This is a genomic window from Microbacterium sp. 3J1 (assembly GCF_001049495.1).
Lineage (GTDB): Bacteria > Actinomycetota > Actinomycetes > Actinomycetales > Microbacteriaceae > Microbacterium.
Genome location: NZ_CDWI01000009.1, coordinates 1 through 57671 on the forward strand (window position 1 = coordinate 1; position 57671 = coordinate 57671).

The 57671-nt window shown below is 67.7% G+C and carries 50 protein-coding genes (1 of these 50 running past the window's edge); 25 read left to right on the forward strand and 25 right to left on the reverse strand.

Annotated elements, in window-relative coordinates:
• Window positions 1-447: 447 nt before the first annotated feature.
• A complete protein-coding gene (locus BN2660_RS06575; protein WP_091228949.1) occupies window positions 448-2991 on the reverse strand; it encodes an MMPL family transporter in 2544 nt (847 codons plus the stop codon).
• A 72-nt stretch (window positions 2992-3063) separates the two neighbouring features.
• On the opposite strand from BN2660_RS06575, the gene BN2660_RS06580 reads away from it, so the two are divergent.
• Window positions 3064-3630: a TetR/AcrR family transcriptional regulator gene (locus BN2660_RS06580; RefSeq protein WP_255305064.1), complete on the forward strand. Its 567-nt coding sequence runs from the start codon at window positions 3064-3066 to the stop codon at window positions 3628-3630.
• Between the two features lie 4 nt (window positions 3631-3634).
• Here BN2660_RS06580 and BN2660_RS06585 read toward each other — a convergent pair whose 3' ends face one another.
• The 4 genes from BN2660_RS06585 to BN2660_RS06595 all read right to left on the reverse strand — a co-directional run bounded on the left by BN2660_RS06585 (window position 3635) and on the right by BN2660_RS06595 (window position 8150).
• Window positions 3635-4342 (reverse strand): DUF2786 domain-containing protein, encoded by a 708-nt coding sequence (locus tag BN2660_RS06585; RefSeq protein ID WP_091228954.1) that lies wholly within the window; start codon window positions 4340-4342, stop codon window positions 3635-3637.
• 322 nt (window positions 4343-4664) lie between these two features.
• Window positions 4665-4808 carry a hypothetical protein gene (locus BN2660_RS16575; RefSeq protein ID WP_176697113.1) on the reverse strand — a complete coding sequence of 48 codons (144 nt, stop codon included), beginning with the start codon at window positions 4806-4808 and terminating at the stop codon, window positions 4665-4667.
• Complete coding sequence (purL, locus tag BN2660_RS06590; RefSeq protein WP_091228958.1) at window positions 4805-7138, reverse strand: phosphoribosylformylglycinamidine synthase subunit PurL; 2334 nt, start codon at window positions 7136-7138, stop codon at window positions 4805-4807. Before purL ends, BN2660_RS16575 begins: the two co-directional genes overlap by 4 nt.
• A gap of 70 nt (window positions 7139-7208) precedes the next feature.
• On the reverse strand, window positions 7209-8150 hold the full coding sequence (locus BN2660_RS06595) for a helix-turn-helix transcriptional regulator (RefSeq protein ID WP_091228961.1): 942 nt from the start codon (window positions 8148-8150) through the stop codon (window positions 7209-7211).
• A gap of 100 nt (window positions 8151-8250) precedes the next feature.
• Here BN2660_RS06595 and BN2660_RS06600 point away from each other — a divergent pair, with 100 nt between their 5' ends.
• Window positions 8251-8709, forward strand: a complete 459-nt coding sequence (locus BN2660_RS06600) for a VOC family protein (protein ID WP_091228963.1) — start codon at window positions 8251-8253, stop codon at window positions 8707-8709.
• Between the two features lie 116 nt (window positions 8710-8825).
• Here the strand turns inward: BN2660_RS06600 and BN2660_RS06605 are convergent, their stop codons facing one another.
• The gene (locus tag BN2660_RS06605; RefSeq protein ID WP_091228968.1) at window positions 8826-10127 is read right to left on the reverse strand and encodes a serine/threonine-protein kinase; all 1302 of its coding nucleotides are present in this window, start codon (window positions 10125-10127) and stop codon (window positions 8826-8828) included.
• Window positions 10128-10335: 208 nt separating this feature from the next.
• On the opposite strand from BN2660_RS06605, the gene BN2660_RS06610 reads away from it, so the two are divergent.
• The 5 genes from BN2660_RS06610 to BN2660_RS06630 all read left to right on the forward strand — a co-directional run bounded on the left by BN2660_RS06610 (window position 10336) and on the right by BN2660_RS06630 (window position 14081).
• On the forward strand, window positions 10336-10563 hold the full coding sequence (locus tag BN2660_RS06610; protein WP_091228970.1) for a DUF2188 domain-containing protein: 228 nt from the start codon (window positions 10336-10338) through the stop codon (window positions 10561-10563).
• Complete coding sequence (locus BN2660_RS06615; protein WP_255305065.1) at window positions 10563-11360, forward strand: 3-keto-5-aminohexanoate cleavage protein; 798 nt, start codon at window positions 10563-10565, stop codon at window positions 11358-11360. Before BN2660_RS06610 ends, BN2660_RS06615 begins: the two co-directional genes overlap by 1 nt.
• A 138-nt stretch (window positions 11361-11498) precedes the next feature.
• Window positions 11499-12698 (forward strand): MalY/PatB family protein, encoded by a 1200-nt coding sequence (locus BN2660_RS06620; protein WP_091228973.1) that lies wholly within the window; start codon window positions 11499-11501, stop codon window positions 12696-12698.
• 94 nt (window positions 12699-12792) lie between these two features.
• On the forward strand, window positions 12793-13323 hold the full coding sequence (locus BN2660_RS06625) for a PadR family transcriptional regulator (RefSeq protein ID WP_091229653.1): 531 nt from the start codon (window positions 12793-12795) through the stop codon (window positions 13321-13323).
• Window positions 13320-14081, forward strand: a complete 762-nt coding sequence (locus BN2660_RS06630) for an alpha/beta fold hydrolase (protein WP_091228976.1) — start codon at window positions 13320-13322, stop codon at window positions 14079-14081. Before BN2660_RS06625 ends, BN2660_RS06630 begins: the two co-directional genes overlap by 4 nt.
• Before the next feature lie 28 nt (window positions 14082-14109).
• Here BN2660_RS06630 and BN2660_RS06635 read toward each other — a convergent pair whose 3' ends face one another.
• Entirely contained in the window at window positions 14110-15288 is a 1179-nt protein-coding gene (locus BN2660_RS06635) for a MalY/PatB family protein (RefSeq protein ID WP_255305066.1), read from the reverse strand.
• A 1047-nt stretch (window positions 15289-16335) separates the two neighbouring features.
• Here BN2660_RS06635 and gnd point away from each other — a divergent pair.
• Together gnd and BN2660_RS06645 are read left to right on the forward strand one after the other, a co-directional pair.
• Window positions 16336-17445 (forward strand): phosphogluconate dehydrogenase (NAD(+)-dependent, decarboxylating), encoded by a 1110-nt coding sequence (gnd, locus tag BN2660_RS06640; protein WP_255305067.1) that lies wholly within the window; start codon window positions 16336-16338, stop codon window positions 17443-17445.
• 71 nt (window positions 17446-17516) lie between these two features.
• On the forward strand, window positions 17517-18005 hold the full coding sequence (locus tag BN2660_RS06645; protein WP_091228982.1) for a GNAT family N-acetyltransferase: 489 nt from the start codon (window positions 17517-17519) through the stop codon (window positions 18003-18005).
• 4 nt (window positions 18006-18009) lie between these two features.
• Here the strand turns inward: BN2660_RS06645 and BN2660_RS06650 are convergent, their stop codons facing one another.
• The 3 genes from BN2660_RS06650 to BN2660_RS06660 all read right to left on the reverse strand — a co-directional run bounded on the left by BN2660_RS06650 (window position 18010) and on the right by BN2660_RS06660 (window position 20297).
• Window positions 18010-18999 (reverse strand): G5 domain-containing protein, encoded by a 990-nt coding sequence (locus tag BN2660_RS06650; protein ID WP_091228985.1) that lies wholly within the window; start codon window positions 18997-18999, stop codon window positions 18010-18012.
• A gap of 146 nt (window positions 19000-19145) precedes the next feature.
• On the reverse strand, window positions 19146-19532 hold the full coding sequence (locus BN2660_RS06655; RefSeq protein ID WP_091229661.1) for a VOC family protein: 387 nt from the start codon (window positions 19530-19532) through the stop codon (window positions 19146-19148).
• A gap of 51 nt (window positions 19533-19583) precedes the next feature.
• Window positions 19584-20297 carry a helix-turn-helix transcriptional regulator gene (locus BN2660_RS06660; RefSeq protein ID WP_255305068.1) on the reverse strand — a complete coding sequence of 238 codons (714 nt, stop codon included), beginning with the start codon at window positions 20295-20297 and terminating at the stop codon, window positions 19584-19586.
• Window positions 20298-20379: 82 nt separating this feature from the next.
• On the opposite strand from BN2660_RS06660, the gene BN2660_RS06665 reads away from it, so the two are divergent.
• Window positions 20380-21252, forward strand: coding sequence for an NmrA family NAD(P)-binding protein (locus BN2660_RS06665; protein ID WP_091228988.1), 873 nt, complete (start codon window positions 20380-20382; stop codon window positions 21250-21252).
• Between the two features lie 7 nt (window positions 21253-21259).
• Here BN2660_RS06665 and BN2660_RS06670 read toward each other — a convergent pair whose 3' ends face one another.
• Window positions 21260-22261 (reverse strand): Lrp/AsnC family transcriptional regulator, encoded by a 1002-nt coding sequence (locus BN2660_RS06670; RefSeq protein ID WP_176697114.1) that lies wholly within the window; start codon window positions 22259-22261, stop codon window positions 21260-21262.
• 118 nt (window positions 22262-22379) lie between these two features.
• On the opposite strand from BN2660_RS06670, the gene BN2660_RS06675 reads away from it, so the two are divergent.
• From BN2660_RS06675 to BN2660_RS06705, 7 genes are all read left to right on the forward strand, one after another.
• Window positions 22380-23873 (forward strand): MFS transporter, encoded by a 1494-nt coding sequence (locus BN2660_RS06675; RefSeq protein WP_091228994.1) that lies wholly within the window; start codon window positions 22380-22382, stop codon window positions 23871-23873.
• Window positions 23870-25114: a M20 family metallopeptidase gene (locus BN2660_RS06680; RefSeq protein ID WP_091228997.1), complete on the forward strand. Its 1245-nt coding sequence runs from the start codon at window positions 23870-23872 to the stop codon at window positions 25112-25114. The genes BN2660_RS06675 and BN2660_RS06680 overlap by 4 nt, the downstream gene beginning before the upstream one ends.
• Window positions 25111-26502 (forward strand): L-serine ammonia-lyase, encoded by a 1392-nt coding sequence (locus tag BN2660_RS06685; protein WP_091229001.1) that lies wholly within the window; start codon window positions 25111-25113, stop codon window positions 26500-26502. The genes BN2660_RS06680 and BN2660_RS06685 overlap by 4 nt, the downstream gene beginning before the upstream one ends.
• A gap of 258 nt (window positions 26503-26760) precedes the next feature.
• Window positions 26761-27237 (forward strand): hypothetical protein, encoded by a 477-nt coding sequence (locus BN2660_RS06690; RefSeq protein WP_091229667.1) that lies wholly within the window; start codon window positions 26761-26763, stop codon window positions 27235-27237.
• 157 nt (window positions 27238-27394) lie between these two features.
• The gene (locus BN2660_RS06695) at window positions 27395-27961 is read left to right on the forward strand and encodes a dihydrofolate reductase family protein (protein ID WP_091229006.1); all 567 of its coding nucleotides are present in this window, start codon (window positions 27395-27397) and stop codon (window positions 27959-27961) included.
• 115 nt (window positions 27962-28076) lie between these two features.
• Window positions 28077-29036 (forward strand): hypothetical protein, encoded by a 960-nt coding sequence (locus BN2660_RS06700; protein ID WP_141651254.1) that lies wholly within the window; start codon window positions 28077-28079, stop codon window positions 29034-29036.
• A 71-nt stretch (window positions 29037-29107) separates the two neighbouring features.
• On the forward strand, window positions 29108-29677 hold the full coding sequence (locus BN2660_RS06705; RefSeq protein WP_255305069.1) for a TetR/AcrR family transcriptional regulator: 570 nt from the start codon (window positions 29108-29110) through the stop codon (window positions 29675-29677).
• Between the two features lie 536 nt (window positions 29678-30213).
• Here the strand turns inward: BN2660_RS06705 and BN2660_RS06710 are convergent.
• Window positions 30214-31383: an ATP/GTP-binding protein gene (locus tag BN2660_RS06710; protein ID WP_091229018.1), complete on the reverse strand. Its 1170-nt coding sequence runs from the start codon at window positions 31381-31383 to the stop codon at window positions 30214-30216.
• 58 nt (window positions 31384-31441) lie between these two features.
• A complete protein-coding gene (locus tag BN2660_RS06715) occupies window positions 31442-32443 on the reverse strand; it encodes an SDR family NAD(P)-dependent oxidoreductase (protein WP_091229022.1) in 1002 nt (333 codons plus the stop codon).
• Between the two features lie 225 nt (window positions 32444-32668).
• Here BN2660_RS06715 and BN2660_RS06720 point away from each other — a divergent pair, with 225 nt between their 5' ends.
• Together BN2660_RS06720 and BN2660_RS16435 are read left to right on the forward strand one after the other, a co-directional pair.
• Entirely contained in the window at window positions 32669-34105 is a 1437-nt protein-coding gene (locus tag BN2660_RS06720; RefSeq protein ID WP_176697115.1) for an AAA family ATPase, read from the forward strand.
• Window positions 34106-34191: 86 nt separating this feature from the next.
• A complete protein-coding gene (locus BN2660_RS16435) occupies window positions 34192-34959 on the forward strand; it encodes a hypothetical protein (protein ID WP_141651255.1) in 768 nt (255 codons plus the stop codon).
• A 334-nt stretch (window positions 34960-35293) separates the two neighbouring features.
• On the opposite strand, the gene BN2660_RS06725 is transcribed toward BN2660_RS16435, so the two are convergent.
• The 9 genes from BN2660_RS06725 to BN2660_RS06765 form a co-directional block, all read right to left on the reverse strand.
• Window positions 35294-36205 (reverse strand): XamI family restriction endonuclease, encoded by a 912-nt coding sequence (locus BN2660_RS06725; protein WP_091229029.1) that lies wholly within the window; start codon window positions 36203-36205, stop codon window positions 35294-35296.
• A 2-nt stretch (window positions 36206-36207) separates the two neighbouring features.
• Window positions 36208-37806, reverse strand: a complete 1599-nt coding sequence (locus BN2660_RS06730) for an Eco57I restriction-modification methylase domain-containing protein (protein ID WP_091229670.1) — start codon at window positions 37804-37806, stop codon at window positions 36208-36210.
• 1090 nt (window positions 37807-38896) lie between these two features.
• Window positions 38897-40729 (reverse strand): DUF262 domain-containing protein, encoded by a 1833-nt coding sequence (locus BN2660_RS06735; RefSeq protein ID WP_176697116.1) that lies wholly within the window; start codon window positions 40727-40729, stop codon window positions 38897-38899.
• A gap of 678 nt (window positions 40730-41407) precedes the next feature.
• Entirely contained in the window at window positions 41408-42319 is a 912-nt protein-coding gene (locus BN2660_RS06740) for a metallophosphoesterase (RefSeq protein WP_091229040.1), read from the reverse strand.
• A gap of 40 nt (window positions 42320-42359) precedes the next feature.
• Window positions 42360-43397, reverse strand: coding sequence for a LacI family DNA-binding transcriptional regulator (locus BN2660_RS06745; RefSeq protein WP_091229044.1), 1038 nt, complete (start codon window positions 43395-43397; stop codon window positions 42360-42362).
• Window positions 43394-45202, reverse strand: coding sequence for an ABC transporter permease (locus BN2660_RS06750; RefSeq protein ID WP_369690541.1), 1809 nt, complete (start codon window positions 45200-45202; stop codon window positions 43394-43396). The genes BN2660_RS06745 and BN2660_RS06750 overlap by 4 nt, the downstream gene beginning before the upstream one ends.
• Window positions 45203-45299: 97 nt before the next feature.
• Window positions 45300-46316 (reverse strand): ABC transporter ATP-binding protein, encoded by a 1017-nt coding sequence (locus tag BN2660_RS06755; protein ID WP_091229047.1) that lies wholly within the window; start codon window positions 46314-46316, stop codon window positions 45300-45302.
• Window positions 46317-46358: 42 nt separating this feature from the next.
• A complete protein-coding gene (locus BN2660_RS06760; RefSeq protein WP_255305070.1) occupies window positions 46359-47444 on the reverse strand; it encodes an extracellular solute-binding protein in 1086 nt (361 codons plus the stop codon).
• Between the two features lie 218 nt (window positions 47445-47662).
• On the reverse strand, window positions 47663-49159 hold the full coding sequence (locus BN2660_RS06765; protein WP_091229051.1) for a SulP family inorganic anion transporter: 1497 nt from the start codon (window positions 49157-49159) through the stop codon (window positions 47663-47665).
• Between the two features lie 172 nt (window positions 49160-49331).
• Between BN2660_RS06765 and BN2660_RS06770 the strand changes: the two genes are divergently transcribed.
• The 4 genes from BN2660_RS06770 to panB all read left to right on the forward strand — a co-directional run bounded on the left by BN2660_RS06770 (window position 49332) and on the right by panB (window position 52448).
• Window positions 49332-49802 (forward strand): hypothetical protein, encoded by a 471-nt coding sequence (locus BN2660_RS06770; protein ID WP_091229054.1) that lies wholly within the window; start codon window positions 49332-49334, stop codon window positions 49800-49802.
• Between the two features lie 179 nt (window positions 49803-49981).
• Entirely contained in the window at window positions 49982-50707 is a 726-nt protein-coding gene (locus BN2660_RS06775) for a Rossmann-like and DUF2520 domain-containing protein (protein WP_091229058.1), read from the forward strand.
• Entirely contained in the window at window positions 50704-51573 is an 870-nt protein-coding gene (gene panC / locus BN2660_RS06780) for a pantoate--beta-alanine ligase (protein WP_091229060.1), read from the forward strand. The genes BN2660_RS06775 and panC overlap by 4 nt, the downstream gene beginning before the upstream one ends.
• Window positions 51570-52448: a 3-methyl-2-oxobutanoate hydroxymethyltransferase gene (panB, locus tag BN2660_RS06785; protein ID WP_091229063.1), complete on the forward strand. Its 879-nt coding sequence runs from the start codon at window positions 51570-51572 to the stop codon at window positions 52446-52448. Before panC ends, panB begins: the two co-directional genes overlap by 4 nt.
• 98 nt (window positions 52449-52546) lie before the next feature.
• Here panB and BN2660_RS06790 read toward each other — a convergent pair whose 3' ends face one another.
• Window positions 52547-52756, reverse strand: a complete 210-nt coding sequence (locus BN2660_RS06790; protein WP_091229067.1) for a helix-turn-helix domain-containing protein — start codon at window positions 52754-52756, stop codon at window positions 52547-52549.
• Window positions 52756-53244 (reverse strand): DUF2975 domain-containing protein, encoded by a 489-nt coding sequence (locus BN2660_RS06795; RefSeq protein WP_091229072.1) that lies wholly within the window; start codon window positions 53242-53244, stop codon window positions 52756-52758. Before BN2660_RS06795 ends, BN2660_RS06790 begins: the two co-directional genes overlap by 1 nt.
• Window positions 53245-53902: 658 nt before the next feature.
• On the opposite strand from BN2660_RS06795, the gene BN2660_RS06800 reads away from it, so the two are divergent.
• Window positions 53903-54469, forward strand: a complete 567-nt coding sequence (locus BN2660_RS06800; RefSeq protein ID WP_091229073.1) for a TetR/AcrR family transcriptional regulator — start codon at window positions 53903-53905, stop codon at window positions 54467-54469.
• Between the two features lie 90 nt (window positions 54470-54559).
• On the forward strand, window positions 54560-55981 hold the full coding sequence (locus BN2660_RS06805) for an MFS transporter (RefSeq protein ID WP_091229077.1): 1422 nt from the start codon (window positions 54560-54562) through the stop codon (window positions 55979-55981).
• Between the two features lie 531 nt (window positions 55982-56512).
• On the opposite strand, the gene BN2660_RS06810 is transcribed toward BN2660_RS06805, so the two are convergent.
• On the reverse strand, window positions 56513-57671 hold the 3' portion of the coding sequence (locus BN2660_RS06810) for an MFS transporter (protein WP_091229081.1). Its footprint extends 59 nt past the window's final position; only the last 1159 of its 1218 coding nucleotides appear in the window; its start codon lies off the right edge, out of view; it ends in the stop codon at window positions 56513-56515.

The following is a 57671-nucleotide window of genomic DNA, read 5'->3' on the forward strand; positions in this document are numbered from 1 at the left end:
GCCTCCCCGTGGGGCGGAGTTCTCCCCGTTGGGCGGAGATTCGGGCCGTGGGCGTCCGCCCGTGACGGAGTTCTCCGCCCGACAGGGTGCGGGGGGTCGGTCGACGGGGTGCCGTGAGGTGGATCAGTGCCTCGGGTGCGCGCCTCCCGGTGGGGCGGAGTTCTCCCCGTTGGGCGGAGCTTCGGGTCGTGGGCGTCCGCCCATGTCGGAGTTCTCCGCCCGACAGGGTGCCTGGGGTCATTGGACGGAGTGCGTGAGGTGGATCAGTGCCTCGGGTGCGCGTCTCCCCGTGGGGCGGAGTTCTCGCCGTTGGGCGGAGATTCGGGTCGTGGGTGTCCGCCCATGACGGAGTTCTCCGCCCGACAGGGTGCGGCGGGCATCCCGACAGGGTGCGGGGGGCCGCCCGACAGGGGGCTGCGGCGCGGCACACAGGCGCCGCGCCGCGGCTCAGTGCCGAGAGGTGGACTTCTCGTCGCGAGGCACGACCGTGATGGTGTCGGTCCGCACGCCGGGGTGGTCGCGTTCGAGGGCGGCGCCCTCCATGTCGACGTTGGGCAGGATGCGGTCGAGCCACTTCGGCAGCCACCAGGCGGATCGGCCGAGAAGGTGCATGAGCGCCGGCATGAGCAGCATCCGCACGACGAAGGCATCGAGTAGCACGCCGAAGGCGAGGCCGAAGCCGATCGAGCGGATGATGGTCGACTCCGAGAAGATGAACCCGCCGAACACCGACACCATGATCAGCGCCGCCGCGACGACGACCGAGCGTCCGGCACGGAAGCCCTGAGCGACGGCATCCCGAGCCGAGGATCCGTGCACGTACGCCTCGCGCATACCTGAAGCGAGGAAGAGCTGGTAGTCCATCGCGAGCCCGAAGAGGATGCCGACGAGGATCACCGGCAGGAAGCTCAGGATGGGCCCGGTGCTGTGCAGCCCGATGAGGTCGGCGCCCCAGCCCCACTGGAACACCGCGACGATGAGGCCGTACGTCGCGAAGAGCGACAGCACGAACCCTCCCGTGGCGATGATCGGCACGAGAAGGGAGCGGAACACGACGATCATGATGAGCAGCGAGAGTCCGACCACGACCACGAGGTACAGCGGCAGCACGTCGGCGAGGGCCTCGGAGATGTCGATGTTCGTGGCCGCCTGACCGGCGACGCCGAGCGTGATGCCACCGTCGAGCTGCGGGAGCGCGCGGATGTCCTGCACGAGCTTCTCGGTAGAGACGCTGTTCGGCCCTTCTGCGGGCAGCACCTGGAAGGCGAGCAGCGTGTTGTCGTCGGAGGCCGCGATGGGCGCCACGGCGACGACGTCGTCCTGGTCGGCGATCTTCTGGGCGACCTCCACCTGCGTGGCGAGCAGGTCGTCGTCGCTCACCGCGTCATCGAGGGTGGCGGTGACCAGGAGCGGGCCGTTCGCACCCTCGCCGAACTGGTCGTCGACGACATGGAACGCACGGTAGCTGGTCGAGTCAGAGGGCTCGCTGGCACCGTCGGGGAGGCCGAGGCGCATCGACATCGCCGGAATGGCGATCGCCAGCAGGCCGACCACACTGACGAGCACCGTCGCGATCGCGCGGATCGTCGACATCTGCCTCACGGGCTTGCCCGCGGCGTGCGGCTTCCCGATCGTGGCGCGCGCCTTGCGGTTGAGCAGACGGGTGCCGACGAGTCCGAGCACGGCCGGAGCCAGGGTTATCGCCACGAGCACCGCGACGGCGACGCAGACCGCGCCGACCGTGCCCATGAGTCCGAGGAAGGGCACGCCCGTGACGTTCAGTGCGAGCAGCGCGACGATGACCGTTGTCCCGGCGAACACGACGGCGGTGCCGGATGTGCCGGTGGCGAGACCGATGGACTCGCGAACCGGGACGCCGTTCAGCAACTGCTTGCGGTGGCGGTTGACGATGAAGAGCGAGTAGTCGATGCCGACGGCGAGTCCGAGCATGACACCGAGCACGGGAGTGACGGATGCCATGTCCACGACGCCCGAGAAGGCGAGGGATGCCGTCACGCCGACTCCGACGCCGACGACGGCGGTCACGATGGGCAGCGCGGCGCCGATGAGCGAGCCGAGCATGACGATGAGGACGATCGCGGCGAAAGCCAAGCCGATGGCCTCGCCGACGCCGAAGATCTCAGGGACGCCCTGGGCGATGTCGGTGCCGAAGTCGACCTCCACGCCGTCGATGGGAGAGGACTCGAAGTGATCGATCGTTCCCTGCTTGACCTCTTCGGAGAGCTCGAGGCGCGGGTCTTCGAACGACACGTTCACGATCGCGGTGGAGCCGTCTTCGGAGACGACGCCGATGCCGTTCGCGAGGTCGAGCAACGTGGATCCGAGCTCGGCCTGCTCGGCGTTCGCATCGAGTTCGGCCCGACCCTCGTCGATGGTCTTCTGCTGCGCCTCGAGCTGGGCGAGCTGTGCGTCGAGCGCGGCCAGCTGTGCGTCGAGAGCGGCCAGCTGCTGCGGCGGGGCGCCGGCGGCTTCGGCCTGCGCCCGTGCACCCGTCAGCTGCTCGAGGCCGGCATCCAGCTGCGCGCGGCCTGCGTCGAGCTGAGCCTGCCCGGCATCCAGCTGCGCCCGCCCGTCAGCGAGCTGCTGCTCACCGTCGGCGAGCTGCTGCGCCTGGTCGTCCTGCTGCTGCTGCGCCTCGAACGGGTCGACGACCGAGGCGACGCCGTCGAGGTCCTCGGCGCTGGACGCGAGGTCGGAGATCTCGGCCTTCTGCTCATCGGTGAAGGCGGAGCCGTCGGTCGTCCGATAGACCACGGTTCCCGTGCCGCCTGCCGTGTCGGGCAGCTTATCGGCGAGCTGGTCGGTCACCGCCCCCGACGCAGTGCCCGGGATGTCGAAGCTGTTGCTCAGCGTGCCGCCGAGCGTCAGGAAGGCGCCGACGCCGAGGCCGAGGATCACGACCCAGGACACGATCACCGTCCACGCTCTGCGCGCGGCCAAGGAACCCAGACGGTACAGCAGTGAAGCCAAGACATTCTCCTTCAGACGGATAGATCATACGGTGCGTATCGTCTAGGGATCTGTGGTTATCCTGAACGGGTGGTGAATGAGCATCGAAGCGGACCCGTGCGCAGCACCGCCGCGCGTGAAGCGATCCTCGATGCGACCGCCCGCCTCTTCCACAATCAAGGCTATGACCGGCTCACGATCGAGGGCATTGCCAAAGAGGCCGGCGTAGGCAAGCAGACCATCTATCGGTGGTGGCCGTCGCGCGGCGCGCTCATCGGCGAGTGCCTGGCCGAAGGGCGCCTCATACCTGTGGACTTCGACGTCCCCGACACCGGTGACCTCGCCGCGGATGTGGAGACCTGGCTGCGCAGCGTGCTGTCGATCCTCGATGCTCCCGAGGGCGGGGTCCTCCTGCGCTCGCTCGTCGCCGCGGCGACCGAGGATGCCGGTGTCGGCGCACATCTCGGCGAGAGCCTGGGCGTCGAGAAGCACCTCGCGGTGCGCTTGCGCAGCGGCATCCGCGACGGCCAGCTGCCTCAGGATGCACCCGTCGAGCAGATCGGCCGGGCGATTCTCGGCGCGGTCATCGTCGAGTCCCTCGGACGCGAGCATCACGACCCGGAGTCGATCGTGCAGCTCGTCCGGTTCCTGTTCTCCTGACGGATCATCCCGCCGACACCGGGCGCCCTCCGGTACGGGCTTCGCGGCCCGATCGATGTCCGAAGGCGAAGGACGCCGAATCCGCACCCCGCCGTCGCCGAGCGTGAGTGGTGCGCATCTCGTCGACCGCCGCATCGACTCGGTGTCGGCGCGACGCGAGGACCAGCGCCGTTCCCGTGCCGCTGTCTTCGACTGCGACGCGGCGGCTCTCGTCTATCCGGCTCATGGCCCCCGCGGCGAAGCCGCGGAGGAAGCCGCTGCGCGCCCGTCTCTTCACACCCTCTCGCTGGCCGACGTAGCGGTCTCGGTGCACGAGCCACCAGCTGCGCATCGCGACCATCGCCTGCACCTGCAGGCTGGCCGTCAGCGTCTGCACCTGCGCCACATCGGAGGAGCAGCCCACCAGCAGCAGGCCGGCGATCGGCGGGTATTCGGCGAGAACCGGTCGGACGGCGCCGAGTCCTCTCGCCACGCCGATGCCGATCTCGCGAAGATCCTTCGCGTAGACGCCGCGGAACAGCATCCGCTCGGTCACGATCTGCTCCTGCGCATGCCCGAGAAGCCCCCGCCGTTCGTCGATCTGCGCCTGCTCGATCCCGTACTTCACGATCAGCCGCTCGGCGTGCGCGGTCAGCGCCTCGGCCTCTTCGGGCGTCGTGCTCTCGGCCTTCGCCAGCAGCTTGGCGATCAGGTCGAGTTTCGCTTCGGTCATGGCATCCCCCTTGGATCTGTGATGCCTCGAATCCTTCGCGGGGGTGCCTACATTCGGCGGCCTGATCTCGGCCCCTGTGCACAAAGTCGAATCAGGGCACGCCGGTGCAGAAGAGGATGCTGCAGGGTCAGCCGTGCACAGCTTCGGACGTCACCGTCGACACGCCGTGATGTCGGCGGTATTCACCGGCGTGTCGTCCGCCGGCTCCGAAGGTGTGCTCGGACGAGACGAAAAACGGAACCCAGGACCCAGGACCCAGGACCAAAAACAGGACCCAAGACCAATAACAGGACCCAGGACCCAGACCCGAGAAGACGCCGACTCAGCCGAGCAGCAGGGTGATCACGGTCGCGCCGCCGCCACCGAGGATCAGCGCCACGATGACGGTCCAGGCGACGATCCGCATGCGACGGTTGCGCTTCTCGCCGAGGTCGCCGTAGTCCTCGCTCAGGCCGTCTCCGCTCATGCGGTCACCGGCTCGGCGACGGTCGGTCCGAAGGCGGCGGGCAGCGTGGCGCGCGAGCGCTCGCGGATCTCGGCGATCGGAACCGTGAAGACGTCCTGCACCTCGAGCTTCGCGCCCTCGCTGTCGGTCACGCCGATGCGCATGACCGGGTAGTCGCGGCCTTCGCAGAGTCCGCGGAACTTCACGTCGTCCTCGCGCGGCACGGTCACGATGACGCGTCCGGTGGACTCCGAGAACAGGGCGGATGCCGCGTCCACGCCGTCACGCTCGAGGATCTCGTTCAGCCAGACGCGCGCGCCGATGCCGAAGCGCGAGACGCCCTCGGCGAGGGCCTGCGCGAGGCCACCCTCCGACACGTCGTGCGCCGAGGAGACCAGCCACTCGTCACGGGCTGCCGACAGCAGACCCGCGAGGCGCTTCTCCCCGGGGAGGTCCACGACCGGCGGGCGTCCGCCGAGGTGCTGGTGCACGGTCTCGGCCCACGCCGACCCCGACAGCTCGGTCTTGGTCGTGCCGAGCAGGTAGATGTTCTGACCCTCGTCCTGCCACCCCGAGGGGATGCGGCGCGAGACGTCGTCGATGATGCCGAGCACGCCCACGAGCGGGGTCGGGTGGATCGGCACGTCGCCGGTCTGGTTGTAGAACGACACGTTGCCGCCGGTGACCGGGGTGCCGAGCTCGTAGCATCCGTCGGCGAGACCGTCGACGGTCTGCCCGAACTGCCACATGACCTCGGGGTTCTCGGGGGAGCCGAAGTTCAGGCAGTCGGTGATCGCGGTGGGCACGGCGCCCGTGACGGCGACGTTGCGGTACGCCTCGGCGAGGGCGAGCTGCGCACCGGCATACGGGTCGAGCTGGCAGTAGCGGCCGTTGGCGTCGGTCGAGATCGCGAAGCCCAGGCCCGACTCCTCGTCGACGCGGATCATGCCGGCGTCGTCGGGGAACGCCAGCGCCGTGTTGCCGAGCACGTAGTAGTCGTACTGGTTGGTGATCCAGCTCGTGTCGGCCAGGTTCGGCGAAGCGACGAGGCTCAGGAACTGCTCGCGCAGCACCTCGGGGTCGTTCGAGCGGGGCAGGTCCTCCGCAGCATCCGCCTGCAGCGCGTCGATCCACGTCGGGTATGCGACCGGGCGGTCGTAGACCGGTCCGTCGACCGCGACGGTCGAGGGGTCGACGTCGACGATGCGCTCGCCCTGCCAGTCGATGATGAGGCGTCCATCGCCGGTGACCTCGCCGAGCACCGACGTCTCGACCTCCCACTTGTCGACGACGGCCATGAACGCGTCGAGCTTCTCGGGCGCCACGATCGCCATCATGCGCTCCTGCGACTCGGACATGAGGATCTCCTCGGCCGTGAGCGAGGGATCACGCAGCAGCACGTTGTCGAGCGAGACCTTCATGCCGCTGTTGCCGTTGGCCGCGAGCTCGCTGGTCGCGCAGGAGATGCCGGCGGCACCGAGGTCCTGGATGGCCTCGACGAGCTCGCCGCGGTACAGCTCGAGGCAGCACTCGATGAGCACCTTCTCGGCGAACGGGTCGCCCACCTGCACGGCGGGGCGCTTGGTGGGGCCGGTGCTGTCGAACGAGTCGGATGCCAGGATGCTGGCACCGCCGATGCCGTCGCCGCCTGTGCGAGCACCGAAGAGCACGACCTTGTTGCCGACACCGGTGGCGTTGGCGAGCTTGAGGTCTTCGTGACGCAGGACGCCGACCGCGAGGGCGTTGACGAGCGGGTTGGCCTGGTAGACGGAGTCGAAGACCGTCTCGCCGCCGATGTTCGGCAGGCCGAGGCAGTTGCCGTAGAAGCTGATGCCGCTGGTGACGCCGTGCACGACGCGGGCCGTGTCGGGGTGGTCGATCGCGCCGAAGCGCAGGGCGTCCATGACCGCGACCGGACGGGCGCCCATCGAGATGATGTCGCGGACGATGCCGCCGACGCCGGTCGCCGCACCCTGGAACGGCTCGATGAAGCTCGGGTGGTTGTGGCTCTCGGCCTTGAAGGTGACGGCCCAGCCCTCGCCGACGTCGATGACGCCCGCGTTCTGGCCCATGCCCACCATGAGGCGTTCCTTCATCTCATCCGAGACCTTCTGGCCGAAGCGGCGCAGGTAGTTCTTCGACGACTTGTACGAGCAGTGCTCAGACCACATCACCGAGTACATGGCCAGCTCGCCCGAAGTGGGGCGGCGGCCCAGGATCTCCTTGATGCGGGCGTACTCGTCGTCCTTGAGGCCCAGCGCTGCGTACGGCTGCTCCTTCTCCGGAGTCGCGGTCGCGTTCTCGACGGAGTCGGGGACGTGCTTGTGGGCAGGTGCAGGGGCGGTGGTCACGCGCACTCCTAGGGAAGGGGCCGGCGGGCGTCGTCCAGTCTACCGGGGGATGCCGGGGGCCTCGGCGCGGTCAGGATGAGGTGCCGAAGCGCTCGGCGAGCGTGCGTGCGGCGTCGGCCAGGGCAGGCGGCCCGACGACGGTGAAGGGCGCGTCGAAGCGGGCGATCGAGGCGAGGATGCCGACCCAGGACCACGATCCGACGGTGACGCGGCACGACCTCTCGTCGAGTGCCTCGACGGTGCCGTCGGAACCGGCCCATCTCGCGACGTCGCGCGCGGGCAGCTCGACGACGAGCTCTCCGACGCAGGGCCATCGGTCTTCGGCATCCGACCCCTTCGCGCGGGCGGCGAGGTACGTCTGCGCGTCGGCGGCCGGCAGCGGTCGTGGGGTGAAACGCGGGCCGGTCGGGATGCGCGGGGCCGTGCGATCGAGCCGGAACGTGCGCCAGTCGTCGACGTCGAGATCCCAGGCGAGCAGGTACCAGCGGCCCTCTCGGGCGACCACGGCGTGCGGCTCGGTGCGCCGCGGTGGTCTCTCGGCGGACCCGTAATCGAAGCGCAGCACCACCCTGTCGTGCACCGCGGCGCTCGCGGCCTCGAGCACGGCCGGGTCGACACGCGTCTCGTTCGACGCACCGGAGAAGCGGATGCCGTCGATCCGATGCCGTAGTCGGGACGGCATGACCTGACGCACCGTCGCGAGTGCGCGCGCGGCCCCTTCGTCGATGTCGATGCCCGAGGCCGGAACGTTCTGCAGTGCGACCGCGATCGCCACGGCCTGCGCGTCGTCGAAGAGTAGAGGAGGGAGCTCCGACCCTGCGGCGAGGCGGTATCCGCCGTCCGGGCCCTTGATCGCGGTGATGCGGTACCCCAGCTCGCGCAGCCGCTCGACGTCGCGGCGCACGGTGCGAGGGGTGACGTCGAGGCGGTCGGCCAGCACGCGTCCGGGCCAATCCCGCGGCGTCTGCAGCAGCGAGAGCAGAGCGAGCATGCGCGAGGAGCTCCCTGTCATGGCATCCAGTCTCGTAGAGGTAGCGGACCGAAGCTGACCTCTACTGCTGTGATCGTGGTCCCACCGGCATCCGCCGCACATCGTCCGACAAGGAGACGCCATGTCCATCGCCACCACTACCCACCTCAACTTCCGCGGCTCCGCCCGCCAGGCCCTCGAGTTCTACGGCTCGGTGTTCGGCGGGGAGGTGAGCCTCGCGACCTACGGCGACTTCGGGATGCCCGCCGACGTGCCCGGCGCCGACAAGGTCGTGTTCGGTCAGGTCGTCGCCGCCGACGGGTTCCGCCTCATGGCGTACGACGTTCCGGGGGTCGAGGGTCCTGCGGACGTCACCGCGGGAACGACCCGTCGGGAGAACGGGACGACCATCACCGACCGCACGTTCTTCCAGTCGCTGCGGGCCGACTCGCTCGACGAGCTCAGCCGGTACTGGGACGCTCTGTCAGACGGCGCCACCGTCGTCGAGCCCCTCGCCGCGTCGGCCTGGTCGCCCGGTTTCGGCATGCTGACCGACCAGTTCGGCGTGACCTGGGTGATGGACGTCGCGGCCGCGGGCTGAGGTCTGAGCCGTCGGGCGTGCACAATTCAGCAAGAACGGGGCGGTCGGGCCGGATAAGCGCTGTCTAGGGCGCCTCGGCGCGATCCATGCTGAATCGTGCACGCCCGCTCCGCGCGCTACTTGTCCTTCTTGCCCTTGTCCGAGTTACCCGAGTTACCCGAGTTACCGGAGTTACCGGAGTTACCAGAGTTGTCCGGCTTTCCCTTGCCGGAGTTGCCGTTCTCGCCCTTCTCGTCCTTCGTCTCCTCGACGGCCGGGACGACCGGCGCCGCGGGGGCCTCCGGGGCAGGGACGGTCACCGGAGTCGTGGTCACCGTCTCGGCGGGCACGGCTGTCCTGACCACCGACGCGGAAACGACGCGGCTTCCGCCGGCGACCGGGGTCACGGCGGTCGCGAAACCCGTGGTGATCGCCCCGATCGCGACGAGTGCGGCGACTCCTCCGATCACGCGTCGGCGGACCCGCGAGCGCGGAGAATCGGCGGAGACGACGGCGGTCGCGGACGTCGATGCGGGCTGCTCCTGCGTCGTCCGGTCTGCAGCGACGGGCGGCGCTGCAGCGACGACCGCCGCCGACGACGATGTCCGCATGAGCTCCCGCGCGGCGCGGACGACCTCGGGTGCCGTCGGCCGCGCCTCCGGCTCGAGATCGGTCATCCGCTCGAGCAGGCCCCGCCACTCGTCGGTGACCTTCTCCGAGATCGTCGGCGGGTTGAGCAGCCGGGCGACAGCCGCCGCGCGACCCGTCCCGATCGCGGGGTATCCGGCCTCACCGGTCAGCGCTTCGACGAGGACGAGTCCGAGAGAGAAGATGTCGACCGGGGTTCCGGGCTCGGCATCCCGCAACTGCTCCGGTGCCATGTACGTGAGCGTCCCGAGCACGATGCCGGGCGACGTCAGACGCGAGGTGCTGTCGAGGGAGCAGGCGATCCCGAAGTCGGCGAGCTTCGCGGTCCACGATCCGTCCTGGCCGCGGGCGAGCAGCACGTTCGACGGTTTCACGTCGCGGTGGACGATGCCGGCCGCATGAACCGTGGCGAGCCCTTGAGCGAGATCGCGGGCGAGGCGGGCGACCTGGCGGGGCGGCAGCGGGCCGGAGGACATGCGGTCGGCGAGGGTCGGGCCGTCGACGTACTCCATCACGAGGTACTGCGGCCGACGCGGTTCGAGCTGCGCGTCGAAGAGAGTCACCAGCGCGGGATGGCTCACCGACGCGAGCAGCATCTTCTCGTTGTGCGCGCGCTCGGCGGACGTCACCGCGCCCTCGCCCTCGTGCAGCATCTTGATCGCGACCGTCCGACCGAGGTGGGTGTCCTCGGCGCGGTACACCGTCGCCATGCCGCCTCGTCCGACGCGGTCGTGCAGTATGTAGCGTCCGTCGAGCAGTGCCGCCGTCGGCGACATCACCTCCAGCGTCATCGCTCACTCCTCGCAGCAGCATCCGGGTCATGCACAGCTCGTAAAGTACGCCTGCCCGGCATGTTCGCAAGCACCCTTGACGAGATGGCGAATCGGTGAATGCGTTCTCGGGAACATGCGAATCCGGCGGGCATCGCGCGATGTGTCAAGCCCCTCTGCCGATGTCCGACCTCTCGCGTAGAAAGGTCGTAGACAGAGAGGACACCTCATGGCTGCAGGCGATATCGAGACGTTCCCCCGCGACGGCATCTGGTTCAACCGCATCGAAGGCGAATCGCGGACGTTGGGTTCGAGCTTCGAGAGTCAGGAAGAGGCGATCCGTGTCGGGCGCGGCGCGGCCACAGCCCGCCAGGTGCAGCACACCGTCCGCACCGAGGAGGGCCCATCGGAGACCGGAAACCTCTACGACTGGCATCCGCGCGATCTCATGAACTGATGGAGCCCGCGGGTTCCGAGACGGAAGGACGACGGATGCTGGTGCAGGCCTGCATCAACGGCGCGCGGCCCGTGGTGCAGCATCCGGCGCTCAGTGCCGACGCGACTCTCGCAGGGGTCGAGGCGGCGCGAGCGGTGGCCATCGGGGCGGAGGAGATCCACGTCCACCCGAAGGATGCCGAAGGGCAAGACAGCCTCGCACCCGACGATGTCGCGCGGTGGCTGCGGGCGCTGAGAGAGGCGTGTCCCGGTGTGCCGATCGGCGTGACGACCGGTGCGTGGACCGAGCCCGATCCTGATGCCAGGGTCGCAGTGGTCGACGGATGGACCGACCTCCCGGACTTCGCCTCGGTGAACTGGCATGAGGCAGGTGCCGACGAGGTGGCTGCCGCGTTGCACCGGCGAGGCGTCGAGGTCGAAGCGGGCATCTGGGATGGGGCCGGGCTCGAGGCCTGGAGGCGCTCGCCGGCACGCGGTGCCTGCCGGCGGATCCTCGTCGAGCTGCCCGACGAGGCCGCGGATTCGGTGCGCGGACACGCCCAGGGACTCATCGCGCACATCGAACTCGACGAGCCGAGCATCCCGATCCTGCTGCACGGCGAAGGGCGGTCGGCGTGGCCGACCTTCTTGCTGGCGGTCGAGCTCGGACACGATTCGCGCATCGGCCTGGAGGACACGCTGACCCTGCCTGACGGGCAGACGGCTCCCGACAACGCCGCGCTCGTACGGGCGGCTCTCGGGTTCGTCGCCGCGGCTCAGCGGACGGGCTCCGCCGACGCATCCGCTGTCACGGATTGACACCCGACTCGCGTCGACGCGCGGGCATCCCTAGATTGGGAACTTCTGCCCCGAGGAGTCGCCGTGCCCCCTATTCAGACAACCGCCCGCGGACACGCTCGCCCGCAGCGATGTCGAGTCCTCTGAGAGCCGCACGCCATGGCAGACGCGCGCACGCGCTCCGCGCAGCATCCGTTCGACCTGCGGACGAGGTGGAGCCTCGACCGTCCCGAGAGCCGTAAGTGGAGCCTGCATCCCGGTCGGATCGGTGCCTGGGTCGCGGAGATGGACTTCGGGGTCGCGCCGGAGATCACCGCGGCCCTGCATCGGGCGATTGATGAGGAGACGCTCGGCTACCTCTCGCCGGCGCTCGCTGCCGAGCTCGGTGCCGCGACTGCCGAATGGATGCAGGAGGAGTACGGGTGGGCGGTGGACCCCGAGCGCGTGCACCCGGTGTCCGACGTGATGGCCGCGCTGCGCGTCGCGGTCGAGGAGTACGCGCCCGAGGGATCGGCCGTGATCGTGCCGACTCCGGCGTATATGCCGTTCTTGACATATCTGCCGACGATCGGGCATCCGGTGATCGAGGTCCCGGGTGTCGAGCTCACGGACGCGGCGGGCGGGCTGCGCTGGCAGCACGATCTGCAGCGCATAGACGAGGCGTTCGCAGCGGGTGCGCGCACGCTGATCCTGTGCAACCCGCACAACCCGACCGGAACGATCGCGGGTCGTGAGGAGCTCGAGGCCATCGCGGCGATCGTCGACCGGCACGGTGGGCGGGTGTTCGCCGATGAGATCCACGCGCCTTTGCGCTTCGACGGGCGGCCGTTCGTGCCGTATGCATCCGTGTCCGAGGCTTCGGCCGCGCATACCGTGACCGGCACGAGCGCTTCGAAGGCGTGGAACGTCCCAGGGCTGAAGGCGGCGCAGCTCGTGCTGTCGAACGACGCCGACCAGGCCCGGTACCGGCGGTTCGGTTTCTCGGTGCAGCACGGAGCCTCGACCCTGGGAGTGGTGGCCTCCACGGCGGCCTATCGGACGGGGAAGCCGTGGCTCGACGGAGTGCTCTCGTATCTCTCCGAGACGCGCGGGGTGCTCGCCTCTCTCGTGGACGAGCACCTGCCGGGTGCGGTGCTCCGGTCTCCCGAGGCGACGTACATCGGGTGGATCGACACGGCCGCGCTCGGGATCGCCGGTCCACCGGCAGCGTTCTTCCGCGAGAACGCCGGCGTCGTGCTGACCGAGGGCGCGCTGCTCGGACGCGGGTACGAGGGTTTCGTGCGGATCGTCTTCGCGACGCCGCGGCCGATCCTGCGCGAGGCGATCGCCGCGATGGGGGATGCGGTGCGCTCGCGCTGACTCCGCGGCGGTCGAGCGCCGCAGACTCGGGCTGACTCGTGTCGCAGGATTCGCATACTTGCACACTCCTATATATGTGTGGTCCTATATGACCATGCAGCTTCGTCACGCGATCCTCGGTCTCCTCGACCTCGCCCCCCAGAGCGGATACGACCTGGGCCGGGCATTCGCGCGCTCCGTCGCCCACTTCTGGCATGCCGACCAGTCGCAGATCTATCGCACCCTCGACCGCCTCGAGTCCGAGGGGGCGATCGCGACCGAGACCATCGCGCAGCAGGGCAAGCCCGACCGGCGCGTGCACTCGTTGACGGATGCCGGGCGGACCGAGCTGACGGAGTGGCTTCAGGCCCCGATCGACGACCTGAAGCCGAAGGAGCCCTTCCTCGCGCGCCTGTTCTTCGCCGCTCCGCTCGGGGTCGACGGCATCCTCGCCCTTCTCGACGAGCGCGAGGAGCAGGTTCGGGCGGCGCTCGACCAGCTGCAGGCGCTCCCTGCCGCGAGCGGCGATCTGGGTGCCGTCCTGCGAATGGCCACGCGGGAGGCGGGCATCCGCCAGGGCGAGAGCGAGCTCGCCTGGCTCGAGGCGACCAGGGCATCCGTCACGGCGGTCGGGGGCGAACGATGAACGCGGAGTATCCGCTCGAGCACGGCGAGCGCACAGGGGAGTCGATCATCCTGCTGCACGGCGGCAACGTCGGGGCCTGGATGTGGGAGCCGCAGGTCGAAGGTCTCGCGGGGCGACACGTGATCACTCCGGATGTCGTCGGCTTCAACGCCCGGGCCGCGGAGGCATGGCCGGGGCTCGCCGGCGCAGCCGACGACATCGCCCGCATCATCCGCGAGCGTGCGGTGGATGGGCGCGCTCATGTCGTCGGCCTCTCGATGGGAGCGGTCATCGCCGTGCATCTGGCCGCGCGGCATCCGGATGTCGTGCGTTCGTGCATGGTCACCGGGGCCATGATGGTCGGCGTCAGCGGCGCCCAGCGGCGGGTTGCCGAGCTGCAGCTGCGGGCCTGGGATCGGCGCTGGTTCTGGCGGATGCAGGCGGCGATGTTCCGGATCCCCGCCGACGCCCGTGAGCAGTTCATCGCCGCCGGCATGGGCGTGAGCCCGCAGACGGCGCACGCGATGTACGGGGAGATCTTCGACGGATCGATGCCCCAGGGGCGGTTCGACTACGAGGGGCCGATGCTGGCGATCGCGGGCGAGCGCGAGCCGAAGGACGTGCAGCGGGCGTTCCCTGCGCTCCGGCTCGCTATGCCGCAGACCCGCACCTGGATCGCGCCGCGGATGCCTCACATCTGGAGCATCAAGGACCCCGAGCTGTTCACGCGCACGATCGTCGACTTCGTGGACGATCGGACCGTGCCCTCCGGTCGTTGAACGAGGCAGGTCGTGGCTGGGTCCGTCCTCAGCGCACGGACGCGGCTCGCTTCTCCAGCGCCGCGGCGATCCGCTCGACCGCCTCGACCAGCACGGGTCGGGGCAGCGCGAAGACGAAGCGCGTGAAGCCGATGGCGGCCTCGCCGCACGCCGCGCCGTCCGTCATCGCGACCCCGGCGTTGTCCCGGAACCACTCGCCGAGATCGCCGGTCAACCCCGTCTCGCGGAGGTCCAGCAGCGCGATGTAGCTCCCCTCGGGGGTGATCATCCGCACGCCGGGCAGCTTCTCCTCGACGAGCTGCGCCAGCATCCGCCGGTTGCCGTCGAGGTACTCCACGACCTCGTCGAGCCAGTCGCTCCCCGCCGTGTAGGCCGCGGTGTTCGCGATGACTCCGAGCGTCGACGTGCCGTGCCCGGCCCAGAAGCCGATGCGCTCCCAGAGCTCGGCATCCGCGTCGTTCGAGAGGATGATCTGCGCGCACTTGAGCCCCGCGAGGTTCCACGCCTTCGACGCCGACGTCGCCGTCAGAGTGTGCGCGGCGGCCTCCGCCGAGACCGATGCGTACGGAACGTGCCGAGCCGGCGCGTAGACGATCGGGGCGTGGATCTCGTCCGAGAACACGCGACCCCCGGCATCCGTCACGACCGACGCGATGGCGAGCAGCTCGTCGCGCGTCGCGACCGTGCCGAGCGGGTTGTGCGGGTTGCAGAGCACGAGCATCTCGCCGCCGTCGCGGAACGCCTGCGCGACGGCATCCAGGTCCATCACCCAGCGCCCGTCGACCTCGATGCTCGGCACCTCGATGACCCGTCGGCCCCGCATCGGCGGCACCATGAGGAACGGCATGTACGCGGGAGTGGGCACGATGACCGCCGCACCGTGCGTCGTGAAGTGCTCGATCGCGAGCTCGAACGCCGCGATCACATCCGGGACGTGGTGCACCCGCTCGGGGTCGATGCTCCAGCCGTACGAGTCGGCGTACCAGCGGGCGGTCGACTCGGAGAGCTGCGCCGCCACCGGTGCGGGAAGATACCCGGTCAGGCCCCGGTCGAGAGCGCCCGAGACGGCGTCGTTGATCGCGGGCGCGAGTCCGAAGTCCATCTCCGCGACGAAGGCGCCGATCGTGTCGGGGAACATCGTCCACTTGACGCTGCCCGCGCTGCGCAGGTCGTCTTGGGTGATCAGGTCGAACGTGCCGGGGGTCACGCTGCCTCCTCTGGGTCGTCGGGCTGGTCCTTCAATCCTTCCAGTTCCGGTCCGGTCGGGGGTCGTTCGGCGGGTGCCGTTGGATGGTTGCGGGGCCAGAAACGCACCGGGCTTGGGGTGTTTGGGTGCGGAATTGGCCCCGCGTCGGACACGCCCACGCCCCCAGCCGGTGCGGGGCCAGAAACGCACCGGATTCGGCCCGAGCGGATGCGGAAGTGACCCCGCGTCGGACATGCGCATGCCCCAGCCGGGTGCGAGGCCAGAAACGCACCGCGCCCGGTCCGAACGGATGCGGAAGTGGCCCCGCGTCGGATGTGCGCACGCCCCCAGCCGGTCGCGGGGCCAAAAGCGCACCGGGATCGGGCCGAGCGGATGCGGAATTGACCCCGCGTCGGACGTGCGGGTGCCCCAGCCCCATGCGGGGCCAGAAACGCACCGCGCCCGGCCCGTTCGGGTGCGGAAGTGGCCCCGCCCCGGATGTGCCGGCGCCCCAGCCGGCTGCGGGGCCAGAAACGCACCGGAATCGGCTTGTTCGGGTGCGGAAGTGGCCCCGCGTCGGACACGCGCACGCCCCCAGCCGGATGCGGGGCAAAAGCGCACCGGATTCGGCCCTAGCGGATGCGGAAGTGGCCCCGCGTCGGACACGCGCACGCCCCCAGCCGGATGCGGGGCCAGAAGCGCACCGGAATGGGCTCCTTCGGGTGCGGAAGTGGCCCCGCGTCGGACACGCGCACGCCCGCAGGCGGGTGCGGGGCCAAAAGCGCACCGGAATCGGGCCGAACGCGTGCGGAAGTGGCCCCGCCCGGACGTGCGGACACCCCCAGCCGGGTGCGGGGCCAAAAGCGCACCGGAATCGGCCCGTCCGGGTGCGGAAGTGGCCCCGCCTGCCCCCGCAACCCCCCAGCCGCATGCGGGGCCAGAAACGCACCGAAACCGACCCGAACGGGTGCGCAATCGACCCCGCACCCCGCCCGCCCCCGCAACCGCCACCCCGCACCCAGCGCCGCACGCGCAAGGCCATTGAGCCGTTCGCGGCACCGTGCGAGGATGACCCCGACTCGGCTCGCGGCACCGCGGGTCGGCCGCGACGAAGGGATTCTCATGCAGCTGGCGATGATCGGACTCGGCCGGATGGGCGCCAACATCGTGCGCCGTCTCATGCGCGCGGGCCACGAGTGCGTGGTCTACGACGTGAGTGCGGATGCCGTGCAGGCGCTGGTCGCCGAGGGTGCCGTCGGCGCCGACAGCATGGCCGACCTCGCGTCGAAGCTCGAGGCCCCGCGCGCCGTGTGGATGATGGTGCCCGCCTCTCTGACCGGAGCCGTCGCCGATGAGGCCGCGGCCGTGCTCGACGAGGGCGACATCCTCATCGACGGCGGCAACTCGAACTACCGCGACGACGTGCGTCGGGCGGCGGCGCTGCGCGAGCGCGGCATCCACTACGTCGATGTGGGAACGAGCGGCGGCGTCTTCGGGCTCGAGCGCGGATACTGCCTGATGGTCGGAGGGCCGGATGCCGCGGTGCAGCGTCTCGAGCCGATCCTGCGGTCCGTCGCCCCGGGGCCGGGCGGGATCGAGCGCACGCCCGGCCGCACGGGCGACCTGACTCCCGAGGAGGAGGGCTTCTTGCATTGCGGTCCGTCGGGTGCGGGGCACTTCGTGAAGATGGTGCACAACGGCATCGAGTACGGAATCATGGCGTCGATCGCCGAGGGTCTGAATCTGCTGAACAACGCGGATGCCGGCATCCGCGAGGCCGAGCATTCGGCGGAGATCGCGCCGCTGGAAGAGCCGGAGTTCTACCAGTTCCCGATCGACACGTCGAAGGTCGCCGAGCTCTGGCGTCGTGGATCGGTGATCTCCTCCTGGCTCCTCGACCTGACGGCCGCCGCTCTCGTCGACAACCCGACACTCGACGGTCTGGCCGGACGCGTCAGCGACTCGGGCGAGGGCCGGTGGACGGTCAAGGCGGCGGTCGATGTCGGGGTGCCCGTGCCGGTGCTCGCGGCCTCGCTGTTCGAGCGCTTCGCGTCGAGGGACGAGGACCGCTTCGCGAACCAGGTCCTCTCCGCGATGCGCCTGCAGTTCGGCGGCCACCAGGAACTCCCCGCCGGCGACGTGCTCGAGGCCGGTGCGCGCAAGGCCGAGTCCGAGTAGTTCGGTGCGTTTCGGCTCGGTCGGCGAAACCTCCCGAGACGAAACGCACCACGCGACAGGAAGGGCATCCCATGACGGCTCCCACGCGCCGTGCCACTCCCGCGGATGCCGTCGTCGTGGCCGAACTCCTGCACGCCTTCAACTCGGAGTTCGACACCCCGACCCCCGGAGTCGAGGTGCTCGCCACTCGACTGCGCTCGCTTCTCGCGGAGCCTTCGACCTTCGCCATCCTGGGCGGCGACCCGGCCCTCGGCGGCGCACCCGCGCTCGGAGTCGCCCTCGTCACGCTCCGCCGCAACGTGTGGTCCGACGGCCCGGTCGCCCTCCTCGATGAGATGTACGTCGAGCCGGCTCACCGCGGTACGGGCATCGGATCCGCGATCCTCGAGCACATGGTCGCGACCTGCCGTGAGCTCGGAGTCGCCGAGATCGAGATCAACGTCGATGAATCGGATGCCGACACGATGCGCTTCTACGAGCGCCACGGTTTCAGCAACGGCGATCCCGACACCGGTGAGAAGGCGTTCTACTTCTACCGCTCGTTGGAAGCGGACGACTAGCCGATCAGTCGCAGGCGATCCCGTCTCCGTCGCGGTCGAGGTCGTAGATGTCGGATCCGACGATCTGCACGGGGCCCTGCACGTACGCGGGTCCGTTGCCGCTGCCGCCCGCGCAGTCGACGTCGCTGGAGATCGGCACGCAGGCTCCGGTGTAGTTCGGGTCGCATCCGCCGCCACCCTGCTGCACGAGCGGCACAGGTGCAGGTGCAGGTGCGGGCGCGGGCGCCGGAGCCGGGGCAGCGACGACCGGTGCCGGAGCCTTGCTTCCGACCGCCGTCACCTCGTTCACCGGCTGTACGGAGAGGGACTCGCCCACGATCTCGCGTGCCACCTCCACGCCATCGACCAGCGTCACGCGATAGGTGATCACCTTCACGCCGTTCACGCCGGCGGTCACGAGCGCGGTGGCGCCCCGGTCGAGCTGCGGGTCGTCGACGGTGGCCGCGGTGAAGGGCACGGGCACCTCCTCGGTGACCGTCTCGAACGTGGTCGGCGTCGGGGTCGGGCTGGGCGACGGAGTCGAGGGCGCCGCCACCGCGGCAAGGTTCTGAGCTTCGGATGCCGTCGGAGTGCTTCCGCTGTTCGCGCTCGCGATGCCGCCACCGGTGACCAGCAGCGCGGCCATTCCCAGGGCGGCGACTCCCGACATCCGGGACCGGAGTCCCAGAGCCGGAAGAGGACGCGCGATCATGACGTAGAGAGCGATGCCCACGACCGCCGTGGCGACCAGGAGTATCGCGATGGGCGACAGCCGAGCGAGCACACCGCCGACGACGAGTGCGGCGACGATGATCCCGGCGGTGCGCCAGCCGGTCTTGCGCGCGGCCGGTGCGGCCACGGCTGCGGCCCCCGGCGCGGAGGCAGTCGTGATCTGCGTCGTCGCGGCGGCAGCAGGCGATGGTGCGGTCGCAGCCGTCCAGCGATGGCCGTCCCACCAGCGGAGCTGTCGCGGATCCTCCGGATCGGGATGCCAGGCGGCAGGCGGCTGTGACATGAGAGTTCCCCTCGACGATGAGGCGACGAATCGCCGGCGCCCCCAGAGCGCCTCGACCTGTATATCGGTTACTGGACGCCGCGAACAAGTAACGATTTGGTCGTGCCCGACGGCTGCGCGTCAACCCCGACGCCGCCCCTCCCGCACTACGCGCCGCGAACGCGCCCCCACCCGACCCAGTCCGGCCGGTCCACGATGCAGAACCGATTGCCCTCGGGGTCCTCCATGATCACGTAGTCGGCATCGTCCGGCAGGTTGTCCCAGTGCACCTCGCGAGCGCCGAGCTCGGCGAGACGCCGCACTTCGGCATCCTGATCCTCGGCGTAGATGTCGAGGTGGATGCGGGGCGGCAGCACCCGCTCGGAGTGGTGCGCATCGAGGGCGATGCAGGGGGTGTCCGCATCGCGCGGCTTCAGCACGACCCAGTCATCGGATGCCGGGTCCCGCTCGACGTAGTCGAGGGCGGCCTGCCAGAAGCGGGACTGCGCAGGGAGGTCGTTCACGCGGATCACGATCGACACGATCTTCAACATGCGCATCAGGGTAGGGCGACAGTCTTCCGCTGAACAGGGGGTTGCTCGGCCTCAGTCCTCCGACTGCGGGGCCCGCCCGAAGTCGCTCGTCAGCCATTCCTCGATCGACGCGAACGGGAACTCCCGCGGCGAGTATGCGCCGGGAAGGACGCCGGTCGCCCGCATCCGATCGAGCCGGAACAGGCGCCAGTCGTCGCGGTCGACGTCGAATCCGACGACGTACCACTGCCGTTCGCGGAGGAAGTGACGGTGCGGCTCGACGACCCGCGTCGATGCCCGGCCGTGCTGGTCGGTGTAGTCGAAGCGGATTCGCGCGCCCTGGGCGACGGCATCCGCGAGCGTGCCGACGAGCGTCCAGTCGACCGGAGCGGGCGGCTCGCGCAGGATCTGCGTCGAGAGCGCCGTGGCCGCCGCGCGCCGACGCAGCGCGGGCGGAAGCGTCTGCTGCAGCTTCGACCGCGCGATCGATGCCGAGGGGTCGTCGGGCGTCCAGGTCTCGAGCACGAGCAGGCTCGTGATGATCGTGGCGACGTCGTCGGCGCTCAGCAGCAACGGCGGGATCCTCGTTCCGGGCACCAGGTGGTACGCCGCGCCCGGCCCCGGTCGGGAGTGCACGTCGTAGCCGAGATCGCGGAGCCGCTGCGCGTCGCGCCGCACCGTTCGACGGCTCACGTCCAGGCGCTCGGCCAGGTCGTCGACGCTCCACTCGCCGCCCGTCTGAAGCAGTGTCAGCAGGTGCAGGGTGCGGTTCGAGGGCGAGTCCACGATTCCATGATCACTCAGGATGCGGCCATGAACAGGCCGCATCTGCATCTATCGTGGCCGGTCACAGACGAAAGGACACGCCATGAGAATCGCCGTCACCACCCCGAACGGCAACGTCGCGCGCCACCTCACGCGGATGCTGGTGCGCGCCGGCATCCGCCCCCTGCTGCTCTCCCGGCATCCCGAGCAGATCGACGATGAGCTGATCCCGTTCGTCGATGTCGCCCGGGCGGACTCGCACGACGCCGACGAGGTCGTGGCCGCGACCCGCGGTGTCGATGCCGTCTACTGGGTCGATCCTTCGGTGATGTCAGAGGATCCGCTCGCCGACTACGCCCGCGCCACGGATGCGCTCGTGCGTGCCGTCGTCGAGAACGGCATCGGTCGCGTCGTGTTCCAGAGCAGCGTCGGCGCCGAGAAACGTCACGGCGTGGGGGAGATCGACGGACTCGCGGCGACCGAAACGGCGCTCGACGCGCTCGACATCGACGTCACTCATCTGCGATGCGGCTACTTCTTCAGCAACCTGCTGCTCGACGTCGAGTCGGTGAAGGCCGGCCGGCTGCAGACCGTGCTTCCGCTCGATGCGGCCATGCCGTGGGTGGCGCCGCGTGACATCGCCGAGGTGGCGGCCCTCACGCCGCTGAATCGGGACTGGACCGGCCACCGCGTGCAGGCCGTGCACGGACCCGAGGATCTGAGCTGGTCACAGGTCGCCGAGATCCTCACGCAGGAGCTCGGGCGGGAAGTGACGGTCGAGCGGATCGCAGACGAAGAGATGAGAGACGGCTTGCTCGCGGTCGGCATGCCGGAGGCGATGGCGGATGCCGTGCTGGGGATGTCGACCGGGCTCCGCGACGGATTCGTGCCGGAGCAGCCGCGGACGGTCGTGACGACGACGCCGACCGGATTGCGCGCGTGGGTGCGGGAGGAGCTCGTCGCCGCGCTCGCGTAGGCGGCCGTCAGAGCGCGAGTGGCACGATCTCGCCGGTGGCCCTGCCGTCGGGGTGCAGCAGATGGCCGAGGTGCTTGGTGGTGCGCAGCACGACCGACCGGTCGGCGATGCTGACCCCGGGCAGGCGCTCCTCGATGATCGCCTCCATGCGGCCGACGTCCTGCAGGGTGCGCAGCCACACGGCCATGATGACGTTGTACTCGCCGACCGTGTTGGCGACGAGTCGCACCTCCTCGATGCGGCCGAGCTGCGCACCGATCCGGGCCGCCATCGCGGCCGGGACCCGCAGGAAGTACCACGCGTAGATCGGCCAGGGCGTGTACTTCCGCGCGACGTCGACACGGATCGTCAGCCGACCGGACTCCCGCATCTCGGCGATCGCGTCCCGGACCCGGCGCGGAGCCATACCCAGGCGCGTGGCGAGCTCGGTAACCCCCACGCGGCCGTCGTAGGCGAGCTCGGCGGCGATGGCGCTCCGCTGCTCGGTCGACATGCGCACGGGCGCGGCGGGCGCTCGCCGCTCGAGGCTCTCGATCTGCGTGACCTCGGCCGCCGCGAGCGCGCGCAGGCGCCACCCGCGTGCGTCGCGCACGGTCTCCGAGACCAGATGGGTGCGCATCGAGCGGATGCCGGCGACGCCGCGGATGCGCTCGAGAGTCCAGACGGCCAGCGCCTCGGCATCCGGCACCGCGAGGGTCAGGAAGATGTCGCGGCCACCCGCAGTGAGGTCGATCGTGAGGGCTTCGGGGTCGCGGCCGAGAGTCTCGGCGACCGCCAGTGTCTCGCCGGGGCTGCATTCGATCTCGATGAGGACGAGCATGGCGGGCGCTCCCCCACCGTAGCCCGTGACGTAGACGACGCCCTGCTCGACGAGTCGCGCCCAGCGCCGCGACAGGGTGGCGGGGTCGGCGCCGACGACGGGTGCGAGAGTGCTCCAGCTCGCCCGCGGACTCACCTGCACGGCGTGGATCAGACGCTGATCGAGATCGTCCAGTCCGATTTCTTGCATGCAAAGTCCCTCTTGATCCTCTTTCGTGCACCGTGCCGGCATCCTACCGGGGTGTTCCTAGAGTCTCCTCACCCGATCTGTTCATGTGCACCACCCGAACTCTTCCTTAGGAGTCCTCATGGCCGTCACCGCACCGCCCGGAAAGATCTCGTCCGGCCGCACCGCCCTGCGCGGCGCCGTCGGCTTCCTCGTCGTCATGGAGCTGGGCTCCGGAATGCTGCAGGGCTGGTACCCCGTGCTCCTCGCCGCGATCGGCGAGGAGTTCGGCGTCGGCGCCGCACAGCTCAACTGGGTCAGCGCCGCGTACATGCTCGCGACCGTCGTCTGCGTGCCGATCCTCGCGAAGCTCGGCGACCGGTATGGGCACAAGAAGCTGCTCCTGATCTCGACGGCGCTCGTCGCCCTCGGATCCATCGTCGTGGCGATCGCACCGAGCTATGAGGTCTTCCTCGTCGGTCGGGCGCTGCAGGCACCGCTCGCGGCCTTCCTGCCGCTGGAGTTCGCCATCGTCCGCGACCGTGACGAGAAGTCGGCCGGACGCTCGATCGGCAAGCTCGTCGGTGCGCTCACGTTCGGGGCGGCCCTCGGCTCCCTCGGTTCCGGACTCCTCTTCGGAGCTCTCGGCGATCTGCGGGCGGTTCTCTGGATGCCGGCCATCTTCCTGCTGATCTGCGTGCCGGTCGTCGCGTTCCTCGTGCCCGAGACCACCGTCCGCGCCGCGGGCAAGACCGACTGGCTCGGCGCCTCGCTGCTGGGCATCGGCCTTCTGGCGGCACTCGGCGGCATCTCGAACGCCTCGGCGTGGGGCTGGGCGAACCCGCTCACGTGGGTCACGATCCTCGGTGGCATCGCGCTGCTCGTCGTCTGGGTGATGGTCGAGAAGCGCGTCGCGCACCCGCTCATCGACATCGCGCTGCTCACGAAGGGCGGCATCGGACTCCCGATCATCATCGCGTTCCTCTTCGGAGCCCAGTTGTTCGGCGGGCAGACGGCATCCAGCGTCTACATCCTCAGCGACCCGGACGCCCTGGGCTTCGGCCTCGGCTTCACGGCGGCCACGGTCGGCGTCATCTCGCTCGCCGCGGCGCTCTCGGCGTTCCTCGCCTCGATCGCCGGAGACCGGGTCGCCGGTCGCATCGGCGCCAAGGGTGCGATCGTCCTCGGCGGGGTCCTCGTCGCGGGCAGCTATGTCTCATTCCTCTCGGCACCCACCGTCATCGCGGTGTTCGTCGGAGCCATGGTGATCGGCGGACTCGGCAACGGTCTGCTCATCTCCGTGCTGCCGACCATCGTGGTGCGCCGCGCTCCCGCCGACTCGGTGGGCATCGCCTCCGCCCTCTACAACACCTCCCGCACCGCGGCCGGTGCTGTCGCCGGTGCCGTGTTCGCCCTGGTCATGGGCAGCTTCCTCATGACCGTCGGAACCGGTGACACCGCCGTGACGACCACGGCGTTCGCGGGCTACGTCGCAGTGTGGACGATCTGCGCGGCCATCGGCGTCGCGATCGCGGTGCTCGCGCTGTTCCTCCGCATCCCTGCTCCGGTCGTCGAAGAAACCATTCCTGTCCCCGCCACCACGGCCGACCCCGTTCTCGAAGGAGAAACCGCATGACCCTCGCCGACCCCTCCACCCGTACCCTGCTCGACCTCGCGGAGGCGAAGCAGCGCAGCGCCGATGCGGTGCGCGCCTGGGAGCAGCGGCTCGTCGAGATCAGCCACGAGATCCACGCCGATCCCGAGATCGCGTTCCAGGAGGTCCGTGCGGCGAACCTCGTCGCTGCGGCGCTGCGCGACGCCGGCTTCACCGCCACGGTGGGCGCGTTCGGGGTCGACACGGCCATCGACGCCAGCTTCGGAGACGGCGAGTTCGTGGTCGCGATCTGCGCCGAGTACGACGCGCTGCCCGTGATCGGCCACGCCTGCGGGCACAACGTGATCGCCGCCGCCGGTCTCGGTGCGGCGATCGCGCTTGCGGCCATCGCCGACGACGCCGGGATCACCGTCAAATTGCTTGGCACCCCCGCCGAAGAGCACGGTGGAGGGAAGGTGCTCATGCTCGAGGGCGGAGCGTGGGAAGACGCGACCGTGTCGCTCATGGTGCACGGCGCCCCCGGCATCGACATCCGCTGCGAGAGCTTCGCGACCCAGGCCGTCGACCGGTTCCAGGTGACGTACACCGGACGGCCGGCGCACGCCGCGGCGGCACCCGACAAGGGCGTGAATGCACTGGATGCCGCGACCGTGGCGCTCACGGCGATCGGGCTTCTCCGTCAGCAGCTGCCCGGCACCGTGCGCACGGCGACGGTCATCACGCAGGGCGGCGAGGTGACGAACATCATCCCCGCGCGCACCGTGCTGCAGGCCGAGGTGCGCTCGTTCGATCTCGACGAGCTGCGTGACGCCAAGCGGCGGGTGATGGCCTGCTTCGAGGCCGGTGCGATCGCCTCGGGATGCTCGTGGGAGCAGGTGCGCACCGAGCCGCGCTACGACCCGCTGGTGCAGGAGCCGCTGCTCGCCGACGCGTGGAACGACGCGCTGACCGAACTCGGTCGCGAGCCGATCGCGTTCTCGGGAGCAGCCGGCGGATCCACCGACATGGGCAACGTCTCGCAGGTGGTGCCGTCGATCCACCCCGGGATCGCGATCGCAGGCTCCACGTCGGCTCCGCACACCGAGCAGTTCGCGGCGGATGCTGCGACGCCCGCCGCCGACCGCGCAGTCGTCGACGCGGCGATCGGCCTCGCGTGGGCGGCGGCCGCGGTCGCGCTCACGCCGGAGTCCCGATCCGACCTGCTCGCGCGGCAGGCCGCGCGGCCCGTCGGAGCGACGACCCACCCGCAGGGCGAGGAGTGACGACTCTCGCCCCCGCCACTGACGCTCGCAGCAGCGTCTACGTCTCGGCCTTCGACCTGTTCTCGATCGGCATCGGCCCCTCGTCGTCGCACACGGTGGGGCCGATGCGGGCAGGTCTCGACTTCGCGCGGCGGGTGCTGGCGCAGCATCCGTCCGGAGTCCGTCGTGTCGAGGTCGTACTGTACGGGTCGCTGGCGGCGACGGGGCTCGGGCATGGGACGCCGGATGCGGTGGTCGCCGGCCTCGCCGGGCTGGACCCCGAGACATGTGATCCGGCTGCCGTGCGCGGAGCGTGGTCGGGGCATCCGTCGGGGTCGCCGCTGATTCTCGGTGGCGTCGTGCCGGTGGCGTTCGACAGCGCCGACGTGGTGCTCGATCCGTTCACCCGGCAGCCCGGGCACCCGAACACTCTGGTGATCCGGGCGTTCGGACTTGGTGGGGTGTCGATGGCGGAGGAGACGTACCTCTCGGTGGGCGGCGGATTCATCCAGCGCGTCGGCGAGGACGTCGAGAGCCCCGTCGAGGCCGAGGGGATGCCGTCGTTCCGCACTGCGGCGGAGTTGCTTTCCCTGTGTGTCGGTGGTCGCTCGATCGCCGACGTCGCGCGGGAGGGCGAGCTCGCTGTGCGCGGCGCGGATGCCGTCGACGCGGGGTTGGACGCGATCTGGACCGCCATGCGCGAGTGCGTCGAGGCGGGGCTGGATGCCGAGGGAGTGCTGCCGGGTGGGCTTCGGGTGCCGCGGCGGGCGCGGTCGATGCGCGACAGCATCCTCCGGGCGGAGGCTGCGGGGCAGCCGGTCACGTCCGACTGGCTGCAGGCGTTCGCGCTCGCGGTGAACGAGGAGAACGCCGGGGGAGGCAGGGTCGTCACCGCTCCGACGAACGGTGCGGCCGGCATCCTGCCTGCCGTGCTCATGTACTACGTGCGGTTCGTGCCCGGTGCGGATGCCGCGGCTGTGCGGACTTTCTTGCTGACTGCCGCCGCGATCGGCTCGCTGATCAAGGCGAACGCGTCGATCTCCGGTGCGGAGGGCGGCTGCCAGGCCGAGGTCGGATCCGCGTGCGCGATGGCGGCCGCGGGGCTGTGTGCCGTGCTCGGCGGAACCCCGCAGCAGGTCGAGAACGCGGCCGAGATCGCGATGGAGCATCACCTCGGGCTCACGTGCGATCCGATCGCCGGGCTCGTGCAGATCCCCTGCATCGAGCGTAACGCCGTCGCCGCGTCGACCGCCGTCACGGCTGCCCGCCTCGCCCTGCACGGCGATGGCAGCCACGTCGTGTCGCTGGATGCCGTGATCGAGACGATGCGTCAGACCGGCGCCGACATGAGCGACAAGTACAAGGAGACGAGTCGGGGCGGGCTCGCGGTGAATGTTGTGGAGTGCTGACGGGCTTCGCGTGTTGAACGAGGAGCGAAGCTCCCCGTCGGCCCATAGAGTCCGCACCAGACATAAGACGGGTTCGTGGCGGTGGGGCTTGAACGGCAACTGAGTTCTGGAGGCGAACGCTGGCGGTAAATGTTGCGCGAGGAGGTCATCTCGAAGGGATAACGACGGCCGATTCGTCGTCGGACGACCGATACGGTGAGCGAGGTCTCGACGAGAGACTTCAGCAGCGCCGCCCGCGCGAATCACGTGAAAGATGACATGAACACCACTGCCACCAAGGCCACGGCCACGATCGCTCTACTCGCCCTCCTCGGACTCGGGACTGCCTCCTGCTCTGCTCCTGGCGCGAGCACAGACACGAAGACCGAGTCGCAGTCGGCGGCGCCCGAAGAGGTCGAAGAAGCGCCCGAGCCCGTCGACCTGACGGGCGAGTGGAAGCAGACGAACTCCAACACCCCCGACAGCTTCCAGAGCGCGACGATCACTGCTGACACGATCGAGGTGTCGTGGAACGCGACGGACAGCAAGTCGCTGTACTGGGCCGGAACCGTGACGGTTCCGGAGGACGGGTCGACGACGTTCACTTTCGATTCCGCGAACGACACCACGAAGACTGACTCGGCCATGCTCGCATCGAGCGACCCGACGAAGACCTTCACCTACGCGGATGGCGAGCTCTCGTACGAGGTGACCGCCCTCGGAACGACCATGACGGTTCGGCTCGAGAAGCAGTAACCCCCCGGAACTGTGGCGCCCCTGTCGGTCGAACCGGCAGGGGCGTTGCCCTGCCCGCCTCTTCTCGGATGCTGTGCGTCGCTGGCGCCGCGGGAAGGGCGGCAGTAGCCTGACTGCGTCTGGCGACGCACCGCCCGCATCGAAGGAGATCGGCGAGATGAGACCACTGCGCTACGCGATCAACGTCACGCTCGACGGTTGCGTGCACCATGAGGCGGGCGTCGCTCCGGACGAGGAGCTGATGGGCTTCTGGACGGCTGAGATGCAGCGAGCGGATGCGGTCATCTACGGCCGAACGACCTACGAGATGATGGAGGGCGCCTGGCGGCTTCCGGCATCCGGTGTGTGGCCCGACTGGATGGATGCGTGGGAGGTCCCGTTCGCCGAGGCCATCGACCGTGTGCCGAAGCACGTCGTGTCGAGCATGCTGAGTGCGGTCGACTGGAACGCTGAACTCATCAGCGGCGACGTCGGCGAAGTGGTGAGGGCGTTGAAGGAGCAGCCGGGCGAGGGGCTGTCGGTCGGTGGGGTGACTCTTCCCTTGGCGCTGGCCGAGCTCGGGCTCATCGACGAGTTCACCTTCGTCGTGCACCCGGTCATCGCCGGGCACGGCCCGAGACTGCTCGACGGCCTGAGCGAGCGCATTCGGCTCGAACTCGTCGACCGCCGCGAGTTCCGATCCGGAGCGGTCGCCCACGTGTACCGTCCCGCTCCCGCCAGCTGAGCGAGGCGCACCCCGGTCGCCGAGCGAGGCCCGCGAAGCGACCGAGACGAAACGGGCTGAGCTTCCAGGAGCGGCGCACCCGTCGGCGATGCTCCCGGTATGCCAGGCTCTCCCCGTGACCGTCTCCACCCCGATCGCCCCCACGACTCCACCCGCGCGCCTTCTTCCGTTCCTCGTCGGAGTCGGCGGCGGACTCCTCGGCATCCTGCCCTGGCTCGTCGGGGGTGCCCGCCTTCCGCTGCAGAACCTGTGGACCGTCGCGACCATGCCCGACGCGATGCCGATCGTGCTGCTGCCCGTCAATCAGTACTTCGCGATTCTGCTGTTCTCGCTCGTGCTGCTCGGCGGGGTGTTCGCGGGCATAGCCATCCGCATCTTGTCGCAACGGCGAACGGTCGCCGTCTGGGCGGCAGGCCTGGGAGTTCTCGCGGTGCACGTCATCGCGACTCTGCAGAGCTTCGTCGTCGTCGCCGGCGGACTCTCCCTCTCCTACGACGTCAGGGCGCTGGTCTACCTCGGCGGGATGCTGGGTGGGGCCGTCGCCGCCGCGCTCCTCGCCCAGCTCGGCTTCTGGATGACCTCGCGCCCATCCGCTGCCATCGCCGCTCTGGGGATCGCGCTCGCCGCAGTGCCGTTCGGACAGTGGGTCGCGCGGTGGTTCCTCGCGTTCACGGGCGACGCGTTCCCGCCGGTGTTCCTGCCTTCGTTGACCACCTGGATCCCGGCGATCGTCGTCGGAGTCGCGCTCGCGTGGTGCGGCATTCGTCCGGCGTGGCGCATCGCCGTGTGGATCGTCTCGCTCCTCACGCTCGCGCTGCTTCCGTCGCTGTTCGGCGCCATCCAGTACGGCCTCGGCTCGCGGATCCTCGGCGGCAATCTCGTCGAGATGACCGCCGCATCGGTGCAGATCTTCCCGATGCTCCTCGCAGAAGACGGCTTCCTGCCGGTCCTCGTCGCGCTGGTCATCGGCATCGTCGGAACGGTCGTGCGGATGCTCGTGCCGACGCGACAAGAAACGGATGCCGGGCAGCAGCCGGCGGCGGCGGAGGAGTCGCCGTACGTCTCCGGTCGTTGAGCGGGCCGCACCTGCCCGGTCGTTGAGCGAGGACGGCGAAGTCGCCCCGCAACCCTCGATACCGTGTACCTATGCCTCGTCCTCGCAGTGAAGCCGCGCGCCAGTCCGTATTGGAGGCGATGCGCGCTGCCGTCATGGCCGGCACGTACGAGTCGGTGACGATCGAGGGCCTTGCGGAGTCGGCGGGAGTGTCCAAGCAGACGATCTACCGCTGGTGGCCGTCGAAGGCGGCGATCCTCGGTGAGGCGCTGCTCGAGGGAGACCTTCCGGGAGCGGACGTGTCCGTGCCGATGAGCGATGACATCCGCGCGGATCTGCACGCCTGGTTCACGGCGATGTCGACGGGACTGGCGCGGCCCGAGGGAGTTGCGCTCGCCCGCGCGCTCATCGCGGTGACGGCGACTGATCACGAGCTCGGACGGGCGCTCAACGAACGGCTGGCCCAGCCGATCCGCTCCTGGGTCGCCGAACGGATCGCCCGCGGACAGGTCGACGAGCAGGTGCGACCGGACGTGGATGCTGGCGCGATCGCCGACCAGCTCATTGCCATGGCGTCGTATGCCGCGCTCATCGGACAGCCCTTGAGCGCGGAGCGGGTCGAGGAGACGGTGACGCGGCTGCTGCGAGGCATCGCGCGCTAGCTAGACCGACGGGTCACGGCGTGCAGCGAGCGAGCATCGCATCGCGATGATCGACGCCTGAGAGCATCCGGACAGCGGGAGGATGCTGACGCCGAGCGTCGCGAGCACGGGAGCTTCTTCATGCGAGCCAGAGTACTGAGGCGAGAAGAACGAAGACTGCGCGGGCAACCTGGCCGATCCTCCACTCGGTTGCGTCTACGCGAAGGCCGAAGGCGGGGCTTTGGAGTCCCAGGCGGTCGCATACCGCGAGGCGACCATCGGCCACACTACCTCGATCCCGGTGTCCACCGATGTGACCCGGTTTCCGAGCGACCCTTCGAGGACGAAGTCGTGCGAGATCGCTCGACCAGAGCTGTCTTTTCGGTCGTCAGGGTCTGCAAATCGAAGACCCACTCTGCCGTCCACTCGTGCGCACACCTCGGGCTGACCGTAGTGGCCCGCGAATACCCGGTCGTACTCGGGGAGCGGGTCAACGAGATCTCTGCGGATAAGAAAACGAAAACCCCAGTCGCGTCCGCGGGTGGCCCAGAGCAGAATCACCTGTTGCTCCGCAGCAGTGTGTCCTCCGCTTCACCTCGTTCGAGATCCTGCTGGAACCCTGTAAGCATCGCCCTGAGGTACTCATGCTTCGCGAGCGCAGCCTCTTGAAGCTTCTTCAGCTGCGAGTCAGCTACGTCGAAGAAGCTGTCGATGATCTCCGGGCTGATCAAAGCGCGGATCCCGTTCAAGACGATGCCAACCGGTCCCTTCTTCGGGATCGGCAGATTGACCAACACGTTGACCCAGGGTTTGGCTCCCTTCAACAGATTCTCGGCCACTTTCTGGGGCAACGGGTGTGCGCTGGCCTCAGCCCACCGAAGATGTCTTTCGAGCGGAAGCATGGAGGCGAGGGGCAGGAGAAGGTCAACGCCGATGCGGTCCATTAGTTCGATCTTCTCCGGGGTGAATCGGGCCGAGGAGAGAGTGACGAAGTCCTCTCCGACTGAGAGGGCCGTATCCCCCTCAATCAACTCTTCGATCAGCTCCCGGAATTGCTCAAGCTCGTCGCTCGCCTTCAAGGTCACGAGGTCTCGCAGGTCATGCGCGCTCATGTCGGGAAGCAGGTCGGCCTTCGAAAGCGCTATGACCCAGATCCGAGGGAACTGAACGAGCGGCTGGCCGTTCGTGAGGATGTCGTCCTTGAGCAGTCGGATGCCGTTGCGGAAGTTCTTGAAGAGGGACTTCAAGTACCGCTGCTCGTCGCCCGCGTTGTCGACCAGCTTCTTCGCATCGACAAGAAGAAGAGCGACGTCTGAACTCATCAGGGAGCGGAAGGTGTCGATTCGTCGCTGCGATTCCTCGGGTCCGCTCACGTCCGATTCGAACCACTCCCCCGGGTAGTCATGCCATACCAGCTTCAGGGAGTTGAGACCTGTCTTCGCGAGCGACTTGTCCGGTCCGTTCGACCTCGGCTTGATGTCGAACGCATAGGAGTGTCCCGCGAATCTGTCGCCTACTGGAGGTCGACCCTCGTCCCGCATCCCGAGGTAATTCCTGTACATACGGGTGTGCTGACCCAGGTTCTCCGCGACCACGGCGTAGGGGCTCGTCTTCTCGAACTCTCGCTCCTGAGTCGGGCCGTAGAACGACGAGAGAAGCACGGTCTTACCGCTGCCTGCTTCGCCGAATACGGCGATGTTCTGCTCCAGTGCCGTACTGACTTTCATGGCGTCCCCTCGTCGTCCCCATTGCGCTCCCGCGTTGAGCGGGCGTGTCATTGCGACGTTACTGCACCGACCATCCCCCATCGGATGCCAGCACGGCACCGTTGATGTTCACTGCGTCGTCCGACAGCAGGAACGTGATCGATGCGGCGAGGTGCTCGGCGGTCGCGACCGTCGGGATCGCCTGCTGGAACGGGGCCAAGCGACCGGAGCCGTACTCCGACATGTGCGGGGGCATCGGGATGCCGGTGGCGACGCCTCCAGGTGCGACTGAGTTCACGCGGATGCCCTTCGGCCCGTACATGAACGCCGCGGACTTCGTGACCCCGATGATGCCGTGCTTGCTGGCCGTATAGGCGTTGCCCGACGCGTTGCCGCGCAGGCCCGCTTCGCTCGAGACGTTCAGGATCGAGCCGCGGCCGGCCTTCTCCATGATCGGCAGCACTGCGCGCATGAGCTTGAACGGAGCGGTGAGGTTGATGGCGATGACGCGGTCCCAGACGGCGTCCGTCGTCTCGCCCGCGGGGGAGAAGTCGTCGTTGATGCCGGCGACGTTCGCGAGGGCGTCGATGCGATCGCCCGCGGCGGCGATGACGGCGTCGATCGCGTCCTGCTTGGTGAGGTCGCCGGCGACGGTGGTGATGTCGGCATCCGGCAGCTCGGCCTTCAGAGCGTCGAGCTTGTCGGCGGCGATGTCGGAGGCGATGATGCGTCCGCCTTCGCGGGCGATGCGGGATGCGGTGGCCTTGCCGATTCCGGATGCTGCGCCCGTGACGATCACGGTCTTGCCGGCGAAACGTCCGGTGGTGGGCTTCTCAGTCCAGCCCTCGGACTCGTCGGCCTCGGGGATCTCCCCGCCGTTGGCTGCGCGCACGAGGTCGTCGACGACCGACTGCGGCAGCTGACCCTGGCTCATCGCGACGAGCTGCTGCAGCGGCAGCCCGAGCACCGGGGTGAGGAGCTCGGGGTCGGCGCCCGTCTGCTCGAAGAGTGCGCGGATGAGCGGCCCGCCGGTCGGGTCGTCCATCCACTCGCCGATGGTGGAGTATGCGGTGAGGGCCATGGTGGAGCTCCTTGAGGCTTGGGTTTCGCAACGGTGCGTCTACTTATGGGTAGTCTACGTCTTGATGGCCTACGCATACATCACGCGCGTGGGCATCGACCCCGCTAGTCTCAGCAGAAGCTGCATGCGACCGAAGGGGAAATTATGCCGAGAGCCGTCCGATTCGAGGTGTCCAGCATGCCGACGCGACGGCCAGTCCAGGTGGAGGACGTCTTGGAGCTGACCTTGATCAGACAGACCTGGGACGACTACGGATTCCGGACTAGCTTCGAGCTGTGGTCGGTCAATCCCGACCCGCCAGTTTTCCTCGGTACGGTCAAAATCGGACGCGAAGGAATGGATGGTTCTTTCGGCGGACCTATTGCTCGGACTCCGCTCGAGGACTCTTTTCCTGACCTGGACGAGCGATACATGTCCCTCGGGCAAGACGCTAGCTACTACGAACGCATTTTCGAACAGCTCGGCGCAGAAGATGGCCGAGCAGTGCTTAGTGCGCTGCAGGACCTCACGCTTGACCTCGACCGCCTACAGAGGTCGGGGTTCGAGTTCGAGCGCGTGTTACGAAAGTCAATCATGCGGGTGGTTAAGTGGACGACTGTGCAAGACCAGTACCGCCGGATTGTCCTCGGTGGCATGCCTCGGGAGGCCTTCACGCTTACCTACTCGCACGAGCCCGACCGCGGAGCCGAATCCCCGACGACGACCTTTGATGTCAGTCCTGGGGACACGGTGCCGGGAACGCTGCAAGTCGTGATCGGATCGAATGGCGCGGGCAAGACGCGCATGCTCAAGAACATATCGCGGGCGCTCGATCCGGCTACCGAGACCAACCCGTCGCATGTTCATGTTTCCGACGGGAAGCGCCTCAGCGGCCTCGTCACGGTTTCATTTAGCGCATTCGATATTTTTCCCCCGCGAGACGAGCCCGCTGACGAATTTAGTCCTTTCCAGATCAAGCATCTCGGCCTGTCCGTACTCTCGCGCGAAGAGGGAGGGTCCAGTCGTGAGAGGGATGGCGCGGCGCAGGTTGCGGCCTTCCATGACCTCGTTGGAGCTTGTGAGTCGGCGGGGAGATCGGACCGGCTTCTCAAAGCGGTCAGTACCTTGTGTGAGGCAGACCTGATCCTTGGGGAGTACGACTTAAACAGCGTTGCCAGCTTGATGACCCTAGGTTTCGAAGAGCTCAGCTCTGGACACAAGATTGTTCTCCTGACTGCTGCGGGATTGGTCAAGAACTGCGACGAAGCCACCCTGATTCTGCTAGACGAGCCGGAGTCTCATCTACATCCTCCTTTGCTTTCTGCCTTCATGCGCGCCGTCGGTGACCTGGTGGCGGAAACGAACAGCCTCGCGATCGTGGCTACTCATTCTCCGGTGGTCCTTCAACAGGTGCCGCGACGTCATGCTCGGAAGATCTGGCGCCGTGGTATTAGGACCCAATTCCTCCCCATGAGTATTGAAACGTTCGGCGAAAACCTAGGCACGTTGTCGCGCGAAGTTTTCGGGGTCGAATTAGAGCGTTCCGGCCACTATGCACTCCTTTTGCGCGCAGTCGATCAAGGTAACTACGACGAGGCGGTCGGCGCACTTGGCGGAAGCATCGGCGAAGAAGCGAAGATGATCTTGCGCGCCCTGCTCGCCGAGAGAGCTGAAGTCTTTTGATGACCCTAAGCCCGCCGCGCTTGAGCGGCTTCGATCTCCGCCTAGCCTGCACGCCGGGCATTACAGACGTCGAGAGACTGCACCGCATGCGCTGGCACGAGTCTGCACTCGCCGCCGAGGAGCGCGCATTCCGAAGATCCGTCGATGCTGGGATTCTACGGTTGTTCAGGAGCGGACCGGTAGGCGAACACGGCGTTGCTGATATGAAGTGGTACTACAGGAACCGCTTGATCGGGTCGGTGCCCGGCAAGAACATCATCGCGGACATCTACGCGCTGAGCCCTGAACGGTGCCCTTTCTGCCAGGCGGGGACGCCAAGCACTCTTGAACATATGTTCCCGAAGGCGCTTTTCCCTTGGCTCGCTGTAGAACCGGGAAACCTCGCTCCTGCCTGCAAAGACTGCAATCTTGATAGGAATGAGGGTAACGGCCACTCATCGCCGAATGTCTACGCGGACACCTGGATTAGCGACCACATCTGGCTCACCGCCACCAGTGCGAATTCTGGTGACCCCGCGCACCTATTTTTCGACATCGATGCGGGTTGCGGTGTCACGCCAACTCAAGCAGAGCTGCTTCGCACTCACCTGAACGAACGAAAGCTGCGAAACCGCTATCGCATACGCGCGAAGCAATCCTTCTCCGACCTTCTGAGCGACATCCGCGAGTCACGCCGAGTGCGACCTATGGCGGGGCGTATTCTCGAAGACGCCGTGGAAGACACGTTGACATCGCGTCTCAGCGCGCGGACAGCCGACCACGGCAAGAACTACTGGGAGGCCGCAGCCCTTCGGGTGTGGGTGGCCGACTTCCGCTCAATCGATTGGGAAGGTCTCACCCCAGCTGTTCCATGAGTGCCGCCAGTTGTTGGCGCGCCTCGTGCAGTCGGCGGCGGTCTGGCCATCGCTTCCGGACCTGGCCACATAGACGACCTTCCGGATAAGGCAAGCCCTAGGGCTGTCAGCTCAATCCGGAGGATCGAGGCGGCCAGCCAAGGGTATCGCGCCTCATGCGAACCTCCGTCGGCTCCGCCTCGCGTTCTCCATTGATTCTCGCAATGCGAGCGCTCGTGCCTCGATTACCCGCGGCATCGCTAGAACGGGCACGATCTGTACACTGCCGCCAGGACTGATAGATGTCGGGACCCGACGCCTTCGGGGGAGAGAAGCGCCATCGGCAAGCGAGGTCTCAGTTCACCGTCGAGTCGATGAACTCGACGAACGCATCGAGTTCGTGCGCCCAGAACAAGGCGAGGCCATCTTCCTGGGCGGACACAAGGTTATGCACCTTGAATACGCCCGACAGCATCGCGGCGGGCACGACGTTATTAGCGCCGAACTCGTGAATCCAAGTCTTCGCCTTCGCGGCGGCATCGTTGTTCAGGCGCTTGACGCTGTTGGTAGAAGAGTTGCTCACCTTGCACTCCAGCGGCATAGTTCGGCCGTCCCACAGCCGGATGACGACATCCGCCTTCCGGGTCCCAAAGAGGGTTTCGGCGCAGAACTCCCCTGGTTCGGGAGCGCTCGCGGAGTTAGGAATCGCGCGCGTAGGTACTTCCGTAAACCCCTCCTGGCGTAGCCGCGCCTTGACTGCTTCCTCCTGCTCATCCTTCGACGTGCTCCTCCGTGCGGTCTGGGCTCGAGACGTCGCGATGATCGAGGTCGTCGAGAGGATTGCGCTCTCGCGTTCGCGTTCAGTCGGTTCGCGGTCTTCACCTATCCACGGGAAACGCCGCCGATCCAGCGCCGTCATGACGGCCTCGACGATGCGGCCCGCCATAAAGGGATCTTTGCGAAGCACGCTCGGGGCGAGAGATGCATCGGCCAATACCTTTAGGTCATCCTCCGAGATGAATGGCGAGGCAAGGTATCGGATTGCGACGAGCGACTTCTCGTCGGTAACGTATTCAATCGCTTGCGCAGAAAGCTGGGAGAGATCGACTGTCCCCTCGATCAGATCCTCGACCGCGGCGCGGTAGTTGTCGAAGATCTCTAGGTACTTCTCCAGCGGCTCGATGAGCCGCTCCTCCCGGAAGATCTCGATTGCCTGTCGAGAGCTTGCTCGGAGTTGATCCTCGGTCCAGGTCGGGCGGCTCGGCATCGTCACACCTCAACCGCGGCGCGCAATTGCGAGAGATCTGGGATCGTCAGCCGTTCCATCTCTCGCGGCTCGAACTTAGTGAGGCCGCCCGCATACGTGCGCCCCTGTGACAGCTCGACAGCGGAGCGCAGGTGAAGCGCGAGAGCTTCCAGGATCACAGGCGACAGTTCTTCGCGGGGGTAGAGCCCGTGAGCGATATTGATGTGGCGGGCCTCTACGTCGTTCAGAACGAAGGCGGGCGGGCGGCGTGCCATATACGTGGCTAGGATCGGAGCGGCCTTCCGCAGTCCTACGCTCCACCATGCGCGTCGATTAGCGGCGACGTAGCCGTCTTGCACGTTAGAGCGCTTCGCGGCCCGGAGAAAGCGATCGACGAGCTTCCGATCCTCGGGTGAGAGTGTGTCTAGATCGACGGGCAAGTCGATGACTCGTCGGAGGTCGCCCTCTTCGGTCAAGCGCTCGCCCGCCTTGAAGAGTTCCCGAGCCTTAGTCACGGATGGGAAGAGTACAGACTCGGGCAACTCGACCGCGCCGGGACGCGCGACCCACACGGCGTTCGCGCCTGTGACGCTGCCACGGTGCACCCGGCACAGCTCGCCGAGTTCGATGTGGTCATCGGGGATCTGCACCGCCGTTCGCATGAGCACCGACCAGCGGCTTGACTCGGCGAGGCGAGCACGAGAGACCTCGGCGCCGAGTCCGAGACCGCCGAGAGCCTCGACCGACTCGACACGTCGGAGACGCATCGACGGTTCAGCGCCGCCGATCTGGAAGCATGTGATTGCTCCCGTGGTCATGGCATCCGTGAAGGTCTCCGACTTGGGTTCGATGACGTGGATCTCAGTTCCGCCCAGTGAGCCGAGGAGCAACTCGCGCAGAACACTGCCGTAGTTCACATCCATCCACTCGGAGCTGGTGATGAACGCGCCGTAATCGCCTTCGCGCGCGTGCTCGGCGGTCGCGAGGAAGAAGTGAATGTGAAGGCCAGCGAGCTTGCTGGCCCTGTATCCCCGGGCCATCGCAGTAGAGATGAGCCACTCCTTCCACTCGGCGTCGATCTGGTGGTGCCGGACATATGGCGGATTGCCGATGTAGAGCGTTGGCGCGTCGATGTGTGCAAGGTTCGCCGACCGGTAGTCGCCGAGTACTACCGTCGCGCGGTCGGACAGCCCGGCGGCGCGGACGTTAGCGCGGAGCATGAGGCCCGAGAGGGCGTCGATCTCTAGCGCGACGAGATCTGCGTCAGGGAATGCGCGCGCCGCCGCGAGGAGGTATCGGCCTGATCCCGCGCCGGGATCAACGATGCGCCCCGGATTTGGACGACGAGCTGCCCACGACAGCATCGACTCGATGATGGGGGAGGGCGTGTAGGTCTGCCCCAACGGGCGGCGGTCGGTCGCGGACACAATCTCGGCGTACGCATCTCCCAGGGGATCCCCGCCCGCGAGGATCTTCGCCCCGAGACTTGCCGTGTCCGGAAGCTCTCCGCCGTTTCGGTGTTCGTCGACAAGCGCGCGCTCCGCGTCGGTGAGCGCTTCCGCTTCGACTCCGAGGCTGATAGTTGCACGCACGACATCACCAAGCGTTTGAAGCTGACCCATACGGACCATTCTGCCCGAGGGGTCAGACGTTACGCACGAGCGACTCGAGCGAGCGCGCTGACGGTCACGTACGAGGGAGCACGCCGGCAGGGACATGCTTGTGACCGCGATGTAAGCCGCCGGTAATGCGATTCATCTCCTCCTGTGTGCGGCACCCGATCACATCGGTTACGCGCTTGATGAGATCGGCGCGGGCGGCTTCTGGTGTCGCTCCGTCTAGGCACCGTGCAACCCACTTCCACTCGCCTTCGTGGCTCAGGTAGCAGACGCGAGCGCGAGCCCGATAAGTGCTCTTCCCTGTCGGGTGCACAGTGACCGAGTGCAGGGTGCCGTACTGATCGGCGAGAGAGTCATCGATGCGGGGGCGGCCCATAGGTCGACTCTATACAACCGGCCTACCTTGGTGAAATGGATGCCAGAGATCCTCAGGGGGGACGTAATCGTCGCCCCGTGTTGTGTGGCATGTGGCTCCCTCATCTATAGCGCGCCTCCGGCGCCCTCGGCGCGCCCCTATCGAGAATGTGAGACATGCGGTGCTGCGCGCGTCGCTTCGTCCTCATATGTTCGGTGCAGGCCGGATCTTGCGTCAGATCGCTGTCGGCCGGCTAGCGTGTTCCGATGCGCCAGAGCAGCAGGTTCCCGCAGGCCCCTCGAGCATGTGGCAACCGGACGTATGTCACGTCGGCATGGATCGAGCACCATCGGCGCGGCGCTCGATGGTGCCGAAGCCGCAGAAACCCGGGGCAGCCAACCCTCCCGCGTGGACGAGCAGCTCCCCGGTCCCGGTGTAGGCGACGGCACCGCCGCACCCGACAAGGTCCAAGACACCGAGGCGAAGTGCGCCAGGCGTCGCAGGAACAGCACCGGCGCGACCAGCGCCAGGACGACAACCCCAAACACCAGATTGTGGGTCAGCAGCACCAGCACGAGGTTGGGGACCATCACGAACCATTCGCTCCTCGGCATCCGCCTGAGGGGCGACGGCTCGGTGGAGTGCCAGTCGAAGGCTCCGATCGCGACCACGATCATGGCAGAGTCGGACCTCTGTCCCAGAGCGCCTCGCGTGAGTCAGGAATCCCGCCTCCCTTTGTCATGCAAGAGGGAAGGCGGCTATGACCTTTCCAATGAGGGTGGCGGTCCTGCGAGTAAGTGCATCTTCGTTCCATGTGTCGCGAGCAGCGAGATCTGAATTGAGGTTGAGCCCATTGAGGTAGCCGATTGGATGACCAGCTTCGTCGACGCGGTCCCGCTTGTCGATGAAGCTCTTCTTTCCTAGGGAGGCATTGAAGCCAGTGATCGTTAGGTTACCGAGCTCGTGTACGTGTGCCAATTGCGTCGCGCTGGCAGCTGTGGCTCCGCCCAACATTTCCACCCAATCCTTGCCAAGGTGTTCGGTCTGGGGGAGCACATGTTCGATGGTCCAGCGGTAGGTTGCGGTCCCGGACTGGTTCTGATCGCGCGCCCACAGGTCTTGCCATGACTCCTTGGTCATGCTCTGCTTCGCGAGCTGAACCAAGATGAACCTCGCCACGTTGGTGTGATCCTCGTAGATGGGGCCGCCGAGAGATCGCGCGAAATCCACGTCGTCAGCTGAACGTGCGCTGAGTCTCCGAAGCACGACGTCATAGACCTGCTCGCCTGTCGAATCGAGGCGCTCGAGGTCGTGGATCACTTCCATGAACAAGCGCTGAAGCTCGTAGGTAGGCGGCTGATTCGTCATGTTGCGCCGTACAGAGAAAGCAACGAGTAGCCGGGTGAGTTTCAAGAGATCAGAGTCAGTTAGACGCCGCTCGCTCTGTTTGAGCAGCAGATACAGCATCAACACCTGCGCGGTTGTTCCTTCCGATCGGACTAGGTCGGCGAGCGCCCGGTTGAGCTCGGAGGTCTCCCAAGCGTCCGGCGCCAGAGTGATCAAGCGCTCGTATTGTTCCGTGGCTAGGTCAAGGCCAGTGAGAAGGCCAGGATGGTGAAGCTCATCGGAGTCAACGAGCCGCTTCTCGATCTGTTCCTCGTAAATGCGGATGAGGTTTGAGCGAGTGGCGACAGGTGCGCCCGCGATCGAGAGGCCCCAGACATCCTTCATCGCGTTATAGAACTGGCGGAAGAATCGCTCTTGCGTGCTGTAGTCGTCACCGAGTCGATCAAGCCATGTAGTCCAATCGTCGTACACGCCGTCGAGCGTGACGCCCTCGGTTGCTTCGGCCCGCGCGAGAAGCGAGTTCTTGATCAAGTCAATCGGCGTGAGAGGCTTGCCCCGGTTGTTCAGGGACTCGAACAGCTTGAAGGCATCCGAGTATGTCCCGACCTCGAGCTTCACCAACACCGCCCGTTTGACGCGTCCGAGCATGTCGCGAGCGGCCCAGAGGTCGTCTTTCGCGTTGCGCTGACCGTGCGCTCCTAGGAGTCTCCCGAAATGTCTGAAGGCCCGCTCGATTCGTCGATTGCCCATCCACTTCGGTGTCTTGGGCTTCGGAGTGAGGGGTAATCCCGCGTTGTGCAGGACTGCAAAGTAATCGTCGCGGTTGGAACCGGACTCCTGCGGTGACAGACGAGCAGCATCGCCCGTCACCAGCATCTTGCGCAGAAGCATGCGTTCAACGATTGCCTCCTCGTCCTGGCTTATGTCCCTCGATATCACTCGATAGATCGCGGCGAGCAATAACGAAAGGGTGGTGAGTCGCTGTTGCCCGTCGATCACGTCATATCGGGGAGCGATGTGGGACGCGTTCTGCCGGTTGACCGCGAGGAAGGTCCCCAGGAAGTGTCCGTCGTTGCTTTCGTTGTCGGCGAGGTCATCGAAGAGCGCATCCCAGTCGCTCTGACCCCAGACGTACTCGCGCTGGTACTTCGGCACGACGAAAAAGGAGGGTAGGTCAGTGTCAAAAACTTTGGACAAGGGCAGGTCGTCAACGTGCTTGATCACGACTAGAGCGTAGCGGCGACTATACAGATCGACCCGCACCCGGTCCTCGCTCGTGTCAGACGTCGACACCCGACAGCGCCCGGTGCGCGGCCGCGGATCGTCTGCGGCCTCCGTATCCTTCATCGGACGGCGGGCTGTCGTCCTCGATGACGGCAAGGCGGTGGTGCTGCCCTACCGGAAGGATTCAGCTGAACAAGCGACTAGATGCGAGGTGAACCGGATGACGACTGACACTGTCCAGCAGATCGACATTATGTGATGATTCGCGTATGGCAAGAGCGATTCTTAGAACTTCAATCAACGGACCGTCCCCCAACTCCCAGCAGCAGCATCTGCGGAAGCGACTAGAGAAGGCCGGGTTTACTCGCATTGGGACTGGAGCATACGAGGGTGACTTTCCGAGCAAGCGGGAGGCGCTAGAGGCCCTTCGAATCGCATACGACTTCCTTGATGCCATGCCCCCGGAATTCGACATCGATCATCTTTGGACATACGTCGATGAGGACGATCACGAATGAGATGAGGTACGCAAACGCTTTTCTTGCTCGCCCGATCACACGAGCGGTGTCCGTCGCTGCCTGGCCCGCGACGGAGGTCGCGTGAGGGGACAGCTGGATCCCTCGCGAAGCGAGGGCCGGGCCGTACTAGCCCGCTTTGCGGAGGAATCTGACGCGACGCCTAAACATGCTGACGCCAAGAAATCCCCCGCCCAGCAATCCTCCGCCCGGCCGCCCCCGCCGCAACTGGCTCCCCGACATCCGCCCCGCACTCCAGCGACACCACGGAGTGCACGATCGTCCCGTCATAGACGTGCACGAGGTTGTACCCCTGCGCGGCATCCTGCCCCCGCGTAGCCCCCACAGGCTGCGCCAGATCCTGCCCGTACGCACTAGACGACGCGACGGCCACCGGGATCCCCGCGAACGTCCCGAAGGACGGGTGGTGCACGTGCCCCGACAGGACCCCCCGAACATCCGACCCGGCCAGCACCTCCGCCAGCGCCGACTGGTTCCGCAGCTCCACCGTCACAGCCAGGTCGAGCACGGTCGGCAGCGGCGGGTGATGGATCAGCAGCAGTGACCCCTCCGGCGCGGGCGTAGCCAGCTCCGCCGCGAGCCATGACAGCTGCGCCCCATCGACCCGCCCCCAGTGCTGCCCGGGAACCGTCGAATCCAGCACGATCACCCGCATCCCACCGAACCAACGCACCTCGATCACAGCATCCGAACCGGCACCTGCGGTACCGGAAACCGGCGTTTCGAGAGCAAGCCCCAACTCCGCCCGCATCGCCCCACGCTCGTCATGGTTGCCCATGGCCCACACGACCTCACACCCCAACGCCTCGACCGCCGGCGCCACCAACTCCCGCAATCGCCGATACGACGACGCGTCCCCTCGATCAGCCAGATCCCCCGTGAACAGCAACGCGTCAGGGCGAAGCCCCGAAGCCACCAACCGCGACAACACAGAAGCCAGGTTCGCATCCGCATCCGCTCCACTGCCATACAGCGGCGCGCGTTCACCGGGAAGGTGCGTATCGGAGATGTGCACGAAGGTGTGCGATGGGCGAGAGTGCTCGGTGAGGATCATTTCTCTTCCAGTGAGACGACGAACGAGTACAAGACAGAAGTCAGATGGCCGCGGCGGTCGACCCGGGCACGAGAGTTCCGACGAACGGCTGCCGCACGGTCTCCGAAGAATCCGAATCCACATCCGAGCCCGAAAGCAACCGCTGCATCGTCTCGACAGCCGCCGCAGCAACAGCTTCAACTGGAATCCGCAGCGTCGTCAGCCCCAGCAGGTCGGCCCCGGGCAGGATGCCGTCGCACCCCGTCACGCTCACATCGCCGGGCACGGACAGCCCCGCAGCACGCAGAGCGCGCATGACAGCCAATTGTCGATAGTCCGACGCGCACATCACAGCCGTCGCCCCGTCGCGCACGGCATCCAGCGCCTCATCAACCCCATCGGTCGGCGCCGCCCCCGCAGACACCCGAGTCACTGTCGCCCCACCAGCGACCAACGTCGACTCCATCGCCGACGCCCGCAGATGCTCCGCAAAAGACACATCCTCCGCGCCAGAGAGCACCACCACCCGCCGGTGCCCCAACGACAAGACATGCGAGGCCAGCATCCGCCCGTGCGCCGGATCGTCATAGTGCGCCGTATGAATCCCCTCGGCTGTCTCGACCCGCCCCGCGCGCACGATCGGCACCTGGTCGGCGAACGGCTCGAGCTGCGCGGCCGTGATGCCACCGGTCGCGACGATGAGTCCGGCGACGCGCATGCCGAGCAGCCGGTGCAGCGCATTGACCTGCTCGGCGCCCTGCACATCGGCGCCGATCGTCACGGTCACGAGGTCGAGACCCCGCCTGTGCGCCTCATCCTGCAACCGCGAGAACAGCAGACCGTAGGCCGGGTTGCTCGCGTCGCGCAGCATGAGTCCGACGGTGCCGGTGCGGCCGGCGGCGAGCTCGGCGGCCATCGTGTTGCGCACGTATCCGAGGCGCTCGGCCTCGGCGAGGATCCGCTCCTGGGTCTCGGGAGCGAAGCGCCCCTCGCCCTTCAGCGCCCGGGTCGCGGTCGCACGGGACACCCCGGCGGCGGTCGCCACATCCGAGATCGTCACCCGCAGAGCGGGCGTCACGCCATCCGACTCAGCAGTCATGCGCGAGCCTTCCGGGCCTTGCGGGGCGCACTCGTTCTCGAAGACATGCCGCGCGAACCTCGTCCATACACGAGATACATGGTGACACCCATGATGATCATCAGCAGCACTGTATAGACGAACGTGATCGGCATCGCGTCGAGGTTGTTCTCGCCGCGCGTGCTCTCTTGAATCGCCACACCGAGCGGCTTGAACAGCGGGTGATAGAGGAAGATCGCCGCGTCGTAGTCGTCGAGCAGGCTGTTGAAGTTCAGCGCCGTGATCGCCGCGGCCGTCGGCAATACCAACGGAACCAGCACCTTGCGGAACGTCGTCAGCGACTTCGCTCCGAGGATGCGCGAGGCGTCTTCCAGCGAATCGGGCACCGACGCGAACCCGGCCTTGAGCAGGCGCAGCGTGAACGGGATCTTCACGCAGATGTACGCGATGAGCAGCAGGATCGGCGTGCCCGTGAGCACGAAGCCGCCCACGATCGCCCGCGGCTCGTCGAACGCGGTCACCAGGGCGAGAGCGATCAGCACGATCGGCAGGATCCACGGGATGTGCAGCACGTACTCGATCGCGCTGGTCAGCAGGTTGCGGTGCTTCTGCAGCATCCGCGCCACGAACAGCAGACCGCCGACGACGATGAGCGACGCGAGCGCGCTGTAGACGACGCTGACGATGAACGGACGGATCGCCTCGGCGCTGGAGAACACGGTGATGTAGTTGTCGAGCGTGAAGCTGTCGAGGGTGATGGATCCGGCGAGGATGCTGCGCGCATCGACGAACGAGAAGATCACGATGAGCACGACGGGGATCAGGTAGATCACCCACAGCAGGTATGCGATGACGTGCACGACGACGTTCGCGAACGGGTTGCGGATCCTCTGCTTTTGAATCGGCGTCGCCACCTTCGCGACCGAGAAGTACACGCCCGACTTCTCGAAGCGGTTCATGATCGCGAGCAGGATGATCGTCGCGATGCCGAGCACGATCGCCAGCAGCGCCGCGATGTCGCGCGTGATCGGGCTGCGCGACAGATCGATGATCAGCGGCGCGACGGTCTGGAAGTCGGGCCCGCCGAGCACGAGCGGGGCGGTCAGCGCGCCGAGCCCGATGAGGAAGGTCAGCACGGTGACCGCGAACAGCATCGGCTTCATGACGGGCAGAACGATGCGGCGGAGGATCGTCCAGGTCGACGCTCCCATGAGCTTGGCCGCCTCGATCGACGCGTAGTCGACCTTGCCGAGGGAGGAGGAGAGGAACAGCATGTGGTTCGTCGTGGTCGCGAACGTCATCACGAAGACGACGGCGAAGTAGCCCGAGAACCAGTCGCGGTCCATGTCGGGCCAGATATTGACCATGAGGTTCGTGAAGAACCCGAACCGGCCGTAGATGAAGTTGTATCCGGCGGCCAGCACGATGCCGCCGTAGATCAGGGTCGTGGCATAGCCGAGCCAGAGGATCTTCGCGCCGCGCACCTGGAAGTACTTCGTCACCAGCACGATGAACACACCGACCACGTTGACCGTGATCGATAGAGTCACCGCGAGCAGGAAGCTGTTGCCGAGCGTCTTCAGTGCGCGCTCGCTGCCCAACAGCTTCTCGACGGCGCGGGTGCTGAACTGCCCGTCGGGGAAGAACGTGACGCCGAGCAGGGCGGCGTTCGGCAGCACGAGGAACGCCGCCGCGAACCAGATCACGACGATGCCCGTGATCCACGCGAGGGGCGAGCGGAGCATCGCCCGGATGCTGCCGGGGCGACCTCTCTTGCGGAGCCGCGGTCCCGCCGTCTGACCCTCGACGACAGCTACGGTCGTCAAGGAGCCGGCTTCTCCGGTCACGGCCGCTGACGGCGGGACCACGGGGTTCATGGGGTTCTGAGGGTTCTGAGGGTTCTGAGGGGTCTGGTCCGACATGTCACGCCGCCGGATACTGCAGGATCCAGCGGCGGTCGACGTCGACGCGTACGGCGTCGCCCGGGTTCCACTGGCGGGCGCTCGCCGCGGCCGGAACGCTCACGCGAAGCGGAGCATCCTCGGCGCGCACCGTGTAGACGCTGTGGCTGCCGTGGTAGGTGCGATCGACGATGGTGCCGTCGAGTGACCCGGATGCGGTCGAGCTGTCGTCAGCCTCGGCGAGGTGCAGCTTCTCGGGCCGCACGTAGGTCTCCGCCGTGGCATCCAGCCCGCCGCCCAGGCTGACGATCTGCGCCGGGCTGAGGCGGTTGTTCTCGCCGATGAACCGGCAGACGAACGGGGTCGCGCTGCGGTCGTAGATCTCCTCGGGAGTACCGACCTGCTGCAGCGTGCCCGCGTCAAGCACGGCGATGCGGTCGCTGAGGGTGAGCGCCTCCTCCTGATCGTGCGTGACGTAGACCGTGGTCACGCCGACCTCGTGCTGCAGCTCCTTGAGCTGCTCACGCAGCTGCACGCGGAGCTTCGCGTCGAGGTTCGACAGCGGCTCGTCGAGCAGCAGGATGCTGGGGGTCAGCGCGAGAGCGCGGGCGATCGCCACGCGCTGCTGCTGTCCGCCCGAGAGCTCCGACACGTTCCGCTCGAGCTGCGAGAGGGCCAGGCCGGTGCGGTCGGCGACCTCGTCGACACGGCGGCGCTGCTCGGCCTTCGACACCTTCTGCACGGAGAGGCCGAACGCGATGTTCTCCCGCACGTTCATGCTGGGGAACAGCGCGTAGTTCTGGAACACCATGCCCACGCCGCGCTTCTCGCTGGGCACGCGCGTGACGTCGCGGCCGGCGATGTGGATGCGCCCGCCGGTCGGCTCGACGAACCCTGCGAGTGCGCGGAGGGCCGTGGTCTTGCCGCATCCGGACGGACCCAGGAGGGTGAAGAACTCACCCTCCTGGATCTCCAGATCGAGGTGCGAGACCGCACGGTGATCGCCGAATGCGACCTCGACATCTTCGAAACGGATCATGGTGTCTTTTCCGGTCGTCCTGGATGAGGGGTGGAGGCTCGATCAGCCGATGTACTCGAGCGTGACCTTCTCGACCCAGGCGCCGAGGTTCTCGCTCACGAAGCCGAAGTCGATGTCCTGACGCTCGAGCGTGTCCATGAGCTCGACGACCTCGGGGTTGGCCTGCTCGACCGCGCCCTCGTTGACGGGCATGGCGTTGAACTCCGCGGCGAACTCGCCCTGGACCTCGGCGCTGCCGAACCAGTCGATGAACTCCTGCGCCTTGTCGTCGTTGCCGGAACCGTTGATCTGCGCGATCTGCTCGGTCACGTACGGCACGCCGTAGTCGGGCACGATCATGCCCGTCTTCGTGCCGTACTCCTCGTCGCGGGCCGCGATGCCGCTCGACGGCAGCACGCCGTAGTCGACCTCGCCGCGCGTGATGCGGGCGTAGAGGTCGGTGCCCTCGACCGCGGGGGAGCCGTTCGCGTAGTACGACTCGACGACCTTCCACCCCTCGTCGCTGACGCCGAGGTCGCCGTCCTCATCGAGGTGACGGGAGAGGATGCTGGCGAGCACGAGCTGCGGGGTCGCCTGACCAAGTGCCGGGTTGACCTCGAAACGGCCGGCGTACTTCTCGTCGGTCCAGAGGTCCTCCTCGTCGGAGGGGGCGTCGGTGATCGAGTTCTCGTCGTAGACGGTGACGATCGCCTGCTCGACGAGCGGCCAGAAGGCGCCGTCGGCGGGGTCGCCGGCATCCGCGGGAACCTCTCCGCTCCACTCGGGCTCGTAGGCGGTGATCGCCTCTTCGGCCTTGAGCTGCTCGAAGAACATGTTGTTCAGGCCGAACACGACGTCGCCGACCGGGTTGCTCTTCTCGGCGATGATGCGGTTGGTGAGGTCGGCGCCGCCCAGGCCCACGATCTCGATGTCGATCCCGGCCTCAGCCGCCTGCTCGGTGATCCACTCGCCGCGGCCGTCGCTGTTCGAGTTCGTGTAGACGATGAGCGTCTCGTCGGAGCCGCCGCTCTCGCCCTCGCCCGAGCCGTCGGACGAACCGTCGTCACCCGCCGTGCAGCCGGTCAGCGCGATCGCTGCCACCGCCGTGATTCCGATGAGAGACCAGCGCTTCTTCCGCATGTCGACCATGTTCGTCCTTTCTCGCCTTCGAGCTCTGTCGTTCTGACAGTACTCGTTCTTGTTGCTAACTCACAAAGAATGATTGCTTTCGTATGCGCGGTCGCGCGTCCGCACTCAAGCTAGGCGGCGAAGATGAACGCAGCGGAAGCACGGGGTGAATGGCTGGCGCGTACCGTCGGTCGTTGAGCGACGACGATCGAGTCGACGGAGACGAAACGCGGAGAGCCCTACTCGAACCCGCCGGTGAGCCGTCCGCGCATCCGCTCGCTGCTCTCGTTCATGCCGACGATCTCGACCGTCTTGCCGAGTGCTGCGTACTTCGTCTCGATCGCATCGAGAGCCGCGACGGTCGATGCATCCCAGATGTGCGAGCCCGACAGGTCGATGACCACGTGCTCGGGGTCGTCGGTGTACGAGAACAGCGTCGTCAGGTCGTTGCTGGAGGCGAAGAACAGCTCGCCGTTCACGACGTACCGGGCGACGTCGCCCGAGACCGAGCGGTCGACCGACACGAAGTGCGCGACTCTGCGCACGAACAGCACCGACGCGACGAGCACTCCACCGACGACGCCGACCGCGAGGTTGTGCGTGACCAGCACGAGAGCGACGGTGGCAGCCATCACGAACGTCTCGCTCTTCGGCATCCGCTTGAGCGTCGACGGCTTCACGCTGTGCCAGTCGAACGCCCCGATCGCGACCATGATCATCACCGCGACGAGGGCTGCCATCGGGATGGTGCCGACGAAGTCGCCGAAGACGACGACCAGCAGGAAGAGGAAGATGCCGGCGCAGAACGTCGAGATGCGGGTGCGCGCGCCCGACGCCTTGACGTTGATCATCGTCTGGCCGATGACGGCGCATCCGCCCATGCCGCCGAAGAAGCCCGACAGCACGTTCGCCACGCCCTGGGCCCAGGACTCGCGGGTCTTGTTCGAGTGCGTGTCGGTGATCTCGTCGACGAGCTTCGCGGTGAGCAGCGACTCCATGAGCCCGACCAGCGCGACCCCGAGCGCGAACGGCGCGATGATGCCGAACGTCTCCCACGTCCAGGGGATGTCGGGCAGGAACAGCGACGGCAGGGTCTTCGGCAGCTCGCCCTGATCGCCGACGGTCGGCACGGTGATGCCCATGGTCAGCACGACCGCGGTCACGATGATCACCGACACGAGCGGCGCCGGGACGACCTTGGTGATCTTGGGCATCACGATCATCACGACGATTCCCAGCGCGACCAGCGGATACACCATCCACGGCTTGTCGATCAGCTGCGGGAACTGCGAGCTGAACACGAAGATCGCGAGCGCGTTCACGAAGCCGACCATGACGCTACGAGGGATGAATCGCATGAGCTTCGCGACGCCCAGCACCCCGAGGATCACCTGGAAGATGCCGGCGAGGATCACCGTGGCGATGAAGTAGTCCAGCCCGTACGTCGGGGCGACGGGTGCGATGACGAGCGCGACGGCTCCGGTGGCGGCGGTCACCATCGCCGGGCGACCTCCGAGGAAGGCGATCGACACCGCCATGATGAACGACGAGAACAGCCCCACCTTCGGGTCGACGCCCGCGATCACCGAGAACGCGATGGCTTCGGGGATGAGCGCGAGCCCGACCACGAGCCCCGCGAGGACCTCGCGCGTCAGCATCCGCGGACTCTTCAGCGCCTGCAGAACAGTGGGATTCGCCCGATAGCGGGCGCGATCGTCGATCGCGGATGCAGACATGAGGATGCTCCTGAGAAGGCGGCCGGGGCAGACCGAACACTCAAGCGTACGGCGTCGCCCGGTCGGCCCGGTCGTTGAGCAAGGACGACGGAGTCGCCCGAGACGAAACGCCGCGATGCCACCCGACTAAGCGCCCCTGTCGGGTGTCGGCGGCCCTGGATAGAGTGCCGTCATGGAACCCGTGCCGACCGACTTCTGGGGTGTCGTGGTGCCCTCATGGCTGGGCGCTCTGGCCTCGATCGCGGCGTCGACTGTCGCTGTGATCGCGTTCATCAACAGCCTCTCCGCGAAGGGCGGGGTGCGAGAGATCGGGGATGCGCTCAATCGGGAGCCGACGGCGCACGGGGCAGGGGAGCGTGGTCTCCGAGGCGTGGCCGCCGCCCCCGAACCGTGGAGTGTCGAGATCGGCCGCGGCGTCGGGGCCTTCCGGAACACGAGCGGGCAGCTGCTCACGGTGACGCGAATGGCCGCGACGGCGGGTATCGAGGCGACGCTGCGAGAGCAGATGCCTCTCGAGGTCCCACCAGACGCCTCGTTCGAGGTGCGCCTGCGCCGGGTCCTCGGCGGGCCCGCCGTGCGTGGCGTCACCCTCGAGTGGGTGCCGGAGGACGGGGAGAGGGTGACGCGTACCTACTACCTGTGACGCGGGCTGAGCACGCTCCGTCCCGGAGATCAACCTGCCATGCTGCGGTGGTCCGAGCTCTCGATTTATGCAACAAAGTGACGGCGTCTACTTGTCATTCTGCTCCAAGATTTTGCGGACGACTCGCCACAGGCGGATACTCATCCCATCCGCGCCGCCCGTTCGGCCAGGAAATCGACATGCACAGCACCCCTGCTCTCACACCTGACACGACCATCGCCGTCATCGGCGCCGGACGTCTCGGCGGGGTACTCGCACGGGCCCTGCGCGCGGCGGGGTTCGACGTCCGCGGCCCGCTCCGCCGAGAAGACCGGGCGCCGGATGCGGACATCGCGCTGCTCTGCGTCCCGGACTCCGCGATCCCCGCCGTGGCCTTCGCCGCTCGACCGCACGCGCGGCTGGTCGGGCATGTCTCGGGCGCGACGCCGCTCACCGACGTCGACTTCAGCATCCACCCCCTCCAGACGTTCACCGGATCTGAGGGGCCTGACGTCTTCCGCGGAATCGGCGCGGCGATCGACGGCCGCTCCGACGGTGACCGCGAGGTCGCAGATCAGCTCGCACGAGCTCTCGGCGCGACGCCGTTCCCCGTCGATGACGCTCACCGCGCGGAGTACCACGCGGCTGCATCCTTCGCCTCGAACTTCGTGCTGACGGTGCTCGACGCCGCCGAACGCCTCGGAAGGGATGCCGGAGTCGAGCGCGCCCACCTCGCGCCCCTCGTGCGTCAGACCGTCGACAACTGGGCGGCCTCCGGCGCAGCATCGGCCCTCACCGGCCCCATCGTTCGCGGAGACGACGACACCGTCGCGCGTCAGCGCGCAGCATCCGGCGATCTGCAGCCGCTGTTCGACGCGCTCGCCACGGCCACCAGAGACATCGTGAGCAGGGAGGGCAGGGGATGAGGATCCTCCGCACGATCGCCGAGGTGCGGGCCGCGGTGAGCGACGCCCGCACACCAGGCCGCACCGTCGGACTGGTGCCGACCATGGGTGCGTTCCACGAGGGGCACCTCTCGCTCATGCGCGCAGCGCGCGCGCAGAACGGCCTCGTCGTCGTCTCGCTGTTCGTGAATCCGACGCAGTTCGCCGCGAACGAGGATCTCAGCACCTACCCGCGTGACGAGTCCCGCGACGCGGCGCTCGCCGAGGCCGAGGGCGTCGACATCCTGTTCGCCCCGGAGCCTGCGGAGATCTACCCCGACGGCTTCGCCACGAACATCCACGTCGCCGGGATCACCGAGGTGCTCGACGGGGCGAGTCGCGGCCCGCACCATTTCGACGGCGTCGCGACGGTCGTGACGAAGCTGTTCGGCATCGTCCGCCCCGACGTCGCGTACTTCGGGCAGAAGGACGCCCAGCAGGTGCTCGTCGTCCGCCGGGTCATGCGGGACCTGAACCTCGACGTGCGCATCGAGGCGTGCCCGATCGTGCGCGAACCCGACGGCCTCGCCATGAGTTCGCGCAACGTCTACCTCGACGCGGATGCTCGCGCGCAGGCGGCCGCGCTGAACCGCGCCCTCGATGCGGCGGCAGCGACGCGGAGTGCGGGGGAGCGCGACGCCGACAGCATCCTCTCCGCCGCGCATGCCGTGCTGGCGGAGGCGTCCCTCGAACCCGAGTACCTGGAACTCCGGGACGCCGAGACCCTGCATCCCGTGACCCGCGTCGAGCGCGACGCCCTGCTGCTCGTCGCCGCCCGCGTCGGCGCCGCGCGTCTCATCGACAACCACCTCCTGCCCGGAAACGACTCCTCGAAAGGCTCCTCATGAGCGCTCATGCACCGACCACGCGTCTGACCCTGAGCGATCTCGCGAAGAAGAAGGATGCCGGAGAGCCGATCGTCATGGTCACGGCGTACGACCACCCGAGCGCGCAGATCGTCGAGCAGGCCGGTGTCGATATGGTGCTCGTCGGCGACTCGGCCGCGATGACCGTGCTCGGCTACGACAGCACCGTGCCGATCACCGTCGACGAGATGCTCATGCTCACGAAGGCCGTGCGGCGCGGACTCACGCGGCCGCTGCTCGTGGGGGACCTGCCGTTCGGATCGTATGAGGCGTCGGACGAGCTCGCGCTCGCGACAGCGCAGCGATTCATCAAGGAGGCGGGCGTCGACCTCGTCAAGATCGAGCGCGGCGGCACGACGGTCGACCGCGCGCGGGCGCTGGTGAACGCCGGCATCCCTGTCGTGGGGCATGTGGGACTCACCCCGCAGACGGCGACTGCTCTCGGAGGGTTCCGAGCCCAGGGGCGCACCGCCGAGGCTGCCCGCGCCGTGATCGATGACGCCCTCGCGCTGCAGGATGCGGGAGTCTCGCTGATCGTGGTCGAGGCGGTGCCGTCCGAGGTCACGGCCGCGCTGGTTCCGCTGCTGCGCATCCCGGTGATCGGTATCGGCGCAGGGGCGGATGCCGACGGCCAGGTGCTCGTCTTCCACGACCTGCTCGGGATCTACGACGGCCCCGCCGCCAAGTTCGTGAAGCGGTATGCCGATGTGCGATCAGTGTCGGTGGACGGCGTCGCGGCGTACGCGGCAGAGGTGCGCTCGGGTGCGTACCCGGCGTCGGAGCACGTATACGCGATGCCGGAGGGTGAGGCCGCACGCATGCGCGAGCTGCTCGCCCGGCCCGTTGCCGGTCTGTGAGCGAGCCGCTCTCCCGCCGCTTCCGGTGATCGAGCGAGGCCGGCGGAGCCGCCCGAGACGAACGCCCGAGTCCCCGAGCTTCCTCGACGATGAGCGTCCTACGCGTCGGGTTCCCAGCGCAGCAGGTCCCCGGGCTGGCATTCCAGCACTTCGCACAGGGCGTCGAGCGTGCCGAATCGCACAGCCTTGGCGCGGCCGTTCTTCAGCACGGCGAGATTCGTCGGAGTGATCCCCACGCGCGCGGCCAACTCGCCGACGCTCATCTTCCGCCGCGCCATCATCACATCGATGTCGACGACGACGGGCATCAGATGACCTCGTTGTCGAGCTCGGATCGCAGGGCCTGAGCCTCGACATCACGGTCGATCGCCTGCCGCAGCAGCGCCTTCATCACGACGACCAGCAGCGCGATGCCCCCGAGCACGAGCGCGGCGCCGCACACCAGCGCGACCACACCCGGCGCGACCGATCCGGGAGCCAGCAGCACCGCCAGCACGAGCATCAGCACCGCGGCGGCCGCGATCGCCCCGATGATGACATCGACATATCGGAACGATGTGGGCGAGAAGATCGAGCCTCGGCGGATCTTGGTGAGCAGCATCCACACGCAGACGGCGAAGACCTGCAGCGTGACGATGCCGAGCACGGCGATCGTGACGAGCGCGATCCGCCCCCACAGCACCTCGCCCTCGAGGTCGATCCACACCAGCGGCATGATCACGGTCTGCACGACCAGCGATCCCAGCAGCGCCAACGCGATCACGACCTGCAGCACGATGACCGTCGACTTCGCCATGACTCCACCTCTCGTCGAATAACAATAGAAATCTATCGTTAATCGTTCGATATGGGAAGGGCGGATGCCGGTGCCCTCACCCCCTCGGGCGGAGAACTCCCCGTCGGGAGGTGTTTGTGCAGGCAAGCATCCGCCCGACGGGGAGAACTCCGCCCCACGTGGTGGGGGCGCAACGGGACTGCGAGTCACTCACCCTGTCGCCAACTCCGAGTCACTCACCCCGCCGGGCGGAGAACTCCCTGTCGGGCGGAGTTCTGGCGGGCAAGCGTCCGCCCCACAAGGAGAACTCCGCCCCCTGTGGTGGGGTCGTGGCGGGATGACGCCCGGCAGGATGGCGCCGCTGGGGTGGGGCGGCGCCGAGCGGCACGAGATCGCCAACCTCAGAGTCACTCACCCCGTCGGGCGGAGAACTCCCTGTCGGGCGGAGTCCTGGCAGGCAAGCATCCGCCCCACAAGGAGAACTCCGCCCCACGCGGTGTGGGGTCGTGGCGGGACTCCGAGTCACTCACCCTCGCCGGCGCCCTCACCCCGTCGGGCGGAGAACTCCCTGTCGGGCGGAGTCCTCGCCGCCAAGCATCCGTCCCACAAGGAGAACTCCGCCCCACCGGACGCAGGAAACCCGTTGCGTCACTGAAAGAGTGAGTGTACAGTCACTCATATGGCCACAACCCGCAGTTCCATCCTCTCCACCGCCGATGCGCGCCGCCCTCTGGTGACCGCAGCCGCGATGACCGAGTTCGCCCGCGGGGGCTACTACGCCACGACCGTCGCGGACGTCGCCCGCGAGGCCAAGATCTCACCGGCCTACGTGTTCAAGCTCTACTCGGGCAAGGAGGCGCTGTTCATCGCGGCCCTCGAGGCGTGCTTCGAGGCGATCCTCGAGGCGCTCGCCGACGGGGCGGATGCTGCGGATGACCAGTCGCCCGACGGCATCCTCGACGCGATGGGCGACGCGTACGCGCATCTCATCGCCGACCGCACCCTGATGATGCTGCAGGTGCACGCCCAGTCCGTCGCCGATGTATCAGGGATCGGGGCTGCACTGCGGTCGGGGCTCGGGCGAGTGACGTCTTTTGCGAAGAGCCGCTCGCGGGCCGACGACGACGCGGTACAGCGCTTCATCGCATACGGTCAGCTCTGCCACCTCATCGTCACGACGCAGCTCGACGGGCGCCCGGAAGACTGGGCTGCTCTGCTGACCAAGGGAATCAGCCACCCCGAATGAGCATCGCCGAAATGCCATCGGCTTTTTCGCGTCCCCATGGGTGAGTGACTACTCACTCATCTACCCCATCATCCAGACAGGAGCCCGATAATGACCACCTCAATCGCCTCATCCGGCACGATCCAGACGCCACGCAGTCGGCGACGCTGGCTCGCGCTCAGCATCCTCGCTCTCGCACAGTTCCTCGTGGTGCTCGACGCGTCCATCGTGAACATCGCCCTCCCCGCCGTCGGGCAGCAGCTCGACATGGACACCGCGGCTCTGGCATGGGTCATCACGGCCTACGTCCTCGCGTTCGGGGGACTCCTCCTCCTCGGAGGACGCCTTGCCGACCGCTACGGTCACCGCCGGATCTTCCTCGTCGGCACGACGGGCTTCGTCGTCGCATCCGCACTGGCCGGACTCTCGTTCTCGAGCGAGATGCTCCTCGCGGCTCGTGCGCTGCAGGGAGCATCCGCCGCTCTCCTTGCCCCGGCGGCGCTCGCACTGCTCACCCACCTCTTCCCCGACCCGAAGGAGCGGACGAAGGCTCTCGGGGTCTGGGGCGGTGTGGCCGGCATCGGCTCCGCCGCCGGAGTCCTGCTCGGCGGTGTGCTCACCGCATCTCTCGGCTGGCAGTCGGTGTTCTTCGTGAACATCCCCGTCGGGGTCGTCGTGCTCGTCGCGATCCCGTTGCTTCTCACGCCTGACGCCGTGCGTGCACCGGCACGACTGGATGCTGCGGGGGCAGTCACCGTCACCGCGGCGCTCGTCGCACTCGTCGGCGCATTCAGTGCCGTCGAACAGTTGGGCGTGGTGCATCCGCTGCCGTTCGTCCTGTTCGCGGTCGCCGTCGCTCTCGGCGCAGCCTTCCTCGTCATCGAGCGCCGGGCACCCGAACCGCTGATGCCGCTCTCGGTATTCCGCAATCGCGACCTCGCGCTCGGCAACATCGTGATGCTCCTGGCCGGCGCTGCGATGGTGGCCCTCTTCTTCGCGCTGTCGGTCTACATGCAGGCCGTGCTTGGCTACGACGCGCTCGCTGCAGGCCTGAGTCAGCTGCCCCTCGCCGGTGCGCTGGTGCTCGTCGCGGGGCTGGTCCCCACGCTGATCGAGCGATTGGATACCCGCGGTGTGCTCGTCGGATCCCTGCTCGTGCTCGCGGCCGGTCTGATCTGGCTGTCGACGGCCCCGGCGGACGCCGAGTTCGTTGCTCAGCTGCTCGGTCCGACGCTCGTGATCGGCGTCGGCCTCGGCGGCGCGTTCGTCGCCACCACGCAGCTCGCTGTCGACGGCGTCGACGGAGGGGAAGCCGGACTCGCCGGTGGTCTCATCAACACCAGTCAGCAGATCGGCGGCGCGGTCGGGCTCGCCGTGCTCGGAACCGTCGCCGGTGTGCGCACCGAAACGCTCGCTGCGAACGGAGCGCCCATGGACGTGGCGCTCACCGGGGGGTTCTCGTGGCTCTTCGTCGGTGCGGCCGTTCTCTCGGTGGTCGGAGCCGGGCTCGTGACGGCCTGGCGCCGCGACTGAGCACACACGACGCGGTCTGCGCGCTGCCATCTGGGCGGTCGCGCGGGCCGCTCGCCGTGCCCCCGTCGGGCGGAGATCTCCCTGTCGGGCGGAGTCTGTGCAGGCAAGCATCCGCCCCATGGGGAGAATTGCGCCCGACGCGGTGTGGGGTCGTGGCGGGACTCCGACTCTTTCACCCCGTCGCCGACCCGTGTCACTCACCCCGCAGGCCACCCCATGCGCCACCCTGTCGGGCGGAGATCTCCCTGTCGGGCGGAGTCTGTGCAGGCAAGCATCCGCCCCATGGGGAGAATTGCGCCCGACGCGGTGTGGGGTCGTGGCGGGACTCCGACTCATTCACCCGGTCGCCGACCCCATGTCACTCACCCCGCAGGCCACCCCATGCGCCACCCTGTCGGGCGGAGAACTCCCTGTCGGGCGGAGTTCTGGCAGGCAAGCATCCGCCCGACGGGGAGAATTCCGCCCCACGCGGCGGGGCCCGGGGGAGAACTCCACCCCACGTGGCGCGGCACCGCCACGGCGGACCGACCGCTACTCCGCCCGTCGGATCCGCAGCATCAGGGCGACGAGCGCGAGCACAATCACGACCACGCCGTATCCGACGACGACGGATCCGAGGCTGAACACCCCGACGAGCATGCCGGCGACCACGGCGGGGATCCCGAACGCGAGGTAGGCCAAGACGTAGATGACGGCGAAGGTGTCGGCGCGGTCGGTCGCGGGAATGCGTGGCGCGAGGGATCCGACGACGCCCGAGAACGCCGTGCCGAAGCCCATGCCGGTGATGGCGGTGGCGGCGAGGTAGAAGGGGAGCGAGCCCGCGGCCAGTGCGATGAGCGATACGGCCGTGCCGGTGGCGAGGGCCGCCGTGCCGAAGATGACCGACGTCCGGGGGCGACGGTTGCGGAAGACGAAGGCCGTGATCGCCCCGACTCCGGCGAGCATCGCGACCGCAAGACCCTGCCATGCGTGAGCCTCGCCGCCGAGCTCGGCGCGCACGATGCTCGCGCCGAGGGAGAGGAAGAGCCCGCCGGTGGCCCACCCCGCGATGATCGCCGGGGCGCCTCGCCAGAAGTCCGAGCGGATGCCGGTCGGAATCGACAGCCGGAAGCTCAGCGACGCCCATGCCCCCGGCCGCAGCGGCGCGGTCTCGGGCGCGAGAAGGAACAACGCGGCGAGAACGAGGTACACGACCGTGAGCGGGGCGAAGACGTCGAGAAGAGCGTCACCGGTCACATCGAGGACGATTCCGGAGATCAGAGCCCCGAGGGCGAGCCCGATCCCGGGGCTGAGCGCATTCCACAGGGCGGCTGTTCGTGAGCGTCCTCCGGGGGCGAGGTCCAGCGCGGCCGCCGACAGCGCCGAGATGAGAACGCCGCTCGCGGCTCCCTGCAGCACGCGGGCGAGCACGAGGGTCGCGACCGTGTCGGCGTGCCAGAACAGCACCATGCTGGCGGCCAGCAGAACGAAACCGCCGATCGCGACGGGGCGGCGCCCGATGTGATCGGAGAGCGAACCGGCCGTCAGCAGCGCGAGCAGGAGCGCGACCGCATAGACGGCGAACACGGCGCTGATGACGATGGCGTCGAATCCGATGTCCGCCGCGAGCACCGGGTAGAAGGGTGACGGAGCGCTCGCGCCGATCATCATCGAGATCTGCGCGACCACGGCCAGCACGAATCCGAAGCGG

Excerpts from the sequence above, each read along its gene's own strand:
- BN2660_RS06610 (WP_091228970.1), top strand. The coding sequence starts at position 10,336 with ATGGCTGCAGGCGATATCGAGACGTTCCCCCGCGACGGCATCTGGTTC.
- BN2660_RS06760 (WP_255305070.1), bottom strand. The coding sequence starts at position 47,444 with ATGGTCGACATGCGGAAGAAGCGCTGGTCTCTCATCGGAATCACGGCG.
- gnd (WP_255305067.1), top strand. The coding sequence starts at position 16,336 with ATGACCCCGACTCGGCTCGCGGCACCGCGGGTCGGCCGCGACGAAGGG.
- panB (WP_091229063.1), top strand. The coding sequence starts at position 51,570 with ATGAGCGCTCATGCACCGACCACGCGTCTGACCCTGAGCGATCTCGCG.
- BN2660_RS06675 (WP_091228994.1), top strand. The coding sequence starts at position 22,380 with ATGGCCGTCACCGCACCGCCCGGAAAGATCTCGTCCGGCCGCACCGCC.
- BN2660_RS06745 (WP_091229044.1), bottom strand. The coding sequence starts at position 43,397 with ATGACTGCTGAGTCGGATGGCGTGACGCCCGCTCTGCGGGTGACGATC.
- BN2660_RS06600 (WP_091228963.1), top strand. The coding sequence starts at position 8,251 with ATGTCCATCGCCACCACTACCCACCTCAACTTCCGCGGCTCCGCCCGC.
- BN2660_RS06695 (WP_091229006.1), top strand. The coding sequence starts at position 27,395 with ATGAGACCACTGCGCTACGCGATCAACGTCACGCTCGACGGTTGCGTG.
- BN2660_RS06710 (WP_091229018.1), bottom strand. The coding sequence starts at position 31,383 with ATGAAAGTCAGTACGGCACTGGAGCAGAACATCGCCGTATTCGGCGAA.
- BN2660_RS06805 (WP_091229077.1), top strand. The coding sequence starts at position 54,560 with ATGACCACCTCAATCGCCTCATCCGGCACGATCCAGACGCCACGCAGT.
- BN2660_RS06625 (WP_091229653.1), top strand. The coding sequence starts at position 12,793 with ATGCAGCTTCGTCACGCGATCCTCGGTCTCCTCGACCTCGCCCCCCAG.
- BN2660_RS06740 (WP_091229040.1), bottom strand. The coding sequence starts at position 42,319 with ATGATCCTCACCGAGCACTCTCGCCCATCGCACACCTTCGTGCACATC.
- BN2660_RS06620 (WP_091228973.1), top strand. The coding sequence starts at position 11,499 with ATGGCAGACGCGCGCACGCGCTCCGCGCAGCATCCGTTCGACCTGCGG.
- BN2660_RS06730 (WP_091229670.1), bottom strand. The coding sequence starts at position 37,806 with ATGGGTCAGCTTCAAACGCTTGGTGATGTCGTGCGTGCAACTATCAGC.
- BN2660_RS06770 (WP_091229054.1), top strand. The coding sequence starts at position 49,332 with ATGGAACCCGTGCCGACCGACTTCTGGGGTGTCGTGGTGCCCTCATGG.
- BN2660_RS06615 (WP_255305065.1), top strand. The coding sequence starts at position 10,563 with ATGGAGCCCGCGGGTTCCGAGACGGAAGGACGACGGATGCTGGTGCAG.
- panC (WP_091229060.1), top strand. The coding sequence starts at position 50,704 with ATGAGGATCCTCCGCACGATCGCCGAGGTGCGGGCCGCGGTGAGCGAC.
- BN2660_RS06630 (WP_091228976.1), top strand. The coding sequence starts at position 13,320 with ATGAACGCGGAGTATCCGCTCGAGCACGGCGAGCGCACAGGGGAGTCG.
- BN2660_RS06790 (WP_091229067.1), bottom strand. The coding sequence starts at position 52,756 with ATGCCCGTCGTCGTCGACATCGATGTGATGATGGCGCGGCGGAAGATG.
- BN2660_RS06705 (WP_255305069.1), top strand. The coding sequence starts at position 29,108 with ATGCCTCGTCCTCGCAGTGAAGCCGCGCGCCAGTCCGTATTGGAGGCG.
- BN2660_RS06725 (WP_091229029.1), bottom strand. The coding sequence starts at position 36,205 with ATGCCGAGCCGCCCGACCTGGACCGAGGATCAACTCCGAGCAAGCTCT.
- BN2660_RS06665 (WP_091228988.1), top strand. The coding sequence starts at position 20,380 with ATGAGAATCGCCGTCACCACCCCGAACGGCAACGTCGCGCGCCACCTC.
- BN2660_RS06795 (WP_091229072.1), bottom strand. The coding sequence starts at position 53,244 with ATGGCGAAGTCGACGGTCATCGTGCTGCAGGTCGTGATCGCGTTGGCG.
- BN2660_RS06755 (WP_091229047.1), bottom strand. The coding sequence starts at position 46,316 with ATGATCCGTTTCGAAGATGTCGAGGTCGCATTCGGCGATCACCGTGCG.
- BN2660_RS06765 (WP_091229051.1), bottom strand. The coding sequence starts at position 49,159 with ATGTCTGCATCCGCGATCGACGATCGCGCCCGCTATCGGGCGAATCCC.
- BN2660_RS16575 (WP_176697113.1), bottom strand. The coding sequence starts at position 4,808 with ATGAGCGGAGACGGCCTGAGCGAGGACTACGGCGACCTCGGCGAGAAG.
- BN2660_RS06775 (WP_091229058.1), top strand. The coding sequence starts at position 49,982 with ATGCACAGCACCCCTGCTCTCACACCTGACACGACCATCGCCGTCATC.
- BN2660_RS16435 (WP_141651255.1), top strand. The coding sequence starts at position 34,192 with ATGCGCTGGCACGAGTCTGCACTCGCCGCCGAGGAGCGCGCATTCCGA.
- BN2660_RS06655 (WP_091229661.1), bottom strand. The coding sequence starts at position 19,532 with ATGTTGAAGATCGTGTCGATCGTGATCCGCGTGAACGACCTCCCTGCG.
- BN2660_RS06650 (WP_091228985.1), bottom strand. The coding sequence starts at position 18,999 with ATGTCACAGCCGCCTGCCGCCTGGCATCCCGATCCGGAGGATCCGCGA.
- BN2660_RS06595 (WP_091228961.1), bottom strand. The coding sequence starts at position 8,150 with ATGACAGGGAGCTCCTCGCGCATGCTCGCTCTGCTCTCGCTGCTGCAG.
- BN2660_RS06690 (WP_091229667.1), top strand. The coding sequence starts at position 26,761 with ATGAACACCACTGCCACCAAGGCCACGGCCACGATCGCTCTACTCGCC.
- BN2660_RS06670 (WP_176697114.1), bottom strand. The coding sequence starts at position 22,261 with ATGCAAGAAATCGGACTGGACGATCTCGATCAGCGTCTGATCCACGCC.
- BN2660_RS06680 (WP_091228997.1), top strand. The coding sequence starts at position 23,870 with ATGACCCTCGCCGACCCCTCCACCCGTACCCTGCTCGACCTCGCGGAG.
- BN2660_RS06605 (WP_091228968.1), bottom strand. The coding sequence starts at position 10,127 with ATGACGCTGGAGGTGATGTCGCCGACGGCGGCACTGCTCGACGGACGC.
- BN2660_RS06645 (WP_091228982.1), top strand. The coding sequence starts at position 17,517 with ATGACGGCTCCCACGCGCCGTGCCACTCCCGCGGATGCCGTCGTCGTG.
- BN2660_RS06800 (WP_091229073.1), top strand. The coding sequence starts at position 53,903 with ATGGCCACAACCCGCAGTTCCATCCTCTCCACCGCCGATGCGCGCCGC.
- BN2660_RS06585 (WP_091228954.1), bottom strand. The coding sequence starts at position 4,342 with ATGACCGAAGCGAAACTCGACCTGATCGCCAAGCTGCTGGCGAAGGCC.
- BN2660_RS06715 (WP_091229022.1), bottom strand. The coding sequence starts at position 32,443 with ATGGCCCTCACCGCATACTCCACCATCGGCGAGTGGATGGACGACCCG.